Annotated in this window: 46 protein-coding genes, 1 pseudogene and 1 riboswitch (1 of these 48 cut by a window edge); of the genes and pseudogenes, 15 read left to right on the plus strand and 32 right to left on the minus strand. The window is 72.2% G+C overall.

What is annotated here, in order from left to right; translation table 11 throughout:
• The 4 genes and pseudogenes from BUE44_RS37540 to BUE44_RS20630 all read left to right on the plus strand — a co-directional run.
• Positions 1–1,059: pseudogene (locus tag BUE44_RS37540) on the plus strand (histidine kinase); the annotation flags it as partial.
• A 9-nt stretch (positions 1,060–1,068) separates the two neighbouring features.
• The gene (locus BUE44_RS20620) at positions 1,069–1,482 is read left to right on the plus strand and encodes a roadblock/LC7 domain-containing protein (protein ID WP_033173109.1); all 414 of its coding nucleotides are present in this window, start codon (positions 1,069–1,071) and stop codon (positions 1,480–1,482) included.
• 85 nt (positions 1,483–1,567) lie between these two features.
• Positions 1,568–2,143, plus strand: a complete 576-nt coding sequence (locus tag BUE44_RS20625) for a DUF742 domain-containing protein (protein WP_073500443.1) — start codon at positions 1,568–1,570, stop codon at positions 2,141–2,143.
• Positions 2,124–2,702: a GTP-binding protein gene (locus tag BUE44_RS20630; RefSeq protein WP_073500444.1), complete on the plus strand. Its 579-nt coding sequence runs from the start codon at positions 2,124–2,126 to the stop codon at positions 2,700–2,702. Before BUE44_RS20625 ends, BUE44_RS20630 begins: the two co-directional genes overlap by 20 nt.
• A 77-nt stretch (positions 2,703–2,779) precedes the next feature.
• Here BUE44_RS20630 and BUE44_RS20635 read toward each other — a convergent pair whose 3' ends face one another.
• The 11 genes from BUE44_RS20635 to BUE44_RS20685 all read right to left on the minus strand — a co-directional run bounded on the left by BUE44_RS20635 (position 2,780) and on the right by BUE44_RS20685 (position 15,524).
• On the minus strand, positions 2,780–2,983 hold the full coding sequence (locus BUE44_RS20635; RefSeq protein ID WP_235002294.1) for an acyl-CoA carboxylase subunit epsilon: 204 nt from the start codon (positions 2,981–2,983) through the stop codon (positions 2,780–2,782).
• 14 nt (positions 2,984–2,997) lie between these two features.
• Positions 2,998–4,581, minus strand: coding sequence for an acyl-CoA carboxylase subunit beta (locus BUE44_RS20640; RefSeq protein WP_073500446.1), 1,584 nt, complete (start codon positions 4,579–4,581; stop codon positions 2,998–3,000).
• 170 nt (positions 4,582–4,751) lie between these two features.
• Positions 4,752–5,621 (minus strand): HpcH/HpaI aldolase/citrate lyase family protein, encoded by an 870-nt coding sequence (locus tag BUE44_RS20645; protein WP_073500447.1) that lies wholly within the window; start codon positions 5,619–5,621, stop codon positions 4,752–4,754.
• Complete coding sequence (locus BUE44_RS20650; RefSeq protein WP_073500448.1) at positions 5,618–6,703, minus strand: HpcH/HpaI aldolase/citrate lyase family protein; 1,086 nt, start codon at positions 6,701–6,703, stop codon at positions 5,618–5,620. Before BUE44_RS20650 ends, BUE44_RS20645 begins: the two co-directional genes overlap by 4 nt.
• A 64-nt stretch (positions 6,704–6,767) precedes the next feature.
• On the minus strand, positions 6,768–7,256 hold the full coding sequence (locus tag BUE44_RS20655) for a GNAT family N-acetyltransferase (protein ID WP_073500449.1): 489 nt from the start codon (positions 7,254–7,256) through the stop codon (positions 6,768–6,770).
• A 103-nt stretch (positions 7,257–7,359) separates the two neighbouring features.
• The gene (locus tag BUE44_RS20660) at positions 7,360–7,863 is read right to left on the minus strand and encodes a hypothetical protein (protein WP_073500492.1); all 504 of its coding nucleotides are present in this window, start codon (positions 7,861–7,863) and stop codon (positions 7,360–7,362) included.
• Positions 7,864–8,040: 177 nt separating this feature from the next.
• On the minus strand, positions 8,041–9,639 hold the full coding sequence (cimA, locus tag BUE44_RS20665; RefSeq protein ID WP_073500450.1) for a citramalate synthase: 1,599 nt from the start codon (positions 9,637–9,639) through the stop codon (positions 8,041–8,043).
• A gap of 506 nt (positions 9,640–10,145) precedes the next feature.
• Positions 10,146–11,234, minus strand: a complete 1,089-nt coding sequence (locus tag BUE44_RS20670) for a branched-chain amino acid aminotransferase (protein ID WP_073500451.1) — start codon at positions 11,232–11,234, stop codon at positions 10,146–10,148.
• A 144-nt stretch (positions 11,235–11,378) separates the two neighbouring features.
• Complete coding sequence (locus BUE44_RS20675) at positions 11,379–12,422, minus strand: 3-isopropylmalate dehydrogenase (RefSeq protein WP_073500452.1); 1,044 nt, start codon at positions 12,420–12,422, stop codon at positions 11,379–11,381.
• Between the two features lie 502 nt (positions 12,423–12,924).
• On the minus strand, positions 12,925–14,556 hold the full coding sequence (pruA, locus tag BUE44_RS20680; RefSeq protein WP_073500453.1) for an L-glutamate gamma-semialdehyde dehydrogenase: 1,632 nt from the start codon (positions 14,554–14,556) through the stop codon (positions 12,925–12,927).
• Between the two features lie 35 nt (positions 14,557–14,591).
• Positions 14,592–15,524 (minus strand): proline dehydrogenase family protein, encoded by a 933-nt coding sequence (locus BUE44_RS20685; protein ID WP_073500454.1) that lies wholly within the window; start codon positions 15,522–15,524, stop codon positions 14,592–14,594.
• Between the two features lie 132 nt (positions 15,525–15,656).
• Between BUE44_RS20685 and BUE44_RS20690 the strand changes: the two genes are divergently transcribed.
• On the plus strand, positions 15,657–16,841 hold the full coding sequence (locus tag BUE44_RS20690; protein WP_200804468.1) for a PucR family transcriptional regulator: 1,185 nt from the start codon (positions 15,657–15,659) through the stop codon (positions 16,839–16,841).
• 78 nt (positions 16,842–16,919) lie between these two features.
• Here BUE44_RS20690 and serA read toward each other — a convergent pair whose 3' ends face one another.
• The 6 genes from serA to BUE44_RS20720 form a co-directional block, all read right to left on the minus strand.
• Positions 16,920–18,512: a phosphoglycerate dehydrogenase gene (gene serA, locus BUE44_RS20695; protein ID WP_073500456.1), complete on the minus strand. Its 1,593-nt coding sequence runs from the start codon at positions 18,510–18,512 to the stop codon at positions 16,920–16,922.
• A 335-nt stretch (positions 18,513–18,847) separates the two neighbouring features.
• Positions 18,848–19,846: a ketol-acid reductoisomerase gene (ilvC, locus tag BUE44_RS20700; protein ID WP_073500457.1), complete on the minus strand. Its 999-nt coding sequence runs from the start codon at positions 19,844–19,846 to the stop codon at positions 18,848–18,850.
• 73 nt (positions 19,847–19,919) lie between these two features.
• Positions 19,920–20,447: an acetolactate synthase small subunit gene (gene ilvN / locus BUE44_RS20705; RefSeq protein ID WP_033173125.1), complete on the minus strand. Its 528-nt coding sequence runs from the start codon at positions 20,445–20,447 to the stop codon at positions 19,920–19,922.
• 127 nt (positions 20,448–20,574) lie between these two features.
• A complete protein-coding gene (locus BUE44_RS20710; protein ID WP_073500458.1) occupies positions 20,575–22,446 on the minus strand; it encodes an acetolactate synthase large subunit in 1,872 nt (623 codons plus the stop codon).
• 240 nt (positions 22,447–22,686) lie between these two features.
• Positions 22,687–25,566: a putative bifunctional diguanylate cyclase/phosphodiesterase gene (locus BUE44_RS20715; RefSeq protein ID WP_079189910.1), complete on the minus strand. Its 2,880-nt coding sequence runs from the start codon at positions 25,564–25,566 to the stop codon at positions 22,687–22,689.
• Positions 25,567–25,883: 317 nt separating this feature from the next.
• The gene (locus BUE44_RS20720; protein WP_073500459.1) at positions 25,884–26,852 is read right to left on the minus strand and encodes a 2-hydroxyacid dehydrogenase; all 969 of its coding nucleotides are present in this window, start codon (positions 26,850–26,852) and stop codon (positions 25,884–25,886) included.
• 47 nt (positions 26,853–26,899) lie between these two features.
• Here BUE44_RS20720 and BUE44_RS20725 point away from each other — a divergent pair, with 47 nt between their 5' ends.
• Both BUE44_RS20725 and BUE44_RS20730 read left to right on the plus strand, forming a co-directional pair.
• Positions 26,900–27,892, plus strand: coding sequence for an aldo/keto reductase (locus BUE44_RS20725; protein WP_073500493.1), 993 nt, complete (start codon positions 26,900–26,902; stop codon positions 27,890–27,892).
• 228 nt (positions 27,893–28,120) lie between these two features.
• On the plus strand, positions 28,121–29,344 hold the full coding sequence (locus BUE44_RS20730; protein ID WP_235002295.1) for a PQQ-dependent sugar dehydrogenase: 1,224 nt from the start codon (positions 28,121–28,123) through the stop codon (positions 29,342–29,344).
• Positions 29,345–29,425: 81 nt separating this feature from the next.
• Here BUE44_RS20730 and BUE44_RS39590 read toward each other — a convergent pair whose 3' ends face one another.
• From BUE44_RS39590 to BUE44_RS20780, 10 genes are all read right to left on the minus strand, one after another.
• Complete coding sequence (locus BUE44_RS39590; protein ID WP_073500461.1) at positions 29,426–32,467, minus strand: helix-turn-helix transcriptional regulator; 3,042 nt, start codon at positions 32,465–32,467, stop codon at positions 29,426–29,428.
• A gap of 92 nt (positions 32,468–32,559) precedes the next feature.
• Positions 32,560–32,775 carry a hypothetical protein gene (locus tag BUE44_RS20740; RefSeq protein ID WP_073500462.1) on the minus strand — a complete coding sequence of 72 codons (216 nt, stop codon included), beginning with the start codon at positions 32,773–32,775 and terminating at the stop codon, positions 32,560–32,562.
• A 237-nt stretch (positions 32,776–33,012) separates the two neighbouring features.
• A complete protein-coding gene (locus BUE44_RS20745) occupies positions 33,013–35,328 on the minus strand; it encodes an MMPL family transporter (protein ID WP_079189911.1) in 2,316 nt (771 codons plus the stop codon).
• Between the two features lie 171 nt (positions 35,329–35,499).
• Positions 35,500–37,008 (minus strand): Asp-tRNA(Asn)/Glu-tRNA(Gln) amidotransferase subunit GatB, encoded by a 1,509-nt coding sequence (gene gatB / locus BUE44_RS20750; RefSeq protein ID WP_073500463.1) that lies wholly within the window; start codon positions 37,006–37,008, stop codon positions 35,500–35,502.
• Positions 37,009–37,030: 22 nt separating this feature from the next.
• Positions 37,031–37,261 (minus strand): hypothetical protein, encoded by a 231-nt coding sequence (locus tag BUE44_RS20755; RefSeq protein ID WP_073500464.1) that lies wholly within the window; start codon positions 37,259–37,261, stop codon positions 37,031–37,033.
• Positions 37,258–38,751, minus strand: a complete 1,494-nt coding sequence (gene gatA / locus BUE44_RS20760; RefSeq protein WP_073500465.1) for an Asp-tRNA(Asn)/Glu-tRNA(Gln) amidotransferase subunit GatA — start codon at positions 38,749–38,751, stop codon at positions 37,258–37,260. Before gatA ends, BUE44_RS20755 begins: the two co-directional genes overlap by 4 nt.
• Before the next feature lie 5 nt (positions 38,752–38,756).
• On the minus strand, positions 38,757–39,053 hold the full coding sequence (gene gatC / locus BUE44_RS20765; protein ID WP_073500466.1) for an Asp-tRNA(Asn)/Glu-tRNA(Gln) amidotransferase subunit GatC: 297 nt from the start codon (positions 39,051–39,053) through the stop codon (positions 38,757–38,759).
• 296 nt (positions 39,054–39,349) lie between these two features.
• On the minus strand, positions 39,350–41,575 hold the full coding sequence (locus tag BUE44_RS20770; protein ID WP_073500467.1) for a putative bifunctional diguanylate cyclase/phosphodiesterase: 2,226 nt from the start codon (positions 41,573–41,575) through the stop codon (positions 39,350–39,352).
• A gap of 217 nt (positions 41,576–41,792) precedes the next feature.
• Entirely contained in the window at positions 41,793–44,030 is a 2,238-nt protein-coding gene (gene ligA / locus BUE44_RS20775; RefSeq protein ID WP_073500468.1) for an NAD-dependent DNA ligase LigA, read from the minus strand.
• A 17-nt stretch (positions 44,031–44,047) separates the two neighbouring features.
• Complete coding sequence (locus BUE44_RS20780; protein WP_073500469.1) at positions 44,048–45,052, minus strand: methionine synthase; 1,005 nt, start codon at positions 45,050–45,052, stop codon at positions 44,048–44,050.
• 284 nt (positions 45,053–45,336) lie between these two features.
• Here BUE44_RS20780 and BUE44_RS20785 point away from each other — a divergent pair, with 284 nt between their 5' ends.
• Both BUE44_RS20785 and BUE44_RS20790 read left to right on the plus strand, forming a co-directional pair.
• Positions 45,337–45,933 carry an RNA polymerase sigma factor gene (locus tag BUE44_RS20785; protein WP_073500470.1) on the plus strand — a complete coding sequence of 199 codons (597 nt, stop codon included), beginning with the start codon at positions 45,337–45,339 and terminating at the stop codon, positions 45,931–45,933.
• Complete coding sequence (locus BUE44_RS20790) at positions 45,930–46,598, plus strand: hypothetical protein (RefSeq protein WP_143172533.1); 669 nt, start codon at positions 45,930–45,932, stop codon at positions 46,596–46,598. The genes BUE44_RS20785 and BUE44_RS20790 overlap by 4 nt, the downstream gene beginning before the upstream one ends.
• 34 nt (positions 46,599–46,632) lie before the next feature.
• On the opposite strand, the gene BUE44_RS20795 is transcribed toward BUE44_RS20790, so the two are convergent.
• The 3 genes from BUE44_RS20795 to mnmA are packed head-to-tail and all read right to left on the minus strand — an operon-like array spanning position 46,633 to position 49,015.
• Positions 46,633–47,331 carry an SDR family oxidoreductase gene (locus tag BUE44_RS20795; RefSeq protein ID WP_073500472.1) on the minus strand — a complete coding sequence of 233 codons (699 nt, stop codon included), beginning with the start codon at positions 47,329–47,331 and terminating at the stop codon, positions 46,633–46,635.
• Positions 47,328–47,858, minus strand: a complete 531-nt coding sequence (locus BUE44_RS20800) for an LOG family protein (RefSeq protein ID WP_073500473.1) — start codon at positions 47,856–47,858, stop codon at positions 47,328–47,330. The genes BUE44_RS20795 and BUE44_RS20800 overlap by 4 nt, the downstream gene beginning before the upstream one ends.
• Positions 47,855–49,015, minus strand: coding sequence for a tRNA 2-thiouridine(34) synthase MnmA (gene mnmA / locus BUE44_RS20805; RefSeq protein WP_265737164.1), 1,161 nt, complete (start codon positions 49,013–49,015; stop codon positions 47,855–47,857). Before mnmA ends, BUE44_RS20800 begins: the two co-directional genes overlap by 4 nt.
• A gap of 214 nt (positions 49,016–49,229) precedes the next feature.
• Between mnmA and BUE44_RS20810 the strand changes: the two genes are divergently transcribed.
• The 3 genes from BUE44_RS20810 to BUE44_RS20820 all read left to right on the plus strand — a co-directional run bounded on the left by BUE44_RS20810 (position 49,230) and on the right by BUE44_RS20820 (position 53,114).
• The gene (locus BUE44_RS20810; protein ID WP_073500474.1) at positions 49,230–50,090 is read left to right on the plus strand and encodes a thioesterase family protein; all 861 of its coding nucleotides are present in this window, start codon (positions 49,230–49,232) and stop codon (positions 50,088–50,090) included.
• Positions 50,091–50,380: 290 nt separating this feature from the next.
• The gene (locus tag BUE44_RS20815) at positions 50,381–51,547 is read left to right on the plus strand and encodes a cysteine desulfurase family protein (protein WP_073500475.1); all 1,167 of its coding nucleotides are present in this window, start codon (positions 50,381–50,383) and stop codon (positions 51,545–51,547) included.
• 67 nt (positions 51,548–51,614) lie between these two features.
• Positions 51,615–53,114 carry a DUF885 family protein gene (locus BUE44_RS20820; RefSeq protein WP_073500476.1) on the plus strand — a complete coding sequence of 500 codons (1,500 nt, stop codon included), beginning with the start codon at positions 51,615–51,617 and terminating at the stop codon, positions 53,112–53,114.
• Positions 53,115–53,136: 22 nt separating this feature from the next.
• On the opposite strand, the gene BUE44_RS20825 is transcribed toward BUE44_RS20820, so the two are convergent.
• Entirely contained in the window at positions 53,137–53,859 is a 723-nt protein-coding gene (locus BUE44_RS20825; protein WP_235002304.1) for an enhanced serine sensitivity protein SseB C-terminal domain-containing protein, read from the minus strand.
• A 266-nt stretch (positions 53,860–54,125) separates the two neighbouring features.
• Positions 54,126–54,875, minus strand: a complete 750-nt coding sequence (locus BUE44_RS20830) for an enhanced serine sensitivity protein SseB (protein WP_073500495.1) — start codon at positions 54,873–54,875, stop codon at positions 54,126–54,128.
• 123 nt (positions 54,876–54,998) lie between these two features.
• Positions 54,999–55,099, plus strand: a riboswitch (glycine riboswitch).
• A 175-nt stretch (positions 55,100–55,274) separates the two neighbouring features.
• On the opposite strand from BUE44_RS20830, the gene gcvT reads away from it, so the two are divergent.
• The 3 genes from gcvT to glyA form a co-directional block, all read left to right on the plus strand.
• On the plus strand, positions 55,275–56,429 hold the full coding sequence (gene gcvT, locus BUE44_RS20835; protein ID WP_407640038.1) for a glycine cleavage system aminomethyltransferase GcvT: 1,155 nt from the start codon (positions 55,275–55,277) through the stop codon (positions 56,427–56,429).
• Between the two features lie 90 nt (positions 56,430–56,519).
• Positions 56,520–56,900 (plus strand): glycine cleavage system protein GcvH, encoded by a 381-nt coding sequence (gene gcvH, locus BUE44_RS20840; RefSeq protein WP_073500478.1) that lies wholly within the window; start codon positions 56,520–56,522, stop codon positions 56,898–56,900.
• A gap of 35 nt (positions 56,901–56,935) precedes the next feature.
• Positions 56,936–57,532: the beginning of a serine hydroxymethyltransferase gene (gene glyA, locus BUE44_RS20845; RefSeq protein WP_073500479.1), read on the plus strand. Its footprint extends 669 nt past the window's final position; 597 of the gene's 1,266 nt are visible here — the first part of the coding sequence; it begins with the start codon at positions 56,936–56,938; the stop codon falls past the right edge of the window.

Consider the following 57,532-nt stretch of genomic DNA (forward strand, 5'->3'; position numbering starts at 1 on the left):
GACACCGGCCAGTTCGCCCGCCCCGGCCACGGGCGCACCGACGGCACCGGGCAGTTCCCCGTCCAGGGCGGCCCCGGCGACACCGGCCAGTTCCCGGTACCGCAGCAGCCCGGGCAGGGCGGTCCCGGTGAGACCGCGCAGTTCCCCGCGGTCCGCGCCGACGACACCTTCGGCGGCGGCGGGCAGTACGCGCCGCCCGCCGGCGGCCGTCCGCAGGGCGGCCCCGGCTACCGGGACGGCGGCGCACCGCAGCAGCCGTACGACACCGGCCGGCAGCAGATGCCGGGCCAGGAGCGCGGCGACGTCACCGGGCAGCACCCGATGGCGCCGCAGCCGGGCATGCCGGGCGGCCAGGGGCCGTTCCAGCAGCGGCCCGGACAGCAGCCGCCGCAGCAGCCCGCGGAGCCGATGGCGCTGCCGCCGGCCCAGACCAGGGGCGACGAGCCCACGCCGATCTTCTCGGCGATCGAGTCCGACTGGTTCCGCACCGGCCAGGCGGAGCGGATGCAGCAGATCCACGTCGAGCAGAGCGCGCGCGGCCAGCAGGCCCCGCCGGCGCCCCGCCCGGTGGGCCGCACCGCACCGCCGCAGCGGCCGCGTACCGAACGCCCGGGTCCGGCGGGCCCGCAGCGGCCCGGCACCAGCGCACCGCAGCCGCAGGCGCCGCAGCAGGCGCCCGCGCCGGCCACCTCGGGACCGGCTCCCGCCGCCTCGGCGGCGGCGCCGCCCGCGCCGTCGGCGCAGCCGCTGCCGCGCGAGACGCCGAACTGGCGCACCTCGCCCAACGACGCGCTGCGCCAGCGGGCCGAGGCGGTCCGCGAGCCGTCGGCCGGCGGGGTCACCCCCTCGGGGCTGCCGCGCCGGGTGCCGCGGGCGAATCTCGTCGCCGGTGGCGCGGCCCAGCCGTCCCAGCCCCAGCAGGGCGGCCCCCAGGTCTCCCGTTCGCCCGACGACGTACGCGGGCGGCTGACCAATCTCCGGCGGGGTATCCAGCAGGGCCGGGAGGCCGGCGGCACGACCGATGGCCGCGGTTTCGGTACGAATCATCAGGAGCGTTAGTTGAGTGCGATGAGCCAGGCGGCACAGAACCTGAACTGGTTGATCACCAACTTCGTGGACAACACCCCCGGGGTGTCCCACACCGTGGTGGTCTCCGCCGACGGCCTGCTGCTCGCGATGTCCGACGGATTCCCCCGCGACCGCGCCGACCAGCTCGCCGCCGTCGCCTCCGGCCTGACCTCACTGACCGCCGGAGCCTCCCGCATCTTCGAAGGCGGCAGCGTCAACCAGACCGTCGTCGAGATGGAACGCGGCTTCCTCTTCATCATGTCCGTCTCCGACGGCTCCTCCCTGGCCGTACTCGCCCACCCCGAGTGCGACATCGGCCTCGTCGGCTACGAAATGGCCCTGCTCGTCGACCGCGCAGGCACCGTCCTCACCCCCGACCTCAGGGCCGAACTACAGGGCAGCCTGCTCAACTAGCTCAACCAGCGAACGGGCGTGCGGTCGCGTCCTGGCCTCTTCCAGAGGTCCGGGCGGCGTCGCAGCCGTATCAGGAGGAGGACTCGTGAGCACGTCTCCCGGCGCGGAGCCGTATGGCAGCCCGCACCAGCCGCCTGTGAACCCGTACTACCCGTCGGCGCCCGCGCCGGAGCCTGAACCGTACCGGCCGCCGCGGCAGCCGCGTATCCAGCCGTACCAGCCGCCGCAGGCGCCGCCTCCGCAGGCCCCGCGCGGCGGCGGCCGGGGTGCGGGGGGCGGCGGGCAGGGCGGCGGGACCGGTGGCCGGCGCTCTCAGACGCCCAGCGGGTTCGTACGCCCGTACGCCATGACCGGCGGCCGCACCAGGCCGCGCTACCAGCTCGCCATCGAGGCACTGGTCAGCACCACCGCGGAACCCGAGCGGCTGCGCGGGCAGCTGCCGGAGCACCAGCGGATCTGCCTGCTGTGCCGGGAGATCAAGTCGATCGCGGAGATCTCCGCGCTGCTGACGATCCCGCTCGGTGTGGTCAGGATCCTGGTGGCGGACCTGGCCGAGGCCGGCCTGGTCACGATTCACCAGCCCGGCGGCGACGAGGCCGCGGGCGGACAGCCAGATGTGACATTGCTTGAGAGGGTGCTCAGTGGACTTCGGAAGCTCTAGCGGCCCGGCGCGCGCCACTACTTCCGCGAAAATCGTGGTGGCGGGCGGATTCGGCGTGGGCAAGACCACGTTCGTCGGTGCCGTGTCGGAGATCAACCCGCTGCGCACCGAAGCCGTGATGACCTCCGCGTCGGCAGGCATCGACGACCTGACGCACGCGCCCGACAAGACCACCACGACGGTGGCCATGGACTTCGGCCGGATCACCCTGGACCAGGACCTGATCCTCTACCTGTTCGGCACCCCGGGACAGGACCGCTTCTGGTTCATGTGGGACGACCTGGTGCGCGGCGCGATCGGCGCGATCGTGCTGGTCGACACCCGGCGGCTGGCGGACTGCTTCCCCGCCGTGGACTACTTCGAGAACAGCGGCCTGCCGTTCGTCATCGCGCTCAACGGCTTCGACGGCCACCAGCCCTACGGCCCGGAGGAGGTGCGCGAGGCCCTGCAGATCGGCCCCGAGGCACCGATCATCGTCACCGACGCCCGCCACCGCCCCGAGGCGAAGAGCGCGCTGATCACCCTGGTGGAGCACGCCCTGATGGCCCGGCTCCGCTGACGCGGGACCCCGCGCAACGGGTGAGGCCCCGCACCGGAAGGTGCGGGGCCTCACCCGTTGCGGGCGTTGCGGGCCGGTCAGCCCTGCCAGGAGTGTGGCGGGCGGAAGCCGGGGGTGCGCTCCAGGCGCCGCCAGCCGGCGGTGGACCTGAGGGGCAGTTCGGGGGCGCTGTCGGTGCCGGCGGCGGCCCGGGCGAGCAGGATCGCGGTGATCGCGGCCAGCTCCTCGGGGGCGACGTGGCCCTTCTCGACTCGCACGAGGGAAGCAGCGGGTGTGCTCACAGTGGTCTCCATGGCTACTGGGGAGGATTGCCGTGCTTGCGCGACGGTAGATCCGCGTGCTTGGTGCGGAGCATGGACAGCGAGCTGATCAGTACCTCTCGGGTCTGTGCCGGGTCGATGACGTCGTCCACCAGACCGCGCTCCGCGGCGTAGTAGGGGTGCATCAGCTCGGCCTTGTACTCCTTGACCATGCGGGTGCGCATGGCCTCGGGGTCGTCGGCGTCGGCGATCTGCCGGCGGAAGATCACGTTGGCCGCGCCCTCCGCGCCCATCACCGCGATCTCGTTGGTCGGCCACGCGTAGGTCAGGTCGGCCCCGATGGACTGGCTGTCCATCACGATGTACGCACCGCCGTAGGCCTTGCGCAGGATCAGCGAGATCCTCGGGACGGTGGCGTTGCAGTACGCGTAGAGCAGCTTCGCACCGTGCCTGATGATTCCACCGTGCTCCTGTGCCACCCCGGGGAGAAAGCCGGGGACGTCCAACAGGGTGATGATCGGGATGTTGAACGCGTCGCACATCTGCACGAACCGCGCCGACTTCTCCGACGCCTCGATGTCCAGCACCCCCGCCAGCGACGCCGGCTGGTTCGCCACGATGCCCACGACCTGGCCGTCGAGTCGCGACAGGGCGCAGATGATGTTCGTGGCCCAGCGCTCGTGGACTTCGAGGAACTCCCCGTCGTCGACGATCTCCTCGATGACCTTGTGCATGTCGTACGAGCGGTTGCCGTCCGCCGGCACCAGGTCCAGCAGGACGTCGCCGCGGCGGTCGGCCGGGTCGTGGCACTCCACCGCGGGCGGGTTCTCCCGGTTGTTCTGCGGCAGCAGCGACAGCAGGTAGCGGACCTCTTCGAGACAGGTCTGCTCGTCGTCGTAGGCGAAGTGCGAGACGCCGGAGACCGAGGAGTGCACGTCCGCGCCGCCCAGGCCGTTCTGGGTGATCTGCTCGCCGGTGACGGCCTGGACCACGTCGGGCCCGGTGATGAACATCTGCGAGGTCTCGCGGACCATGAAGACGAAGTCCGTCAGCGCCGGCGAGTAGGCGGCGCCGCCCGCGCACGGGCCGAGCATCACGCTGATCTGCGGGATGACGCCCGAGGCGCGGGTGTTGCGCTGGAAGATGCCGCCGTAGCCGGCGAGCGCCGAGACGCCCTCCTGGATACGGGCGCCCGCGCCGTCGTTCAGCGAGATCAGCGGGGCACCGGCCGAGATGGCCATGTCCATGATCTTGTGGATCTTCTGGGCGTGCGCCTCGCCGAGCGCGCCGCCGAAAATCCGGAAGTCGTGCGCGTAGACGAAGACCGTCCGCCCGTGGACCGTGCCCCAGCCGGTGACCACACCGTCGGTGTACGGCCGCTTGGCCTCCAGGCCGAAACCGGTCGCCCGGTGCCGCCGCAGCGGCTCCACCTCGTGGAAGGAGCCCTCGTCCAGCAGCAGGTCGATCCGCTCCCGTACCGTCAGCTTCCCCTTGGCCCGCTGCGCCTGCGTCGCCTTCTCGCTCGGCCCGCGGACCACCTCATCACGAATGGCAAGCAGCTCCGCCACCCGCCCGCGAGCGTCGTTCACCTCTGCGGGCACCTCTTGCGATGTGGTCATGCAACGACAGTACGAGCCGCAGGCCGAAAAACGGGCCATCGACTTCGTACAGTGTCCGTCGCCGCTTCATGGCGGATCCCGACAGAAACAGGCGACGGCGGGGTTCCGCTTGGCTGCCGCGGCACCCCGCCGTCGGTCCGCCCGCACCCGGGCGACACATGGGCGTAACGTCAGCGACCCTCGACGGCGGCCGCCAGGGCCAGCACCCGCCTGGCCTCCTCGACATGCAGGTTCTCGATCATCCTGCCGTCCACCGTGACCACCCCACGGCCCTGTGACGTGGCCTGATCGAAGGCCTCGATGATCCGCCGGGAGCGTTCGACGTCCGCCGCGGCGGGGGCGAAGATCCGGTTGCAGGGCTCCAGTTGGCGGGGGTGGATGAGCGTCTTCCCGTCGAAGCCGAGCTGCCGGGCTTGGAGGGATTCCGCTTCGAAGCCGGGCAGATCCTGCACGTCGTTGTAGACACCGTCCAAGATGACCTTATCCGTGGCGCGGGCCGCGAGCAGGGCCATGGACAGGGCCGTGAGCAGCGGCGCCCGGCCCGGGACGTGCTCGGCGTGCAGTTCCTTGGCCAGGTCGTTGGTGCCCATGACCAGAACGGTCAGCCGCTCGTCGGCCGCGGCGATCCGCCGCGCGTCGAACATCGCGGCGGGCGTCTCGATCATCGCCCAGACGGCCGTACGGTCGGGGGCGCCGGCCGCCTCCAGCGCGGCCACCACCGCGGCCACCGTCTCCGGGGCGTCCACCTTGGGCACCACGACCGCGTCAGGACCCGCCTCGGCCGCCGCCCGCAGGTCGTCGGCGTGCCAGGGGGTGCCGGGCGCGTTGACCCGGATCGTCACCTCGCGGTGGCCGTAGGCGCCGCTCGCGGCAGCCGCGGCGACCCGGTCCCTGGCCTCCTTCTTCGCGTCGGGGGCGACCGAGTCCTCAAGGTCGAGGATCAGCGCGTCGGTGGGCAGGGTGCGGGCCTTCTCCAGGGCGCGCTCGTTGGCGCCGGGCATGTAGAGGACCGAGCGGCGGGGGCGGGGGGTCTCGGTCATCGCCGGGCCGCCTTGTCCGCGGCGGCGTAGGACTCGGCCAGTTCGGGGTCGCGGGCGGCGAGGGCTTCGGCGAGCCCGACCACCACCTGGCACTGCTTGTAGGTGGCGTCGTCCTGCATCTTGCCGTCGATCATGACCGCGCCGGTGCCGTCGCCCATCGCCTCGATCACCTGCCGCGCCCAGGCCACGTCCTGCGGCGCCGGGGAGAACACCCGCTTGGCGATGTCGATCTGCACGGGGTGCAGCGTCCAGGCGCCGACGCAGCCGAGCAGGAAGGCGTTGCGGAACTGGTCCTCGCAGGCGGTGACGTCCTGGATGTCGCCGAAGGGCCCGTAGTACGGCAGGATGCCGTTCGCCGCGCACGCGTCGACCATCCGGGCGATCGTGTAGTGCCACAGGTCCTGCTGGTAGGTCGCCCGGGGCGCGTCGGCGGGGGTGCCCTCGCCGGAGGCCGCCGGCGGGTCCTCGCGGACCAGGTAGCCGGGGTGGCCGCCGCCGACCCTGGTGGTCTTCATCCGCCGGCTGGCGGCCAGGTCGGCGGGGCCGAGCGAGATGCCCTGCATCCGGGGGCTGGCCCCGGCGATCGCCTCGACGTCGGCGACGCCCGCGGCGGTCTCCAGGATGGCGTGCACCAGGATCGGCCGCCGCAGGCCCGCCCTGGCCTCCAGCTGGGCCAGCAGCCGGTCCACGTAGTGGATGTCGTGCGCGCCCTCCACCTTGGGGACCATCACGACGTCGAGCCGGTCGCCGATCTCGGTGACCAGGGTGAGCAGGTCGTCCAGCGCCCAGGGCGAGTCCAGGCTGTTGATCCTGGTCCACAGCTGGGTCTCGCCGAAGTCGGTGGACCGGGCGACGGAGACCAGCCCCGCACGGGCCGCCTCCTTGCGGTCCGCGGCGACGGCGTCCTCCAGGTTGCCCAGCAGCACGTCCACCCGCGGTGCCAGGGCGGGGATCTTGGCGGCCATCTTCTCGTTGCCTGGATCGAAGAAGTGGATCATCCGTGAGGGCCGGAACGGCACCTCGCGCAGGGGCGCGGGCGCCCCCACGGCCAGCGGGCGGAAGAAGTCCTTCGCCGAGCGCATGCGATCTCCCGGTGGGTCGGGTCGAGGGTTCGCCGCTCACCCTATGACTGCCGGGGTGCGGAGATTACCCGCCAGTACGTGTGCTGTTGGTCACCGGCTGCCAGCGCATCGTCAGGTCCGGTTCGTTCTCCATGTTGCGGGATCCGTCGTTGCTGTCGACCACTGTGAAGCCGTGGCGCGCGTAGAAAGCGATGGCGCCGGTGTTGCGCTGGAAGACCGCGAGCGTCAGACCGCCCGGCCGGTACGCCTTCGCCGCGCCGAGCAGCGCACTGCCGACGCCGCGTCGCAGGACGCCGGCCAGCAGGTAGAGGGCGTCCAGGTGGCCGCCGGCGACGGCCGCGTAGCCCACCACCCGGTCCTGGCCGTCGACGGCCACCCACACCGCGGACCCCGGTATGACCACGTCCCGCACCCACGCCTCGACCTCGGCGTCGCTGCGCCGGCGCGGCGGCAGGTAGGGCATGGTCGCCTCGCGGGAGGCGACGTGGACATGGGCGACGGCGGCGGCGTCCGCGGGCACGGCCGCACGGACGGCGAAGGGGGCGGTGGTCACCGGGGCACCCTAGAGGCCGCGGCGGGCGCGGTGACACCGGTTTTCGCCCCGGGCCGCGTCCGTGCAGCGCCCCGCGCCCCTGCGGGGGGCGCGGGGCGGCCGTTCAGCAGCCGCAGGTGTAGTAGAGGGCGTCCCAGTGGGTGCCCTCGTCCGCGTAGATGTTGCCGGAGGCGGCCTGCCACTGGGGGTAGCCGTCACCGCGCAGGCCGATGTAGGTGAAGGAGTTGTGGACGTAGTTGTTGAGGCAGGTGTTCTTGGCGTAGTCGAGCTTGTAGCCGTTCCAGTGCGAGTACGTGCCGCTGGCGTGGCCGGTCTCGGTGCCGCCGGTGATGTTGAGGGCGCAGCCGCTCGCGTGCTTGAGGGTCACCGCGCCCTGGGCGGTGGCCTGGTTGAGCTGGTCGAACGACGTACACGTCGACACGTTGCGGTTGGAGCAGCCGCCGGACGACGACCAGGTGATGCCCGCGGCGCTGAACATGGACGTGGCCTGGGCCTGGGTGAGCTTGGTGACGGCGAAGGCGTCGGTGGAGGCGGCCAGTCCGACTCCGGGGGCGAAGAGCGCGGTGCCGACGAGGGTGAGCGTGCTCGCGACGGTACGGATGCGCATGCGCATGCCTTTTTCCTCCTGCTGATTCGCTGGGGTGGGCGTGTTGCAGGTGGCGCAGGAGGAGTGTGCCCGAGTGTCTACGCGCGTCGCCACCCCTTTGCGAAATGAACATGACATGGCGGTCGCCCGGCGGGAATCCCCGCCGGGCGACCGGTCCGCGAAACCGCCGCTCCCCCGCTACTCCTGCGGCTCCAGACCCGCGCGCAGCAGCCCGTAGGCGTAGGCGTCGTCGAGCGCCTGCCAGGAGGCGGCGATCACGTTGTCCGCAACGCCCACCGTGGACCACTCGGCCTCGCCGTCGGTCGTGGTGATCAGCACCCGGGTCGTGGAGTCGGTGCCCGAGGTGCCCTCCAGGATGCGGACCTTGTAGTCGACCAGCGCGAACTCGGCGAGCTTGGGGTAGATCCGCTCCAGCGCGCTGAGCAGCGCGCGGTCCAGCGCGTTGACCGGGCCGTTGCCCTCGGCGGTGGCGACGATCCGCTCGCCCTTGGCCCACATCTTCACCGTCGCCTCGTTGGCGTGCGTCCCGTCCGGGCGGTCCTCGGTGATGACCCGCCAGGACTCGGTACGGAAGTAGCGCTGCGGCCTGCCGTTGATCTCGGCCTGCAGCAGCAGCGCGAACGACGCGTCGGCCGCCTCGTATGTGTAGCCCTTCAGCTCGCGCTCCTTGACCCGCGCGACCACCCGGCCCACCAGCTCGCGGTCCTCGCCGAGGTCGATGCCCAACTCCCGGCCCTTGAGCTCGATCGAGGCGCGGCCGGCCATGTCGGAGACCAGCATCCGCATGGTGTTGCCGACCATCTCGGGGTCGATGTGCTGGTAGAGGTCGGGGTCCACCTTGATCGCGGACGCGTGCAGGCCCGCCTTGTGCGCGAAGGCGGAAACCCCCACATAGGGCTGGTGAGTCGAGGGCGGCAGGTTGACGACCTCGGCGATGGCGTGCGAGATCCGGGTCATCTCGCCGAGCGCGCCCTCCGGCAGCACCCGGCGGCCGTGCTTGAGCTCCAGCGCGGCGACCACCGGGAACAGGTTGGAATTGCCGACCCGTTCGCCGTAGCCGTTGGCGGTGCACTGCACGTGCGTGGCACCGGCGTCCACCGCGGCCAGGGTGTTGGCGACCGCGCAACCGGTGTCGTCCTGAGCATGGATGCCGAGCCTGGCCCCGGTGTCGGCGAGCACCAGGCCGGTGACGGCCTGCACCTGGGCGGGCAGCATGCCGCCGTTGGTGTCGCACAGCACCACGACCGAGGCGCCGGCCTCGTGCGCGGTCCGTACGACCTGGGTGGCGTAGGCGGCGTTGGCCTTGTAGCCGTCGAAGAAGTGCTCGCAGTCCACGAACACCCGGCGCCCCTGGGCGACCAGGTGCGAGACGGTGTCGCCGACCATCGCCAGGTTCTCCTCCAGCGTGGTGCGCAGCGCCAGTTCGACGTGGCGGTCGTGCGACTTGGCGACCAGGGTGATCACCGGGGCTCCCGAGTCCAGCAGCGCCTGGACCTGGGGGTCGTCGGCGGCTTTGCCGCCCGCCCTGCGGGTCGCGCCGAACGCGACCAGGGTGGCGGTCTTGAGGTCCAGCTCCATGGCGGCGCGGGCGAAGAACTCGGTGTCGCGGGGGTTGGCTCCCGGCCAGCCGCCCTCGATGAATCCCACCCCGAAGTCGTCCAGGTGCCGGGCGATCGTCAGCTTGTCGGCGACGGTGAGGTTGATCCCCTCACGCTGGGCGCCGTCGCGCAGCGTGGTGTCGAAAACGTGGAAGCTGTCGTCCGGTTCGGCGGTCATGGCTGTCGTAACTCCTGTCGGGTGAGTGGGTTGCCGCCGGATGTCCTGACATCCGGAGGGTCCAGCTCCACTTGCCCCCATCATCCCTCGTGCGGTTCCGCCTCCGGCGCGGGTGGTCCGGGAAACGAAAAAACCTCTCGCGGATGCGAGAGGTCTGCACGCGGGTCTGGGACACGGTGACGTTCCACTGGGGTCAGCGGAGCGTCACTGCGGACCGGCGTGCCTGCTGCCAATAATGCGCGCGTACAGGTGCACGCCGAGAGTGTCCCACACTTCGCGGCTCCCGCCGCAGGGGGTCTCACCATCCGGTCGGGGGCGCCCGCCCCGCCCTCGCGCTTCCTGCGGCTCCCCTCCAGCAGGGGGGTGCCCCTCAGGGTCGCGGGGAACCGCGCGACCAGCCCCCACCGGGGCGCGGGTCGTCGCCGACCCGGAGGGGCTGTCCGGTCCGTACCGGACCACCGGCCGGTGGATGGCTGGGCGCGCAGTTCCCCGCGACCCTGGGGGCGCTACGCGCCCAGCGGGTGCATCCAGCCGTGGGGGTCGGGGGCGTGGCCCGTCTGGATGTCCAGGAGCGCGGAGCGCAGGCGCATCGTCACGGGGCCGGGGGCGCCGTCGGCCACCGGCCAGGCGGCCCGGGTGGACTTCACGGAGCCGACCGGGGTGATGACGGCGGCGGTGCCGCAGGCGAAGACCTCCGTGAGGGTGCCGTCCTCGTGGTGGCGGCGCCAGTCGTCCACGCTGATGCGGCCCTCGGCGACCTCGTAGCCGAGGTCCGCGGCGATGGACAGCAGCGAGTCGCGGGTGATGCCGGGCAGCAGGGAGCCGGACAGTTCGGGGGTGACGATCCTGTCGCCGTACACGAAGTACAGGTTCATGCCGCCCATCTCCTCGATCCAGCGGCGCTCGATCGCGTCGAGCCAGACCACCTGGTCGCAGCCGTGCTCGATGGCCTGGGCCTGGGCGATGAGGGAGGCGGCGTAGTTGCCGCCGGTCTTGGCCGCGCCGGTGCCGCCGGGCGCCGCGCGGACGTACTCCTCGGAGAGCCACACCGACACCGGCTGGACGCCGCCGGAGAAGTAGGCGCCGGCCGGGGAGGCGATCACCAGGAAGAGGTACTCGTTGGCCGGGCGGACCCCGAGGCCGACCTCGGTGGCGAACATGAACGGCCGCAGGTAGAGGGACGCCTCGCCCTCGCTCGGCACCCAGTCCTTGTCCTGCCCGACCAGCAGGTCGCACGCCTCGATGAAGGTCTCCACCGGCAGTTCGGGCATCGCCAGGCGCCGCGCGGAGGCGCGGAAGCGCTCGGCATTGGCCTCGGGCCTGAAGGTCGCGACGCCGCCGTCGGGCTGCCGGTAGGCCTTGAGGCCCTCGAAGATGGTCTGCGCGTAGTGCAGCGTCATGTTGGCCGGGTCGATCGACAGCGGGGCGTACGGGACGAGCTGGCCGTCGTGCCAGCCGCGGCCCTCGGTCCACTTGATGGTGACCATGTGGTCGGTGAAGTGCCGGCCGAAGCCGGGGGCGGCCAGGATCGCGTCCCGCTCGGTGGTGGACAGCCGGTGGGCGGACGGCTTCAGCTCGATAGTGGGCGTCGTCATGTCTGTGTCCTTCACCGTGTCTCGTCTCTCGCTGCCGACTGGGGGCGCCCCGGTAATAGGACGTCCGACTTTCCCGCCGTAACGCGGCCCCGCCTCTGACGATTATCGCAGCGGCGGGGCCGGGGACCTACCTCCGGTGTCCGGTCAGCCGGAGACCCGGGCGGCCAGCTCGTCGCCGATCTCGACGGTGGACCGTACGGGCCGGTCCGCGCGCTCGGCGAGGTCGGCCTGCACGGCGCTGTCGATACGGTCGGCCTCGGCGTCGTAGCCGAGGTGCCGCAACAGCAGCGCCACGGACAGCACGGTCGCGGTCGGGTCGGCCTTGGACTGGCCGGCGATGTCCGGGGCGGAGCCGTGGACCGGCTCGAACATCGAGGGGAATTCGCGGCCGGGGTTGATGTTGCCGCTGGCCGCGACGCCGATGCCACCGGAGACGGCAGCGGCGAGGTCGGTGATGATGTCGCCGAAGAGGTTGTCGGTGACGATCACGTCGAAGCGCTCGGGCTGGGTGACCAGGAAGATGGTCGCCGCGTCCACGTGCAGGTAGTCGGTGCTGACGTCGGGGAACTCCCGGCCGACCGCCTCGAAGACCCGGGTCCACAGGTGGCCGGCGTGCACCAGCACGTTGTTCTTGTGCACCAGGGTCAGCTTCTTGCGCGGGCGGGCCTGCGCGCGGGCGTACGCGTCGCGCACGACCCGCTCGATGCCGAACGCGGTGTTGAGGCTGACCTCGGTGGCGACCTCCTGCGGGGTGCCGGTACGGATCGAGCCGCCGTTGCCCGTGTAGGGGCCTTCCGTGCCCTCGCGGACGACCACGAAGTCGATGTCCGGGCTGCCGGCCAGCGGGGTGCCGACGCCGGGGAAGAGCCTGCTGGGACGCAGGTTCACATGGTGGTCGAAAGCGAAGCGCAGCTTGAGCAGGAAGCCCCGCTCCAGCACGCCGGAGGGCACCGAGGGGTCGCCGATGGCGCCCAGCAGGATCGCGTCGTGCTCCTTGAGCCGGTCGAGGTCCTCGTCGGTGAGGGTCTGGCCGGTGGCGTGGTAGCGCTTCGCGCCGAAGTCGAACTCTCTGGTCTCCAGCTTGACGTCCTGCGGAAGCACCGCGGAGAGGACCTTGAGACCTTCCGCGACGACTTCCTGGCCGATTCCGTCACCGGGGATCACTGCGAGGCTGAGGCTTCGAGACATGCCCGGAACCGTACTCCCCATCCCAGCGGCTGACATCGCATGTCCGCATGCCGGACAACGTGTCCACCGCAGCGGGTTTTTCGGGTCAGCGGGTCTCGTGGCCGGTGCTGCCGCCGTTGTCCCGGCGGTCGAGGCTGCGCTGCAGGGCGCGCAGCGCGTTCTGGCGGGCGGTGTCGTCCGTACGGGCGGGGGCGTCCATGGGGATCAACTCCTGGGGGGAAGCAGGCGAAAGCCGCGGAAGCGGGCAGGGAAGGTGCTGCCGCGGAACGGGGCGGGGGTCCTGGCGGCGGGGGGTGACCCGCTCGGCGACTGCTCAGGACGCACGTCCGCCGCTCGCCGGATGAGGCGAGACGTTCGGCTCCCTACAAAACTAGGCCAGTCCGGTCGTCCTGTCGCCACAGTTACTCGGACTTCCTACTATCTGAGACAGACGATCACCCGTTCGAGGCCTCCGCAGGCCCCGAACGGGTGATCGCCGTGAGTCGACCCGGGTCGCTCCAGGTCAGCCCTGGTGCGGGTAGCGGTAGTCGGTGGGCGGCACCAGCGTCTCCTTGATCGACCGGGTGGAGGTCCAGCGCTGCAGGTTCTGCGCGGCACCCGCCTTGTCGTTGGTGCCGGACGCCCGGCCGCCGCCGAAGGGCTGCTGGCCGACGACCGCGCCGGTGGACTTGTCGTTGATGTAGAAGTTGCCGGCCGCGTCGCGCAGCCGCTCGGCCACCCGGGCCGCGGCGACCCGGTCGCGCGCGATGACGGAACCGGTCAGCGCGTAGTCCGAGACCGACTCCATCTGCGTGAGCATCGCCTCGAAGTCCGCGTCCTCGTAGACGTGGACGCCCAGCACCGGACCGAAGTACTCCTGCCGGAAGATCTCGTTCTCCGGGTCGGTGGAGACCAGCACGGTCGGGCGGACGAACCAGCCGACCGAGTCGTCGTACGTGCCGCCCGCGACGACCTCGACGGTCGGGTCGGCCTTGGCGCGGTCGATGGCCGCCTTGTTCTTGGCGAAGGACCGCTCGTCGATCAGGGCGCCCATGAAGTTGGACAGGTCGGTGACGTCGCCCATGGTGATGCCGTCGACCTCGGCGGCGAATTCCTCCTTGAAGCCGGCGTCCCAGATCGAGCGCGGAATGTAGGCGCGCGAGGAGGCCGAGCACTTCTGGCCCTGGTACTCGAAGGAGCCGCGGGTCAGCGCCGTCCTGAGCACCGCGGGGTCGGCCGAGGGGTGGGCGACGACGAAGTCCTTGCCGCCGGTCTCGCCGACGATCCGCGGGTAGGAGCGGTAGCGCTCGATGTTCCCGCCGACCGTGCGCCACAGGTGCTGGAAGGTCTTGGTGGAGCCGGTGAAGTGGATGCCGGCCAGGTCCCGGTGCGGCAGCGCGACATCGGAGACGGCCTGGCCGTCGCCGGTGACCAGGTTGATCACACCGTCGGGCAGGCCGGCCTCGCGCAGCAGCCGCATGAGCAGCACGGCGGAGTGCGTCTGCGTCGGCGACGGCTTCCACACCACCACGTTGCCCATCAGGGCGGGCGCGGTCGGCAGGTTGCCCGCGATGGCGGTGAAGTTGAACGGCGTGATGGCGTAGACGAAGCCTTCGAGTGGCCGGTGGTCGAGCCGGTTCCACACGCCGGGGGCGTTGGCGACCGGCTGCTCGGCGAGGATCTGCCGGGCGAAGTGGACGTTGAAGCGCCAGAAGTCGACCAGCTCGCAGGGGCTGTCGATCTCGGCCTGCTGCACGGTCTTGGACTGGCCGAGCATGGTGGAGGCGACCAGCGTCTCGCGCCAGGGGCCCGCCAGCAGCTCCGCGGCGCGCAGGATGATCGCGGCACGGTCGTCGAAGGCCGTCGCGCGCCAGCCGGGGGCGGCGGCCAGGGCCGCGTCGACCGCGTCCCCGGCGTCCTGGGCGGTGGCGTTGCCGTAGGTGCCGAGCACGGCGCCGTGGTTGTGCGGCTGCACGACGTCGAAGCGCTCGCCGCCGCCCATCCGCTCCTCGCCGCCGATGAACATCGGCAGGTCGACGGGGCTGCCGGCCAGCTCCTTGAGCTTGGCTTCGAGGCGGGCGCGCTCGGGGCTGCCTGGCGCGTACGTGTGCACCGGCTCGTTGACCGGAGCGGGGACCTGGGTCACGGCGTCCATGAGGCGTGTCTCCTGGTGAGAGTCGGGGGCGGGCGTCAGCGGCCGGCGGGAACGAAGGAGCGCAGGAAGAAGGCGAGGTTGGCCGGGCGCTCCGCGAGGCGCCGCATGAAGTAGCCGTACCAGTCCGCGCCGTAGGGGACGTAGATCCGCATCCGCTCCCCCTCGTCCGCGAGCCGCCGCTGTTCCGCGGTGCGGATGCCGTAGAGCATCTGGAACTCGTAGCTGCCGGCCGCGCGGTGGTGGCGGGCGGCCAGTTCCTGGGCGATGGCGATGAGGCGCGGGTCGTGCGAGCCGACCATCGGGTAGCCGTCGCCGGCGAAGAGCGTGCGCAGGGCGCGGACGTAGGCCTTGTCCACGTCCCGCTTGTTCTGGAAGGCGACCCGGGCCGGCTCGTTGTACGCGCCCTTGACCAGCCGCACCCGGGAGCCGGCCACGGCCAGCGCGCGGGCGTCGTCCTCGGTGCGGAAGAGGTACGACTGGAGGACCGCGCCGGTCTGCGGGTGCTCCTTGCGCAACTCGGCCAGCACCCCGAGCGTGGAGTCGACGGTGGTGTGGTCCTCCATGTCGAGGGTCACCGTGGTGCCGATGGCGGAGGCCAGCTCCGCCACCTCGGCCACGTTGGCCAGCGCGATGTCGTGGCCGCCGTCGGGCAGTGCCTGGCCGAAGGCGGACAGCTTGACCGAGACCTCGGCCCGGGCGCCGAGCCCGTCGTCGGCCAGCGCCTCCAGCAGCCGCAGGTAGGCGTCCCTGGTGGCCTTCGCGGTGGCCCGGTCGGTGACGTCCTCGCCCAGGTGGTCCAGGGTGACGTTCAGACCGCTCGCAGTGAGCGCGCGGACGGTGTCCAGCGCCGGGTGCAGCGCGTCGCCGGCGACGAAGCGCTCGACCACCGGACGGGTGACGGGCGCGGCGGCGACAGCGCGGCGCATACGGTCGCTGCGCGAGGCGGCGAGCAACACGGGACCGAACACGGGGTGTCCTTCCATACCGGGCGGAACAGGGTTTTCGGCGAACAGGCTCCGACACGGTGAATCTAGGATTCGTCTACCCGTTGAACCATCGACACCTGTCACGCATCGACCCGTCGTCCCTCATACAGATGTATGAGGGACAATGGCCGCGTGCGTGCTGAGTACGGGGACTACGGCGATTTCCAGGACCTGGTCGACGAGGTGTCGGCGCTGCTGGGCGCCCCCGCGACGCTGGAGGACCGGGACTTCCGACTGATCGCCTTCGGGGTGCACGACAGCGACGACGACGCGGCGACGGACCCGGTCCGCACCCGCTCCATCCTGACCCGGCAGTCCACCGCCGAGGTGCGCGCCTGGTTCGAGCGCTTCGGCATCGCCCGCGCCACCGCCCCGGTCCGTATCCCCGCCGCCCCCGACGCGGGCGTCGTCCGCGGCCGGCTGTGCCTGCCGGTGCGGCACGGCGGCTTCGCCTACGGCTACGTGTGGCTCATCGACGAGGCCGAGCACTCCCCCGCGCAGCTGGCCGCCGCCATGTCGGTCGCCGCCAGGATCGGCGAGCAGCTCGCGGCGATGTCCCGGGCGGGCGCCGAGACGGGTCGGGCGCTGCGGGCATTGCTGACCGCCGCCGGCAGGACCGACCGCGACACCGCGGAGGACGCGCTGCGCTTCGCGCTGGACCGGGACGCGGACGAGCCGCACGCGCTGGTGTGCGTCCGCGCCCCCGAAGGGGAGTCGCCGGGGCCGCTGCCCGGCCTGCGGACCATCCCGTCGGCCGCCGCGCTGGCCCGCGTCCCCGAACGGCGCCGCGGCGAGCTGATCGCGCTGCTGGTCAGGCTGCGGACCCTGCAGGTGCTGGCCCCCGCCCGTACCGCCGCGGCCCGGCTGCTGGACGCGGTCGGCGCCGCGGGCGTGGTCGCCGGGCTCAGCGCGTCCCGCGGGTCGCTGGCCGAGCTGCCCGGGGCCTGGCGCGAGGCGACCTCGGCGGCCAGGGCCGCGCAGGCCCAGCCGGCGCTCGGCCCGATCGCGAAGTGGTCCAACCTCGGCCCCTACCGGCTGCTGACCGCGCTGCCCGCCGACTCTGCCCCCGACCCCGCGGTGGCCCCGCTGCTGATCCCGGCCCACCAGGAGCTGGCGCACACCGCGGAGGTCTTCCTCGACCACGCGGGCCAGGCGGGCCGCACGGCGACCGCGCTGGCCATCCACCGGCAGACCCTCTACTACCGGCTGTCCCGTATCGAGCAGCTGACCGGCCTGGACCTGGCGGACGGTGAGGCCAGGCTGCTGCTGCACATGGCACTCAAGGCCGCCCGGCTCTGACGCGAACGGCGCCGCTCCCCCGGTGGGAAGCGGCGCCGGACGGCGTATGCGTACCGGTAGGCGTACCGGCCGGTCGGCTCAGTCCGTCAGGTTGACCGCGCGGGCCGACGTGGCGCCGATCTCGTCGGCGATGTCGGTCAGCACGCCCGCCGGGATGCTGGAGTCGACGGTGAGGGCGACCAGGGCGTCGCCGCCCGCGGCGGCCCTGGCGACCTGCATGCCGGCGATGTTGACGTCGACCTCGCCGAGGATCCGGCCGATGGTGCCGACGACGCCGGGGCGGTCGGTGTAGCGCAGGAAGGCCATGTGGTCGGCGAGCACCAGGTCCACGTCCTCCTCGCCGACGGCGACGACCTTCTGGACGTGCTTGGGGCCGGCCAGCGTGCCGGAGACCGACACCTCCGTGCCGTCGGACAGCGTGCCGCGCACAGTCACCACGTTGCGGTGGTTGGGCGACTCCGAGCTGGTGGTCAGCCGCACCTCGACACCGCGCTCCTGGGCGAACAGCGGCGCGTTCACGTACGACACCGTCTCGTCCACGATGTCCTCGAAGACGCCCTTGAGCGCGCTCAGTTCGAGGATCTTCACGTCGTGCTGGGTGACCTCGCCGCAGACCTCGACGTCGAGGCGGGCGGCGACCTCGCCGGCCAGCGCGGTGAAGATGCGGCCGAGCTTCTCGGCGAGCGGCAGCGCGGGCTTGACGTCCTCGGCGATGACACCGCCCTGGACGTTGACCGCGTCGGGGACCAGCTCGCCGGCCAGCGCGAGGCGGACCGACCTGGCGACCGCGATACCGGCCTTCTCCTGCGCCTCGTCGGTGGACGCGCCCAGGTGCGGGGTCGCCACGACGTTGTCGAACTGGAAGAGCGGCGAGTCGGTGCAGGGCTCCTTGGCGTAGACGTCCAGGCCCGCGCCGGCCACCCTGCCCTCCTTGAGCGCCGAGGCGAGCGCCTCCTCGTCCACGATCCCGCCGCGGGCGGCGTTGACGATCCGCACCGACGGCTTGACCTTGTGCAGCGCCTCGTCGCCGATCAGGCCCAGCGTCTCGGGCGTCTTGGGCAGGTGGACGGTGATGAAGTCGGCCTGCTCGAGCAGCTCGTCCAGGGTCAGCAGCTTGACGCCCATCTGGGCGGCGCGCGCGGGCTGGACGTAGGGGTCGTACGCGACGATGTTCATCCCGAACGCGGACATCCGCTGGGCCACCAGGACGCCGATCCGGCCCAGGCCCACCACGCCGAGGGTCTTCTCGCTCAGCTCGACGCCGGTGTACTTGTTGCGCTTCCACTCGCCGTTCTTCAGCGCCGAGTTGGCGGGCGCGATGTTGCGGGCGGTGGCGATCAGCAGGCCGCAGGCCAGCTCGGCGGCCGTGACGATGTTGGAGGTCGGCGCGTTGACGACCATCACGCCGGCCTTGGTGGCGGCGGCGACGTCGACGTTGTCCAGGCCGACACCGGCGCGGGCGACGACCCGCAGCTTCCCGGCGGCGGCGACGGCCTCCGCGTCGACCTTGGTGGCGCTGCGGATCAGGATGGCGTCCACGTCGGTGATGGCGGACAGCAGTTCGGCTCGGTCCGCGCCGTTGCAGTGCCGGATCTCGAAGTCCGGGCCGAGCGCGTCCACGGTCGCGGGCGACAGCTCTTCTGCGATGAGTACGACAGGCTTCTGGCTCACGTGGTCCTCACTTGTCCTTCGTGGGCGGCCGAGTCCCGTTCGACCGCTCAGGAGGCGGGGAGTGGCGGCTGACGCCTGAGCTCGCACAGTGGCCGGCCGGATAACGAACCCGTCCGCGGAGCGAGTGCACAGGGAGACCGCCCATCAGGGGGCATGCCGCGTGGAAGACGCACGACGCTGTGAGCCTGAACGCGCTTGTTCAGCGAGTGTATCGACGGGCGGATTTCGCGCCTTCGCCGAAATGGAAGGATCACCCGGAGGGGTTGCGTCGCTTCGTACAAACTGCGTACCAGATGCCGGTCAGACCGGCTGCCGAAGCGACGCAACCGGAGGGCTTACGCCTCCTCGTCGACCCAGCTCATCAGCTTGCGGAGCTTGCGTCCCGTGGTCTCCAGCAGGTGGTTCTCGTCGGCCTTCTTGTACTCGTTGTACTTCGGCAGGCCCGCGTTGTACTCCGCGATCCAGGCGTTGGCGAAGGTGCCGTCCTGGATCTCGCCGAGGATCTTCTTCATCTCGGCCTTGGTGGCGTCGGTGATGATCCGCGGCCCGGAGACGTAGTCGCCCCACTCGGCGGTCTCGGAGACCGACCAGCGCATCTTCTCCAGGCCGCCCTCGTACATCAGGTCCACGATGAGCTTCAGCTCGTGCAGGCACTCGAAGTACGCGATCTCCGGCTGGTAGCCGGCCTCGACCAGCGTCTCGAAGCCGGCCTTGACCAGGGCGGACGTACCGCCGCAGAGGACCGCCTGCTCGCCGAAGAGGTCGGTCTCGGTCTCCTCGGTGAAGGTGGTCTTGATGACGCCGGCGCGGGTGCCGCCGATGCCCTTGGCGTAGGACAGCGCGAGCGCGAAGCCCTTGCCGGTGGCGTCCTGCTCGACGGCCGCGATGCACGGAACGCCGCGGCCCTCCTCGTACTGACGGCGGACCAGGTGGCCCGGGCCCTTGGGGGCGACCATGCACACGTCGACGCCGGCCGGCGGCTTGATGAAGCCGAAGCGGATGTTCAGGCCGTGGCCGAAGAAGAGGGCGTCGCCGTCCTTGAGGTTGTCCTTGATGGACTCCTCGTAGACGCGGGCCTGGATCGGGTCCGGGACCAGGATCATGATGACGTCGGCCTCGGCGGCCGCCTCGGCGACCGGCAGCACCCGCAGGCCCTGCTCCTCGGCCACCGTCTTGGACTTGGAGCCCTCGTGCAGGCCGACCCGCACGTCCACGCCCGAGTCGCGCAGCGACAGCGCGTGGGCGTGGCCCTGGCTGCCGTAGCCGATGACCGCGACCTTGCGGCCCTGGATGATGGACAGGTCGGCGTCGTCGTCGTAGAACAGCTCGGCCACTTCGGGTTCTCCTTGGATCGTGTTGTGCGGCCCACCGTACGACGGGTGGGCGGATGGGGGTGTCGGGGTCTCGCTATGCGGATCGGTCCAGCGCCCGCAGCGAGCGGTCGGTGATGGACCGGGCGCCGCGGCCGATCGCGATGGTGCCGGACTGGACCAGCTCCTTGATGCCGAACGGCTCCAGCATCTTGAGCATGGCCTCCAGCTTGTCCGCGGCGCCGGTGGCCTCGATCGTGACGGCCTCCGGGGAGACGTCCACGGTCTTGGCCCGGAAGAGCTGGACGATCTCCACGATCTGCGAGCGCGACTCGTTGTCGGCGCGCACCTTCACCAGGACGAGTTCGCGCGCGACGGCCGCCGAGGGGTCGAGTTCGACGATCTTCAGCACGTTGACCAGCTTGTTCAGCTGTTTCGTCACCTGTTCGAGCGGCAGTTCGTCGATGACGTTGACGACGATGGTGATACGGGAGATCTCCGGGTGCTCGGTGGTGCCCACCGCGAGCGAGTCGATGTTGAAGCCGCGGCGGGAGAACAGCGCGGTGATCCTGGCCAGGACGCCGGGCTTGTTCTCCACCAGGACGGAGAGCGTGTGCTTGGACATGTTCGGTGCTTCCTTCTCTCGCTCTTCCGGCCTCGGTCAGTCGAAACGCATTTCTTGGTCTGCCCTCCTGCTCGGTCCCTCCGCGGACGGCCTCGTTCCTCGGCCGGCCACTTCGGGACCTCGGGCGTCAGTCATCCAGGTCGTCGCTGAAGTCGGGGCGGACGTCCCGGGCGGCCATGATCTCGTCGTTGGAGGTGCCGGCCGCGACCATCGGCCAGACCATCGCGTCCTCGTGGACGATGAAGTCCACCACGACCGGGCGGTCGTTGATGGCGTTGGCCTCGGCGATGACCTTGTCCAGTTCCTCGGGGGTCTCGCAGCGCAGGCCGACGCAGCCCATCGCCTCGGACAGCTTGACGAAGTCCGGGACGCGGGTGCCGCGGTTCTGGATCGAGCCGACGCCCTGGGTGGAGCCGGGGCGGTGCTCGGCGCCCGAGTGCAGGACGGTGTTGGAGAACCGCTCGCCGTAGAAGAGGTTCTGCCACTGGCGGACCATGCCCAGGGCGCCGTTGTTGATGATGGCGACCTTGATCGGGATGTTGTTCAGCGCGCAGGTGACCAGTTCCTGGTTGGTCATCTGGAAGCAGCCGTCGCCGTCGATCGCCCACACGGTGGCGTCCGGCATACCGGCCTTGGCGCCCATCGCGGCGGGCACGGCGTAGCCCATGGTGCCGGCGCCGCCGGAGTTGAACCAGGTGCCGGGCTGCTCGTACTTGATGAACTGCGCGGCCCACATCTGGTGCTGGCCGACGCCCGCGGCGAAGAGGGTGCCCTCCGGGGCGAGTTGGCCGATCCGCTCGATGACCTGCTGCGGGGACAGGCTGCCGTCCTTGGGGACGTCGTAGCCGAGCGGGTAGGTGTTACGCCAGAAGTTGAGGTGGTTCCACCATTCGGAGTAGTCGCCCTTGTGGCCGGCCTCGTGGTCGGCCTGGACGGCGACGATCAGGTCGGCGAGCACCTCGCGGGCGTCACCGACGATCGGCACGTCGGCGATCCGGTTCTTGGAGATCTCGGCCGGATCGATGTCGGCGTGCACGACCTTGGCGTTCGGCGCGAAGGTGTCGAGCCGGCCGGTGACCCGGTCGTCGAAGCGGGCGCCGAGCGCGATGATCAGGTCGGACTTCTGCAGCGCGGTGACCGCGGAGACGTCGCCGTGCATGCCGGGCATGCCGACGTGCTGCGGGTGGCTGTCGGGGAACGCGCCGAGCGCCATCAGCGTGGTGGTGACCGGGGCGCCGGTCAGCTCGGCGAGGATCCGCAGCTCCGCGGTGGCGCGGGCCTTGACGACACCGCCGCCGACGTAGAGCACCGGGCGGCGGGCCTCGTTGATCAGCCGGGCAGCCTCGCGGATCTGCTTGGCGTGCGGCTTGGTCACCGGGCGGTAGCCGGGCAGGTCGGTCTGCGGCGGCCAGGAGAAGGTCATCTGGTTCTGCAGCGCGTCCTTGGCGATGTCGACCAGGACCGGGCCCGGGCGCCCCGTGGCGGCGATGTGGAAGGCCTCCGCGATGGTGCGCGGGATGTCGGCGGCGTCCCTGACCAGGAAGTTGTGCTTGGTGATCGGCATGGTGATGCCGCAGATGTCCGCCTCCTGGAAGGCGTCGGTGCCGATGGACTTCGAGGCGACCTGGCCGGTGATGGCGACGATCGGCACCGAGTCCATGTGGGCGTCGGCGATCGGGGTGACCAGGTTGGTCGCGCCGGGCCCGGACGTCGCCATGCACACCCCGACCCGGCCGGTGGCCTGCGCATAGCCGGTGGCGGCGTGGCCCGCGCCCTGCTCGTGCCTGACCAGCACGTGCCGGACCTTGGACGAGTCCATCAGCGGGTCGTAGGCCGGCAGGATCGCACCGCCCGGGATGCCGAACACGGTGTCCGCGCCTACGGCCTCGAGGGAGCGGATGAGCGCCTGGGCGCCCGTCATACGCTCGGCGGTGGCGGCGGGGACCGCGTTGCGGGTCCGCGGCTGCGGATGGTGGGACCCGGTGGCCTGCTCGGTCATCTGCGTTCTCTTCTCTCGAAGATGAGGGTGGTGAGGGTTTCGGCTGGTTGCCGCCCGGTTGCCGGACGGCCCCGGACCGGAGTCGGGCAACAAAAAACCCCTCGTGCCGTGAGGCAAGCGAGGGGAGCGCGCCGGTGCTTGTGCGAGGCGGTGGAATGGCCTCGGTCAGCCGACGCGCTTTCCAAGTACGAGAATTCGGGTGCGCATGGCGTCGACCTTCCTCCGGGACCCCTTCGAGTGTCAAGCCGGTGGGACACGGGTCTCACTATGTGAGCGACAGGACGGCAGCTGCACGGTACGGGATCCGCCCTGCTCACCGGGGGCATTTCCCAGGCCGGAGGCCCTGGATGGCGCTTCCTGCGGTACGGGCCGGCCGCCGTCGGACGTCCCCGGACGGTCCGTAGCACCCGGTACGGGGTAGCCGCCTCGGGTCAGCGAGCCGCGCAGCCGGTGCTCGTCGAGCAGCCCGGAGAAGGCCATTCCCTGGGCGTGGCCGCAGCCCATCTCGCGCAGCGCGTGCACCTGCTCGGGACGGTCCACCCCGTCGGCGACCGTCCGCACCCCGAGGTCGGCGGCGATCCGCAGCAGCCCGCGGGTGATCTTGTGCAGCCGGGCCGACTCGACCAGGCCCTCCACGAAACCCCTGTCGAGCTTGACAGCGTCCACCGGCAGGCTCCGCAGGGCGTTGAGCGCGGCGTGGCCGGTGCCGAAGCCGCCGAGCGAGATCCGCACCCCGGCCCTGCGCAGCTCGGTCAGCCGGCGCTCCAGCTCGTCCAGCGCGATCCTGGAGTCGCCGCCGGTCAGCTCGACCACCAGGCCGCCGGGCGGCAGGTCGTGCCGCTCCAGCAGGCCCTCGACGGCGCCGGCCGGCAGGTCGCGGTGCAGCAGCCGGTGGGCGGACAGCTTCACGGTGACCGGCACCCGGTGCCCCGCCCCGTAGCGCAGCCCCGCCTGCGCCACGGCCTGCTCCAGCTGCCATCTGCCCAGCTCCGAGGTGCGCTCGACGTCCTCGGCCGCGCGCAGGAACTCCGCCGGGGTGAAGAGGATGCCCTGCGCGGACCGCCAGCGGGCCTGCGCCTCGACGCCGGCGATCCGCCCGTCGGACAGCTCCACCACCGGCTGGTGCAGCAGCGTGAACTCGCCGTCGTGCAGCGCCCGGTGCAACCGGGTGGCCAGTTCGGTGCGCCGGACGACGTCGGCCTGCAGCTGCGGCGCGTAGAGCTCGACCCGGCCCTTGCCGGCCTGCTTGGCGCGGTACATCGCCAGGTCGGCGTTGCGCATCAGCTCGTCGGCGGAACTGCCCGGCTCGGCGAAGGCGATGCCGATGCTGGCGCCGACCCGCACCTCGCCGCCGTCGACCCGGTAGGGCTCGCACAGCGCCGCCCGCAGCCTTTCCGCGATCTCCCTGATCTGGTGCTCCAGGGCCCCGCAGACCAGGACGGCGAATTCGTCGCCGCCGAGCCTGGCCGCCGTGTCGCCGGACCGCAGGGCGTCCTGGAGCCGGCGGGCGGCCTGGGTGAGCAGGTGGTCGCCGGCCTGGTGGCCGATGGAGTCGTTGACCGCCTTGAAGCCGTCGAGGTCGACATAGAGCACCGCGGCCCGCCCGTCGCCGGCCCGCCGCCCGGCGAGCGCCTTGCCGACCCGGTCGAGGAAGAGCAGCCTGTTGGGCAGGTCGGTGAGCGGGTCGTGCGACGCGTTGTGCTGCAACTGGGCCTGCAGCCGCACCCTTTCCGTCACGTCGCGGCTGTTGAAGATCAGGCCGCCCTGATACCGGTTGACGCTGGACTCGACGCTGAGCCAGCCGTCCTCGCCGTACGGGCCGCCGCGCCGCCCCGACCTGATGCGGCACTCGATCCTGGTGGCCGGCTCCTCGCCGGGCGGCGCCGCGAGGAAGCGGCGCACCTCGTGCACGACCCGGCCGAGGTCGTCGGGGTGGATGTGCGCGGACAGCTCGGTGCCGATCAGCTCCTCGGGGTCGCGCCCGTAGACGCCGACGGAGGCGGGGCTGACGTACCGCAGCACACCGGTGGGGGCGGCGATCATGATGACGTCGCTCGACCCCTGGACCAGGGACCTGAAGTGGTTCTCCTTCTGGGCCAGCTCCTGGGTCAGCGCGATGTTGTCGAGCAGCATGATGCCCTGCCTGATGACCAGCGCGAGCACCACGGTGCTGCCGGTGAGCAGGACGACCTTGTCGCACTTCTCGCCGGTGGTGACGTCGTAGAGGATGCCCAGGGTGCAGACGGCGGCGGCCAGATACGGCGCCAGCGCGGACAGCGACCCGGTGACCCTGCGGGTGGTGGTGCCGGGGCGCAGCAGCGGCTGCTCACGGCGGCCGACCCAGGGCGCGTACGCCATCAGCATGCTGCCCGCGAACCAGCCGGCGTCCAGGATCTGGCCCGAGCGGTAGTGCTCGCGCAGCAGCGGCGAGGTGAACAGCGCGTCGCACAGCACGGTCAGCGCGAGGGCGGCCAGTGCGGTGTTGACCGCCGCGCGGTTGTTCGGCGAGCGGCGGAAGTGCAGCACCAGGACCATGCTGACCAGCACGATGTCCAGCAGCGGATAGGCCAGCGACAGCGCGACCTTGGCGGTGCTCGGGCCGTCGAAGCGGGCGGTGCGGGCCAGCGCCAAGCTCCACGACAAGGTCAGCAGCGACCCGCCGATCAGCCAGGTGTCCAGGCCCAGGCACACCCAGCCGGCCTTCGTGACCGGCCTTTTGGCCAGTACCAGCAGGCCGGTCACGGCGGGCGGCGCGAACAGCAGGAAGCAGAAGTCGGCGGGCGAGGTCTGCGGCACCTCGCGGTGCAGCACCACCTCGTACCACCCCCAGATGCCGTTCCCGAGCGCCACCATCGTTGAGGACGCCGCGAACAGCAGCCAGGCGGCCCGGTGGCCGGCACCGGCCCTGCGGGCGTAGAGCAGCATCGAGACCGCGGCGGCGGCCGCGGCCGCCGAGAGGCCGAAGTCCCCCATGAAGTCCGCCACGTCGGCCGCGCCCCAGCCCAGCACCGCCCCGGTCGTGTAGCCGCCGCACAGCAGCGCGAGCACCAGCTGCGGCAGCAGACCGGCGCTGCCTTCCCGCGTCTGCGGCCTGCTGAGCACCGCGCCGGTGGAGGTCACCGCGCTGTCCCGTGCGGCAGGGCCGGCCGGTGCGCGGCGCGCTGCCGGTGACCGGTGGTCGGCCGGTCGGGTCGTGCGGTGCGCTGGGTACTCCTGCGCGGGAACCGCCTCGGTCCGTGCATCGCCCGTCGCCCCCCTTACTCGCTCGTCGTTCACGCCGCGGTCGTCGGCTCTGTCACCGCGGCGCGCCCCCCGATTCGGGACGATACACCAGATCCGTCACTCAGCGATAGGCGCTCTCTACTGAGCGTAACCATAAGGGGATCGGCAGACACCGCGCGGAGTCACCCGGTGCCAGTCGGCTGCCGACGGCCTCGTCAGGTGGTCACCTGGACGACGTTGGCCAACTCCTCACCATGTGCGAACCTGACCAGCTGGGACCGGATCAAACGCTTCGCCCGCGGCAGGAAAGCGGAAGTGCTGCCTCCCACATGCGGGCTGATGAGGACCCCGGGCGCATGCCACAACGGGTGCCCGGCGGGCAGCGGTTCGGGATCGGTGACATCCAGTGCCGCGGTCAGCCGCCCCGACTCGGTCTCCACCAGCAGCGCCTTGGTGTCCACCACGGGGCCGCGCGCCACGTTCACCAGCAGCGCGCCGTCCTTCATCGCCGCGAGGAACTCCGGCCCCGCAAGCCCCCTGGTCTGCTCCGTCAGCGGGGTGGTGAGCACCACGACATCGGCGGCCGGCAGCAGGCGCGGCAGGTCGGCCAGCGCGTGAACGGGCCCGCGGGGGACGGTCCGCGCGGTACGCGCCACCCGGTCCACCTCGCACTCGAAGGCCGCCAGCCGGTCCTCGACGGCGGCCCCTATCGAGCCGTAGCCGACGATCAGCACCCGGCGGTCGGCCAGCGCCGGATAGAACCCGGCATACCACCTCTCGGTGTCCTGGCCGCGGACGAAGCGCGGGATGCCACGCAGCGAGGCGAGGATCAGCCCGACGGTCAGCTCGGCGGTGCTCGCCTCGTGCACCCCGCGGGCATTGCACAGGCGTACGCCGGGCGCACAGTGGTGAAGATGGGGCGCGATGTGGTCCACACCGGCGCTCAGGGTCTGGATGGCGCGCACAGCGGTCATGTGCGGCAGCGGGAGCGCTCCGGCGGTCGGCCCCTTCATATAGGGCACGACGTAGAAGGCGGCGTCCGCGGGATCGGCGGGGAAGTCCCCGGTGCCGTCCCAGTACACGTACGAGAACGCGTCGGGCAGTCCGTCGATCTCCTCGGGCGGCAGGGACAGCCACACCTGCGGGCGGCCGCCCCCGGCGGGGTCCTGGGTCTTGTCGGTCATGGTCAGGAGGCTATGGCACAGTGTTGCGTCTCAGGGAGGTCGGCACGGTGGAGCGCAGGGCGGTCGGCGCGGCAGCACTGGCAGTGGGGGCGATCGGGCTCGGCTGCATGCCCATGAGCTGGGGTTACGGCGCCTCCCGGCAGGACGGCGAGGAGTCGCTGCGAGCCGTGCACAGCGCCCTGGACCACGGCACCACGCTGCTGGACACCGCTGACATGTACGGCCCCTTCACCAACGAGCTGCTGCTCGGGCGGGTGCTGCGGGAACGGCGGCGGGACGCCTTCATAGCCACCAAGTGCGGGCTGCTCGCCGGCGAGCAGCACATCGTGGCCGACGGACGCCCCGCCTACGTCAAACGCGCCTGCGACGCGTCGCTGCGGCGCCTGCAGACCGACCGGATCGACCTCTACCAGCTGCACCGGGTCGACCCGGAAGTCCCCGTCGAGGAGACCTGGGGCGCGATGGCCGAGCTCGTCACCGCCGGGAAGGTACGGGCGCTCGGCCTGTGCGCGGTCGGCGCCCGCGGGCACCGCCGCACCGGCGCCGCACTCCACGACGAGACGCTGCGCCAACTCGCACGCGCCCAGCAGGTCTTCCCGGTCAGCTCCGTCCAGGCCGAGCTGTCCGTGTGGGCGCCGGAGGCGCTGGACGAGCTGCTGCCGTGGTGCACCGCGCACGGCGTCGGCTTCCTCGCCGCGATGCCGCTGGGCAACGGCTTCCTCACCGGGACGCTCACGCCCGGTGAGGGCTTCGAGCCGGACGATCTGCGGGCCAGGCATCCGCGCTTCACCGCGGACATGATGGCGGCGAACCAGCCCGTCGTCGCCGGTCTGCGCCGGGTGGCCCGCCGCCATGGCGCGACCCCTGCGCAGGTCGCCCTCGCCTGGGCTCTCGCCCAGGGGCCCACCGTCGTGCCCATACCCGGCACCCGCTCGGCGCGGTGGCCGCCCGAGAACGCCCACGCGTCAGGGCTGGCCCTGACCACGGCCGACCTCGCCGAGATCGCCACCCTCCCGCCGGCGCGGGGCTCCTGGGACTAGCCGCGCCCGTACCCGGGGCCGGGGACCTTGGAGATTGCCCCTTGCGGTGCGTTGCTTTTTCCCCGCCACCGGCCACCGCGGCGGGGAAAAAGCAACGCACCGCAAGGGGCGCCACCCCAGGGGTTCGGGGAACTGCGAGACTGGGGCCCACTCGGCGCGGCCGGGGAGTCCGTAACGGCACCCTGCAGGGGATCAGCTGGGGCGGTGACGACGTCGGGAGGTCGGACGGTGGGTTCAGGGGTGTCGGGCAGGGCCCGTGGCGCGGCCCGTCGCGCGGTCGGCGGCGCGGCCGCCGTCGCGGTCGCCGCCGTGCTGGTCGGCGGCTGCAGCGACGGCAAACCGCTGGGATCGAAGCCGTCCACGACGGCACCGCGCACGTCGGGCGCCTCGGCGGCGCAACCCCGGTCCAGCGCGTCCGCCACGCCCACGCCGACACCGACACCGGCGCCCGCCAAGGGCACCGCGAAGGTCACCGGCACCCTCGCGACCGGGCTGGCGTCGCCCTGGGGCGTGGTGCAGCTCGCGGACGGGACGCTGCTCGTGGCCTCCCGGGACACCGGGAAGATCACCCGGGTCGACCCGGCCAAGAAGACGTCGACCCTCGTCGGCACGGTCCCCGGTGTGGCCCACACGCAGGGCGGCGAGGCCGGCCTGCTCGGTCTGGCCCTCTCCCCGGACTTCGGCACCGACCACCTGCTCTACGCGTATTTCAGCACCGACTCCGACAACCGCATCGCCCGGATGGCCTTCGATCCGACGCGGTCCCCCGGCGACCAGCTCGGGGCGCCGGACACGGTCCTGCGGGGCATCCCGACGGGTTCGATCCACAACGGCGGGCGGATCGCCTTCGGCCCCGACGGCATGCTCTACGCAGGGACCGGCGAGACGGGTCAGCGCGGGCTCGCCCAGGACATGTCGTCGCTGGGCGGCAAGATCCTGCGGATGACGCCCGACGGGCAGGTGCCCAAGGACAACCCGGTCTCCGGGTCCCTGGTCTACTCCCCCGGCCACCGCAATGTGCAGGGCCTCGCCTGGGACCCGCAGGGGCGGCTGTGGGCCTCGGAATTCGGCCAGGACACCTGGGACGAGCTGAACCTCATCGAGCCGGGCAAGAACTACGGCTGGCCGGTGGTGGAGGGCATCGCGCACCGCGCGGGCTATGTCGACCCGGTCGCCCAGTGGCACACCGACGACGCCTCACCCAGCGGTATCGCCTACGCGGCGGGCTCCATCTGGATGGCCTCGCTCAAGGGCCAGCGCCTCTGGCGTATCCCGCTGGACGGCACCAAGGCGGCCGCGGCGCCGCAGGCGTTCTTCACGGACACCTACGGACGGCTCAGGACCGTGGTCGCGGTCGACGACCACACGATCCTGGTCAGCACCAGCAACACGGACGGGCGCGGTACGCCCAAGCCCGGCGACGACCGCATCCTCCGGCTCACCGTGAGCTGACTCGGCGCGCGATGCGCGAGCCACCCGCCGGGGGGAAGGTCCGGGGGCGGCTCGCAGGCACCGGGGCGGCGGGAAGAGGGCTCAGGTCGCGGCCGCGAAGAGGTGGAGGCGGTGGGCCAGGGCGGCCGCCTCGCCGCGGGTGGAGACGGTGAGTTTGGCCAGGATGTTGGACACGTGCACGCTCGCCGTCTTGGGCGAGATGAACAGCTCCTCCGCGATCTGCCGGTTGGTGCGGCCGTCGGCGACCAGCCGCAGGACGTCCCGCTCGCGGGCGGTGAGACCGAGGGAGTCCGCCGGGTCGACCGGCTCCACGGGGGCCGCCGCGGCCGCCTCCGCGGGGGCGTCGAGCGGCAGCCGGGCGCGCTGCGCCAGCGCGGCGATGTCCGCCGCGAGGGGCTTGGCCCCGATCGCCGAGGAGACGCCGTGGGCCTGGGCGAGCAGGCAGCCCGCCAAGCCGCGGGCGTCGGGGCCGCGGGCGAGGAGTGCCTCCGCGTACCTGTAGCGGATCGCGGCCAGCTCGACGGGTCGCTCCTGCTCGGCGAAGGCGGCCTCCGCGGCAGCCCACAGCTCGGGTTCGTGCCGTCCCTCCGCCCGGGCCAGCTCGGCCTCGACGAGCAGGGCGTAGGCCTCGTAGAGGGGGGTGGGGCGGGGCAGTTCGCGGGCGGCGGTCCTGATCCGGTCGAGGACCTGGCCGCGGGCGGGGTCGCCGGTGACCGGCCACGGCCCGTCGGCCTCGGCGGCGGCGCCGGCGGCGATGAGCGGCCAGGCGTAGCGCGCGGTGCCGTTGGGGAATCCGGCGTCGATCGCGGCCAGCAGACCGCGCCGGGCCTCGTCGTAGCGCCCGTGGGCGACGGCGAGCCGGATGCCGAGGCCGCGCAGGGGGATCTGGTGCTGCGGCTGGGTGTCGTAGCGGAAGCTCTCCGCCGCGGAGGCGTGGCAATCTGCCGCGGTTTCGGTGTCGCCGACGGAGAGCGCCAGAAAGGCTCGGTACATGTCCACGCTCGCGCACAGCAGCGGCCCCTCGACGGCCCGCCGGGCGGCGGCGAGCCGGTCCGCGGACTCCTCGTAGCGCCCCAGCATGTACAGCGACTCGCCCGCGTTGGACAGCAGCCACGCCTTGGTGGCCTTGACCACCTGGTCGCCGATCAGTTCCAGGCCCTCGCCACTGACGCGTACCGCCTCCGCGGAGCGGCCCGCGCCCTCCAGCACGGACGACAGGTTGCCGTAGGTGCGCGAGACGATCAGCGGGGCGCGCTGGTCGCTGACCAGCCGACGTACCTCCTCGACCCCGGCGATGCCGCCGTCGACGTCGCCGCTGTCGGCCTGGAGCAGGCCGAGGGTGACGCGGGCGTGCAGCTCGATGTCGCGGGCGTCCGCGATCCTGGCCAGCTGGACCGCCTGCCCGGCGATGGCGATGCCCTCGGCGCCGGACTTGTGGACCATGATCCAGCCGGCGATCATCGCCAGCACCTCGGCGTGCGTGGCGGACGGCGGCAGGCCGCGTACCAGCTCGCGGGCCCTGGCCAGCTCCTCCCAACCGTCGCCGCGGCCGAGCACCTCCATGACCTTGGAGCGCTGCGCCCAGAACCAGGCGGCGCGCAGCGGGTCGGCGCTGCCGCTGCGCTCCATCAGCCGCAGTGCCCGCTTGGCCATGGTGTAGGCGCGCTCGCGCTCGCCGCTGAGCCGGGCGGCGACGGTCAGCTCGGCCAGCAGGTCGACCAGGTCGAGCGGGGTGCCGGGGGCGCAGTCGCAGGGCGGGTACGCCTCGGTGTAGTCGGCGGGCCGCAGGCCGGCCCGGACGGTCTCGGGGGTGTCGTCCCACAGTTCGAGTGCGCGTTCCAGCAGCTGGTACTGCTCGGCGTAGGCGTGCCGGTGCCTGGCCTCGACGGCGGCGCTCAGCACGGCGGGCAGCGCCCTGGCCGGGTCGTGCGCGGCGTACCAGTAGCTGGCCAGCCTGGCGGCCCGCTCGTCGGCGGGGACCAGGCCGGGGTCGGACTCGACGGCCTCGGCATACCGCCGGTTGATACGGCTGCGCTCGCCCGGCAGCAGGTCGTCGCCGACCGCCTCGCGGACCAGCGAGTGCCGGAAGCGGTAGCCCTCGCCGCTGTCCGTGGGCAGCAGGATGCTGGCGCCGACCGCGACACGCAGCGCCGCCAGCAGATCGTCCTCGGACAGCCCGGTGATGGCCGCGAGCAGCCGGTATTCGACGCTGTTGCCGCCCTCGGCGACGAATTTCGCCACCCGCTGGGCGTCCTCCGAGAGCGCCTCGACCCGCACCAGCAGCAGGTCGCGCAGCGAGTCGCTGAGCCCGGACGAGCATCCGCGGCGCAGGCTGCAGGCCAGCTCCTCGACGAAGAACGGGTTGCCGTCGGAGCGCGCGAAGACCTGGTCGACCACCGTGTCGTCGGGCTCGTCGGCCATCATCGACACCAGCTGGCTGCGGACCTCGGCGCGGCTGAACCGCGACAGCTCGAAGCGCTCGACCCGGCGCAGCCGGTCGGTCTCGGCGAGGAAGGGCCGCAGCGGGTGCCTGCGGTGGATGTCGTCGGCGCGGTAGGTGGCCGCGAGCAGCACGCGGCAGCGCTGGAGCGAGCGGAAGAGGTACGCGAGCAGCTCGCGGGTGGAGCGGTCGGCCCAGTGCAGGTCCTCCACGACGACCACGATCGTACGGTCGGTGCCGAGCCGCTCCAGCAGACGGGCGGTCAGCTCGAACAGCCTGACCCTGCCGTCCTCGTCGTTCGGCTCCTTGCGTACGCCCTCGGTGCCCGCGAGTTCGGGCAGCAGCCGGGCCAGTTCGGCCTGCTGGCCGGCCGCGGCGGCGGTCAACTCGGGGCCCAGCGTGCGGTAAAGGTCCCGCAGCGCGGCGGAGACCGGTGCGAAGGGGAGGCCGTCCGCACCGATCTCCACGCAGCCACCGACGGCGGTCACCGCTCCCGCGGCGCGGGCCGCGGCCACGAACTCCTCGGTCAGCCGGGTCTTGCCGACCCCCGCCTCGCCGCCGATCAGCACCGCCTGCGACTCGCCCGCGTCCGCGGCGGCCAGCACCGAGGCAAGCCGTGCCAGCTCGGCGTCTCGGCCGATGAACACGGGGCTGAGCGACTGGGTCTGCACGCTTCCGAGCATTTCACGCCTCGTACCGGTTGCGACACCGGTTACTTCGCGCTCCGGACCCTGCGGGGTGGCGGCCCTGGGCGCGGCCGCCACCGCCTCGGCGGTCATGCCGCGCTGTGTCGGTGCAGCGCGCGGCCCCTGGTGCGGGCGGGACTCTCCGTCACCTCGCCGTCGGTGCGTACCGCCGATCTGGTGGTGGTGCGGCGGGCGGCCGCGCGCCGCTCGGCCCGCCCCGCCCTGGCCTGCTGCGCCAGCCGCCACTCGTCGGCGCTGCGCTGGAGTTCGGCCCTGCGGGCCTGGTGCAGTTCGTACCCGAACATCGTTTTCTCCTGGTGCCTCGGGGAGGTTTTTCCGATGCACTTAGCTTCGTCTCCCAGGCCCCCTCACCACATCGGGCACCTTCCCGAACTTCCCGCCGCGCGGAGCTTAGGCGGGAGCCCGCGGCGCCGCAGACCGCCTTAGACCGGCCCGGTCCGCCTTAGACCGCGCCGCTGAAGGGAGCACCACCTGCGGTGACTTGGCACCCGCCCACGACCGGGCCGGCGTAGGCCCCGGCTTCACCGGGTCTTCAACGTCTCCTGGGTGCTGCGGCCGCCCACCGGCTGGGAGCCGGACTCCGATACGGCGTGCGCGTTCGGCGTCCTGGCGGATGCGACGCCGACCTCCTGACCACCGGCCTGCCCGTCGGCCTGACCGCCGAGGGCGATCCGCAGCGGTACGGGCACGGGGCGGGCGGCGGCCGGCGCCTCGATGCTGATCTGCGGCAGGCGGCGGTCCAGCCAGCCGGGCAGCCACCAGTTGGCGTCGCCCAGGACGTGCATCAGCGCGGGCACCAGCAGCGTACGCAGCACGAAGGCGTCCAGGGCCACGGCCGCGGCCAGGCCGATGCCGAACATCGCGATCACCCGGTCGCCGCTGAGCACGAAGGCCAGGAAGACCGCGATCATGATCACTGCGGCGGAGGTGATCACCCGGCTGGTCTCGGCGAGGCCGACCCTGACCGCCCGGCAGTTGTCGCGCGTCTCGCGCCACTCCTCGTACATCCTGCTGACCAGGAAGACCTGGTAGTCCATGGACAGCCCGAAGAGCACCGAGACCATGATCACCGGCAGGAAGGGCTCGATCGGGCCCGCTCTGCCCAGACCCAGCCATTCGCTGCCCCAGCCCCACTGGAAGATCGCCGTGACGACGCCGAAGGAGGAGGCGACCGCGGCGACGTTCATCACCGCGGCCTTGACGGGGATGCCGATCGAGCGGAAGGCGACGAGCAGCAGGATGCAGCCCAGGCCGACGACGCTGCCGACGAAGAGGGGCAGCTTGCCGATCACGACGGCGGCGAAGTCGTCGTAGCTGGCGGTGGGGCCGCCGACGTAGACCTTGAGGGCGCCGCCCTTCTCCGCGGTGGGCAGCACCTCGTGCCGCAGCCGGTCGACCAGCTTGGAGGTGTCGCGGGACTGGGGGGCGGTGGCGGGCACGACGGTGATCACACCGGTGCCGCCGGACAGCTCGACGGGGCTGACCGAGGCCACGCCAGGGGTGTCCCGCAGGACGCCGGGGAGGCGGTCGAGGGCGAGCCGTGACTGGGCGCCGTCGGTGGTGGCGACCAGGGTCAGCGGGCCGTTGGTACCGGGCCCGAAGCTGCCGGCGAGCAGGTCGTAGGCCTGCCGGGTGGTGGCCTTGGCGGGGCCGTTGCCCTGGTCCGAGGTGCCCAGGTGCAGAGTGAAGGTGGGCAGCGCCAGCACGATCATCACCACAGCGGCCAGCGCGCCCAGCAGCTTGGGGTGCCGTTCGACGAAGGCCGACCAGCGGGCGGCGAGCCCCGCGGGCGGCTCCGGCCGCGGGCCGTGCTCGGCCAGTGCGCGGCGTTCGCGGCGGCTGAGCGCCCGCGGGCCGATCAGCGCGAGCAGGGCCGGCAGCAGCGTGATGGAGGCCGCCACGGTGAGCAGTACGGTCAGCGCGGAGGCGACCGCGACCCCGTTGAGGAAGCTCAGGTGCAGGATCAGCATGCCGAGCAGCGCCACGCAGACCGTGCCCCCGGCGAAGACCACCGCACGCCCGGTGGTGGCCACCGCCTCCTGCGCGGCCTCGACCACGCTCAGGCCGCGTTTGAGGCCTCTACGGTGGCGGCTGACGATGAAGAGGGCGTAGTCGATGCCGACCCCGAGCCCGATCAGCATGCCCAGCATGGGGGCGAAGTCGGCGACGGTCATGGCGTGGCCGAGTAGCACGATCGCCATGTACGCCGTGCCGCAGCCGACCAGTGCGGTCGCGATGGGCAGCAGCATGGCGGCGAAGGAGCCGAAGGCGACCAGCAGGACGACCGCGGCCACTGCCACGCCGACGATCTCGCTGAGGTGGGCGCCGGCGCTCTCGGTGCTGCCGACCGCCTGCCCGCCCAGTTCGACCTGGAGGTCGGCGCTCTGGGCCGCCTTGGCGGTGTCCACCAGGGCCTGGGCCTGCGCGACGGGGATGCTGTCGGCGTCCTGGGCGTAGCCGACGGTGGCGTAGGCGGTGTGGCCGTCGGCGCTGATCTGTGCCGCGCCCGCGGCGGCGTACGGGCTGTCGACGGAGGCGACGCCGGGCAGGTGCCGTGCCTGGTCGAGGACCTTGGCCATGGTCTGCTCGACGGCGGCTGCGCGTACTGTGCCGTGGTCGGTGTGCCAGACGATGGTCTCGGTGTCGCCCGCCTGGTCGGGGAAGGACTCCCGCAGCAGGGCGCCGGCGTGGCCCGACTCGGTGCCGGGGGCCTCGTAGTGCCGGGAATATGCCGAGCCGACGGCGCCGGCTGCCGCGGTCAGACCGACCAGAACGGCGATCCACAGGAGCACGGCGGTGATGCGGTGGTGCAGACACCACCGTGCGAGTGCGGCCATGGATCAGCTGCTCCTGTGTGTGCTTGACGTCCGACCTACTGTCGCAGGCGAAAATGATCCTTTGGGACTTTCGTGCCGTTCCTCACAAGAGGTAAAAAACAGATAAGGACGGCACCCCCGGATGGGGGTGCCGTCCTTGACGCGCCTGTGTAAGACGCCGGTGAAGAGCGCTCAGCCCTGGACGCCCAGCCTCTCCAGGACCAGCTCGCGGACCCGCTTGGCGTCGGCCTGGCCACGCGTGGCCTTCATCACCGCGCCGATCAGCGCTCCGGCCGCGGCCAGGTTGCCGCCGCGGATCTTGTTGGCGATGGCCGCGTTCGCCGCGATGGCGTCGTCCACCGCCGCGCCGAGCGCGCTGTCGTCGGAGACGACCTTCAGGCCGCGCGCGTCGACCACCTGGTCGGGCTCGCCCTCCCCGGCCAGCACACCCTCGATGACCTGGCGGGCCAGCTTGTCGTTCAGGTCGCCGGCCGCGACCAGCGCCGACACCCGGGCGACCTGTGCCGGGGTGATCGGCACGGCCGCCAGCTCGGTGCCGGTCTCGTTGGCGTGCCTGGCCAGCTCGCCCATCCACCACTTGCGGGCCGACGCGGCGTCCGCGCCCTCCGCCATGGTGGCCAGGATCAGGTCGAGCGCTCCCGCGTTGAGCACCGACTGCATCTCGTGGTCGGCGATGCCCCAGTCCTCCTGCAGCCGCTTGCGGCGCAGCCGCGGCAACTCGGGCAGCCCTGCACGCAGCTCCTCGACCCACTCGCGGGCCGGGGCGACCGGCACGAGGTCGGGCTCGGGGAAGTAGCGGTAGTCCTCCGCCTCCTCCTTGATCCGCCCGGAGGTGGTCGACCCGTCCTCCTCGTGGAAGTGCCGGGTCTCCTGCACGATCGTGCCGCCGGAGGAGAGCACCGCGGCGTGCCGCTGGATCTCGAACCTGGCCGCCCGCTCGACGCTGCGCAGCGAGTTGACGTTCTTGGTCTCGCTGCGGGTGCCGAACTTCTCCCGGCCCGGCGGGCGCAGCGACAGGTTGACGTCGCAGCGCATCTGGCCCATCTCCATCCGGGCCTCCGACACCCCCAGCGCCTTGATCAGCTCGCGCAGCTCGGCGACGTAGGCCTTGGCGACCTCGGGGGCCCGCACGCCGGCGCCCTCGATCGGCTTGGTGACGATCTCGATCAGCGGGATGCCGGCCCGGTTGTAGTCCAGCAGCGAGTGCGAGGCGCCGTGGATACGGCCGGTCGCACCGCCGACGTGGGTGGACTTGCCGGTGTCCTCCTCCATGTGGGCGCGCTCGATCTGCACCCGGAAGACCTCGCCGTCCTCCAGCTGGACGTCCAGATAGCCGTTGAAGGCGATCGGCTCGTCGTACTGCGAGGTCTGGAAGTTCTTCGGCATGTCCGGGTAGAAGTAGTTCTTCCGCGCGAAGCGGCACCACTGCGCGATCTCGCAGTTCAGCGCGAGGCCGATCTTGATCGCGGACTCCACGCCGATCGCGTTGACCACCGGCAGCGAACCGGGCAGGCCCAGGCAGGTCGGGCAGGTCTGCGAGTTGGGCTCGGCGCCCAGCTCGGTGGAGCAGCCGCAGAACATCTTCGTCCTCGTGCCCAGCTCGACATGGACCTCAAGGCCCATCACCGGGTCGTAGGACGCGAGCGCGTCCTCGTAGGACAGCAGATCCGTGACGGTCACAGTCGTTCTTCCTCCAGCCCTGTCAGTCCGTCAGCGGGTTGTCGTCCTGCTGGCGCAGCTCGCGCACCAGCAGCGCGACCCCGGTGGCCACCGCGGCCACCCGGATCAGCCCGTCGATCAACTGCAGGGTGTCGTCCTCGCCGCGCGCGGTCCGGATCTTCTTGACGTTGTTGAACGCGGCGAACAGCGTGCTGCCGATGGCCAGGTACGTACCGGCCTTGCCCTTCTTCTTGCCCTTGTCCTTGGTGCTCACAGCTGGGGTGCCTCCTCAAGCAGCGGATGGCCCCACTTCTTCACGAAGGCGGCCTCTACGGCGGCGCCGACCCGGTAGAGCCGGTCGTCCTTGAGCGCGGGGGCGATGATCTGCAGGCCCACCGGTAGACCGTCCTCCGGCGCCAGGCCGCAGGGCAGCGACATCGCCGCATTGCCCGCCAGGTTGACCGGGATGGTGCACAGGTCGACCAGGTACATGGCCAGCGGGTCGTCGACCCGCTCGCCGAGCGGGAAGGCGGTGGTCGGGGTGGTCGGCGAGACGAGCACGTCGACCGATTCGAAGGCCTTCTCGAAATCCCGGGTGATCAGGGTGCGGACCTTCTGCGCCGAGCCGTAGTAGGCGTCGTAGTAGCCCGAGCTCAGCGCGTACGTGCCGAGGATGATCCGGCGCTTGACCTCGGCGCCGAAACCGGCCTCGCGGGTCAGCGCGGTGACCTCCTCGGCGGACCTCGTGCCGTCGTCGCCGACCCGCATGCCGTAGCGCATCGCGTCGAAGCGGGCCAGGTTGCTGGAGCACTCCGACGGCGCGATCAGGTAATACGCGGCCAGCGCGTAGACGAACGACGGGCAGGAGATCTCCACGACCTCCGCGCCCAGCTCACGCAGCACCTCGACCGACTCGTTGAAGCGCTGCACCACGCCGGGCTGGTAGCCCTCGCCGCCCAGCTCCTTGACCACGCCGATCCGCATGCCGCGCACGTCACCGCTGCGTGCGGCGTCGACCACCGGCGGGACGGGCGCGTCGATCGACGTCGAGTCCATCGGGTCGTGGCCGCCGATCGCCTCGTGCAGCAGCGCGGCGTCCAGCACCGTACGGGCGCACGGCCCGCCCTGGTCCAGCGACGAGGAGAAGGCGACCATGCCGTAGCGGGACACGCCGCCGTAGGTGGGCTTCACGCCGACCGTGCCGGTGACCGCGGCCGGCTGCCGGATCGAACCGCCGGTGTCGGTGCCGAGCGCCAGCGGCGCCTGGTACGACGCGAGCGCCGCGGCGCTGCCGCCGCCGGAGCCGCCCGGGATACGCGTCAGGTCCCACGGGTTGCCCGTCGGCCCGTACGCGCTGTTCTCGGTGGACGACCCCATGGCGAACTCGTCCATGTTGGTCTTGCCCAGGATCACCACGTCGGCGGCCTTCAGCCGCTTGGTCACCGTCGAGTCGTACGGCGGGATCCAGCCCTCCAGGATCTTCGAGCCGACCGTGGTGGGCACGCCCTCGGTGGTGAAGATGTCCTTCATCGCCAGCGGCACGCCGGCCAGCGGGCCCAGCGGCTCGCCCGCCGCCCGCTTGGCGTCCACCGCGCGGGCCTGCGCGAGCGCGCCCTCCCGGTCGACGTGCAGGAAGGCGTGCACCTTCTCGTCCACGGCCTCGATCCTGGCCAGGTGCGCCTCGGTGACCTCGACCGCGGTCAGCTCGCCGGACGCGATCTTCTCCGCCGACTGCGCGGCGGTCAGCCTGATGATGTCCGTCATCGCGATCAGTCCTCCCCGAGGATCTGCGGCACCTTGAAGCGCTGCTGCTCCTGCGCGGGAGCCCCCGACAGCGCCTGCTGCGGGGTGAGCGACGGGCGGACGGTGTCCGGCCGCATCACATTGGTCAGCGGCAGCGGGTGCGAGGTCGGCGGTACGTCCTCGCCGGCCACCTCGGAGACGCGGGCGACCGAGCCGATGATGTCGTCGAGCTGTCCGGCGAAGTGGTCCAGCTCGTCCCCGGACAGTTCCAGACGTGCCAGCCGGCCGAGGTGAGCGACCTCCTCACGCGTGATGCCAGGCATGCGGTTTCGATCCTCTGCGGGGTGAGACGACGGTGGGCCCCAATCCTATGGGCCCCCGCCCCCGGACCGCGAAACAGTTCCCCCCTGAACCAGCCCCGCCCTGGGGGGCGCGCCCCAGGGCCGCGGTCCCTGTGCGCCAGAGGGCGCCCTTCAGGGGCGCGTGGGGGGCCCGCCGCCCTGCGCAAGGGAGCCGCCGAACGGGCGCGGGCGCCGCCGTGCGAAAGGGGGGCCGCCGCCCTGCGGAAGGGGGGCCGGCGAGCGGGCGTGCCGCATGGGGCGGACCTGCCCCGGAGGGGCTAGGCCCGTTCGACCGCCGGGACGGTCGGCGCGGCCGGCGCGTCCAGGGCCGGGGGCAGGGCGGCCGGCGCCGGCTTCGCCGACGCCGGCAGGGCGCCGCGTTCGCCGCGGGCGAGCAGCCACTTCGTGGCCTCGCCGGGCGGCATCGCGGCAGCGACGAGCCAGCCCTGCACCGCGTCGCAGTGCAGGTCCCGCAGCCGCTCCCACGTCTCGTCGTCCTCGACGCCCTCGGCCACGACCATCAGCCCGAGCGAGTGCGCGAGGTCGATCGTGCAGCGCACGATCTCCGCGTCCTCGGTGTCGACCACGAGCCGGGCGACGAAGGACCGGTCGATCTTGAGTTCGCTGACCGGCAGCCGCCGCAGATGGACCAGCGACGAATAGCCGGTGCCGAAGTCGTCCAGCGACATCTTCACGCCGTGCCCGGTCAGCCCGTTGAGCGTGTCCGCGGCGCGCTGCGGATCCTCCAGCAGCACGTGTTCCGTTATCTCCAGCTGGAGCGACCCGGGCGGCACCTGGTGCCTGGCCAGCCTGGCGGCGACGGTGCCGGCGAATCCGGGGCTGTGGACGTCGCGCGGCGAGACGTTGACGGCGACGGGCACGTCGAGGCCCATCCGGCGCCAGCGGGCGACCTGGGCCAGCGCGGTGTCCAGCACGTATTCGGTGAGCAGGGGCATCAGGCCGGACGTCTCGGCCATGGTGATGAATTCCTCGGGATTGACCCGGCCCCGCTCCGGGTGCTCCCAGCGGACCAGCGCCTCCAGGCCGGCCACCCGGCCGTCGAAGCGGACCTTCGGCTGGTAGTGCAGCTCGACGTCGCCGGCGTCGAGCGCCCGGCGCAGGTCGCCGAGCAGGCCGAGCCGGTCGGGGGTGTTGCCGTCCCTGGTGGCCTCGTAGACCTCGACCCCGCTGCGGTCCCGCTTGGCCTGATACATCGCCACGTCGGCCCGCCGCAGCAGCCCTTCCGCGTCCAGCGCGTGGTCGGGGAAGACCGCGACGCCCGCGCTGGCCTCCAGGACCAGGGACAGCCCGTCGAGGCTGAGCGGCGAGGCGAGGGCGGCGACCAGGGTCCTGGCGACCCGCTGGGCGCGGGTCGGCGAGTCGCAGCCGGGCAGCAGGACGGCGAATTCGTCGCCGCCGAGCCTGGCCGCCTCGGCGCCGCGCGGCAGCGCGATCCGCAGCCGGTCGGCGACCTGGAGCAGCAGCCGGTCGCCGGCCAGATGCCCGAGGGTGTCGTTGACGGAGCGGAACTTGTCCAGGTCGATGAGGATCAGCCCGACCCGCCCGCAGCCGTGCGGCGGATGCGTGCCGGTGCCGGCGGTGGCGGCCAGGAAGCCGGGCTCGGCCCGCTCGTAGTCCTCCTGGGCGTCGTCCAGCGCGGTCCAGGCCCGCTCCAGCAGCCACTGGCGGTTGGGCAGCCCGGTGAGCGGGTCGCGCAACTGCTCCTCGGCGCGGGCGTGCGCGATCCACAGCGTGGAGTCCAGGGCGATCAGCGGTACGGAGAACAGCGGCAGCAGCGCCGGCTTGTCGCAGGCGACGACCAGGATCAGCGGGGAGATGCCGAGCAGCGCCCCGCCGAACATCCCCTGCCGGATGAGCGCGGACCTGGCCACCGTGGGCAGCCCGCCGCCGCGGGGCGCGAAGGCGCACCACAGCAGCGCGCGGGTGGCCGCGAGATAGGTCAGCGCGACCAGGACGACGATCGGGGCGGCGGTCATCGCCCAGTCGTCGGGGTCCCAGGGGTGCTCGACGGTGGCGTGGGTGCCGCACAGGGCCAGCACCAGGGCGCCGGCCCCGATGCCGAGGATGTCGATGGAGCCGTAGAGGACCGCCTGCCGCCAGCGGTGCCTGCGGGCGGCGCCGACCAGGGTCACCACGGCCAGGCTGACCAGCACGGCGGGCACCCAGCCGTGCACGATCAGCATGGCAAGGGTGAGGGCGGCGCCGGAACCGGTGCCGCCCCACCAGCGGTCCCGGCCCATCGCCACCAGGTGGCCGACGATGATGCCGGTGAGTATCGCGAAGCCCCAGCCCGCGGTGCCGCCCGGGAACAGCGCGTTGCCGTGGTGGAGCACCCGGATGACACCGACCGCCAGTAAGACCGCGGCGGCCGGCGGCGCTGTGGCGCGCACCAGCGACCGGGACCGCGACGGAGCGAGGGCCGGGGGCGCGGCGGCGGGCGCGCTGGGCGAGGGCGCCGCTGCGGCACTCTCCGTCGGTCGCATCCCTGTCCCTCTCACAGCCCGATGTGCAGGTCCATCGCGCCCCGCACACGGCGGACTTACGCAGGTGCTGCCGGAACGTTCATCCCCGGCGGGCGCGCGTCTCAACACTAGGCCGCCTTGTGGCATCCCGGGCACCGATCGACCGCGGTTGCCCGGATGCGACCAGGCACATCGACGTATTCTGATATGGGCCGATCGAGTGACATCCCCGGGTCATTCAGCCGGATTCACCGTCCGTCCCCGCCTCGGCTGTGCCCTCGGCCGGAGTGTCGGTTTCCACGGGATTCACCGTAATTTGCCGGGCCGCCTCGGGGCCGTCCGCGAGCAGCACCGCGAAGCCGTCCTCGTCCAGAACAGGCACTTTCAGCTGTACGGCTTTGTCGAACTTGGAACCGGGGTTGTCACCGACGACGACGAAGTCCGTTTTCTTGGACACCGACCCGGTGACTTTCGCACCTTGGCTGCCCAACGCCTCTTTTGCGCCATCCCGGGTATAAGTCGACAGCGTTCCGGTCACGACGACGGTCAGTCCTTCGAGTGGCCTCGGCCCTTCGTCCGAGCCCTCCTCGGTGAAGACGACCCCGGCCTCCCGCCACTTCCTGATGATCTCCAGGTGCCAGTCCTCGGCGAACCACTGCTTGACGGAGGCGGCGATGGTGGCGCCCACCCCGTCGACGGCGGCCAGCTCCTCCTCGGCCGCGTCCTTGATCCGGTCCAGGTCACGGAACTCGCGGGCCAGCGCGGCGGCGGCGACCGGACCCACATGACGGATGGACAGGCCGGTGATGATCCTGGCCAGCGGGCGCTCCCTGGCCGCGGCGATGTTCTCCAGCATCGCCAGCGCGTTCTTCTTCGGCTCGCCCTTCTGGTTGGCGAAGAAGGTGACGATCTTCGGCTCGCCGGTCTCCGGGTCGCGCTTGGGCAGGCCGGTGTCCTGGTCCAGGACGTGCGAGCGGATCGGCAGCAGCTGCTCGATCGTGAGGCCGAACAGGTCGCCCTCGTCCTTCAGCGGCGGCTCGTGCGGCTCCAGGGGCTGGGTCAGCGCGGTGGCGGCCACATAGCCGAGCCCTTCGATGTCCAGGCTGCGGCGCCCCGCGAGGTAGAAGATCCGCTCGCGCAGCTGGGCCGGGCAGTAGCGGGCGTTGGGGCACCGCAGGTCGATGTCCCCTTCCTTCATGGGCTGCAGGGCGGTGCCGCAGTCCGGGCACTCGGCGGGCATCACGAACTCCCGCTCCGTGCCGTCCCGCAGGTCCGCCACCGGGCCCAGGATCTCCGGGATGACGTCACCGGCCTTGCGCAGCACCACGGTGTCGCCGATCAGGACGCCCTTCTTCTTGACCACGTCCTGGTTGTGCAGGGTCGCGAACTCCACCTCCGACCCGGCCACCGTCACCGGCTCCACCACCGCGTACGGCGTGACCCGCCCGGTGCGGCCGACGCCGACGCGGATGTCCACCAGCTTGGTGTTGACCTCCTCCGGGGCGTACTTCCACGCGATGGCCCAGCGCGGGGCCCGGGAGGTCGAGCCGAGCCTGCCCTGCAGCGGGATCTCGTCGACCTTGACGACCACGCCGTCGATCTCGTGCTCGACGTCGTGCCGGTGCTCGCCGTAGTAGGCGATGAAGTCCCGCACGTCGGCGAGGGAGTCGACCACCTTGTTGTGCCGGGCGGTGGGCAGGCCCCACTCGTGCAGCAGCTCGTATCCCTGCGACTGCCGGTCGATGTCGAAGCCCGCGCGGGCGCCGATGCCGTGCACCACCATCCGCAGCGGGCGCGACGCGGTGATCCGCGGGTCCTTCTGGCGCAGCGAACCGGCCGCCGCATTGCGCGGGTTGGCGAACGGCTTGTCGCCGTTCTCCACCAGCCGGGCGTTCAGCTCCTCGAACTTCTCGCCGGGGAAGTAGACCTCCCCGCGGATCTCCACCAGCTCGGGCACCCGGTCGCCGGCCAGCCGGTCGGGGACGTCGGCGATCGTGCGCACGTTGGGCGTGATGTCCTCGCCGGTCCGCCCGTCGCCACGGGTCGCCGCGCGGGTCAGCCGGCCGCGCTCGTAGGTCAGGTTGACCGCCAGGCCGTCCACCTTCAGCTCGCACAGGAAGTGGTACGGACTGCGCTCGTTGTCCGGCGCGCCCAACTCGGCGGCGACCCGGTCGGCCCAGGTGTCCAGCTCCTCGTCGCTGAACGCGTTGTCCAGCGAGAGCAGGCGCTCGCGGTGCTGGACGGAGGCGAACTCCGTCTCGTACGCGCCCGCGACCTTCTGCGTGGGCGAGTCCGGGGTGCGCAGGCCCGGGTGCCGCTCCTCCAGGGCCTCCAGACTGCGCAGCAGCGTGTCGAACTCGGCGTCGCTGACGACCGGCGCGTCCTTGACGTAGTAACGGAAGCGGTGCTCCTCGACCTGCTCGGCGAGGCGAGCGTGCTCCTCGCGTGCCTCGGCAGGAATTCCCGTGTCCTCCACGACCCCGTCCTTCCTCACTACTCAGGGTTGTCGACGAGCGAGCGCGCCGCCTTCGCGCAGTGCACGAGAGCCGCACGGGCGTAGGCCGGTGAGGCCCCCGCCAGACCGCAGGACGGGGTCACGGCGACGGAGGACCCCAAAGCCCCCGGTGCCAGTCCCAACCTGCGCCACAGCGCCCGAACACCACTTACGCTACCGGCAGGGTCTGACAATGGGGCATCCTTGCCCGGCACGACACCGGCGAACAGCGCGGTGCCCGCCTCCGCCGCCTCACCGAACTCGTCCCAGTCACGCTCGGTGAGCAGATCCATGTCGAAGGAGATGCCGGCCGCACCCGCCCTGCGCAGCAGCGCGAAGGGGACGTCCGCGGCGCAGGAGTGGACGGTGACCGGGACGTCCGCCGCCGCGATCAGCTCGCGCAGCGCCGACTCGACCACCACCCGGTCGACCGAGCGGTAGGTGCGGTAGCCGCTGGCGGTCCTGATCTGCCCGCGCAGCACCTCCGCCAGCGACGGCTCGTCGAGTTGCAGCGCGACCTGCGCGCCCGGCACGCGGCGGCGGACGTCGGCGAGGTGGTCGGTGAGGCCCTCGGTCAGCGAGGCCGCCAGGTCCCGGCAGGCGCCGGGGTCGCGCAGCGCGGCCTCGCCGTGCCGGGTCTCCACCGACGCGGCCAAGGTCCAGGGGCCGACCGCCTGGACCTTGAGCAGGCCCTGATACCCCTGCGTGAACTCCTCCAGGGCGTCCAGGTCCTCGCCCAGCCACGACCTGGCCCGCTTGCTGTCCCGCCCCGGGCGGTCGCCGAACCGCCAGCCGCTCGGTTCGACCCGGGCGTACATCTCGGCCAGCAGCCCCAGGCTGCGGCCGATCATGTCCGCGCCGGGGCCGCGGGCGGGCAGTTCGGGAAGGAAGGCCATGCCCTGCGTCGCCTCGGTGGCGACCCGGGCCGCCTCGCGGGCGTCGCCGCCCGGCAGGGAGCCCACGCCGGTGGCGGTGGCCTCGGGGAGGTGCAAATCGTTGCTCACGCCGGAAGGGTAGCCGTACGCGCTCGCACGCCGGCGTCGGCCGAGCGGTCACCTGCCGGTGGGGGTTCCGCCCTGCCTCGCTGCCGCGGACCGGGCTTCTGCCCTCCGGACTGCCGCACCCTGCTGCCGGCGGACCTCCCGGCGGCGCCCGGATGGGCGAGTGGCCCTGATGCGCCCGGCCGCACGGGGCGCCGCCGTCGTCGCCTGAAAGGCGCCCGGTGTAACGCTTCGGCCGCAGGACGCCAAGACAGGGTGAAAGGACAAGCCGACGTCGAGGAGTTGATGTGAGGCATCCACCGAGCCGCTGCGAAGTGGCCAGGATCGGTGAGGACCCGGACGCTTTCGAGGCGTTCTACCGGGAGCACATAGAGGCCGTGCTGCGCTACGTCACCCGTCGCAGCCGCGACGCGCACACGGCGGCCGATCTGGTGGCCGAGGTGTTCCTGGCGGCGATCTCGGCGGCCGATGGCTACCGCGAGGAGTTGGGCAGCCCTCTCGCGTGGCTGTACGGCATCGCCCGCAATGTCACCGCGGCCGAGAACCGGCGGGCCGCCAGGGCGTGGACGGCCGAAAGCCGGGTCAGGGGCCGCCGGCTGCTGGACGGCGACGACATCGCGCGGATCGAGGAGCGCATCGACGCCGAACGGGACAGCTCGGCCCTGCTGGCGCACATCGCCGCGCTGCCGGCCAACCAGCGGGCGGTTCTCGAACTCATCGCGGTCGACGGCCTGACCGTGACCGAGGCCGCCGGCGTGCTCGGCGTCAGCCAGGTGACCGCCCGCGTACGGCTCCACCGCGCCCGCCGCACCGTACAGAACACGCTGGAGCATGCTGCGCCGGCTTCCGCTCCGCCCCGCTCGTCTTTCATGGAGGTTCGATGAACACCGAACGTTTCGAGGACCGGCTGCTGAGCAGCCTGAAGGACCATATCCAGGAGCGAAACCTTCGCTCGCCTGCCGGTGAGGCAGTCGCCGTGCGACCGGCTCGCAGTCGCTGGGCCCGCGGAGTGCCGATGGTCGTCGCCGCGGCGGCCGTGGCCGTCGCCCTCGGCGGCGTGCTGGAGTCCGGGCAGTCCGCTGCCCCGGCCGCAGACGGCGGTCAGACCCGTTCCGCGACGGGCGGTGCCCGCGTGGACCGGATCACCAACGCCGCCTACACCTTGGAGAGGGTGGCGCACGGCGAGGTGAAACTCACTGTCTTCGACTCCCGGACCGGGACGGTTCCCGTCGATGACATGCGCCGGGATCTGGCACGCATGGGCATGAGCGTCAAGGTGATGGTGGGGATGCCCTCCTGCCCTCGGTCCGACCTGGTGTACTGGGGGACGAAGTCCTCGTCGCGGGTACCCTTCCGCTTCGGCAACACGGAGAACGGCAAGTGGATCGCCTACGTGAACGCGGCTCTCATCCCTGCCGGTGACACGCTGGTCCTTGGTTTCTCGCCGCGCGGGACCAAGACTCTGGGCGTCATATCCCTCAGCATGGTCCGGGGTGACGGCGCGCGTTGCGTCGCCACAGCAGCCCCCGGCACCGCGTCGTCCCGGTAGCCGCCGGGCCACCACTTGATTCACACAAGGGTGTCTAGGTGCCGGGGCGGATGGTCAGGTCGGTCAGTTCGGCGTCGCGGGGGAGGTCGAGGGCGGTGAGGACGGTGGTGGCCACCGAGTCGGGGGCGATCCAGCGGGCCGGGTCGTAGGGCTTGCCCTCTTGCTGGTGGACCTTCTGCTGCATCGGTGTCGCGGTGCGGCTCGGGTAGAGCGAGGTGACGCGGACGCCGGCGGGATGTTCCTCCGCCCGGAGGGCGTCGGCCAGCGCGCGCAGGCCGAACTTGCTCGCGCCGTACGCGCTCCACTCGGGGCTGACGCTCAGGCCGGACGTGGAGTTGACGAAGACCACGTGGCCGCGGGACAGCCGCAGTTGGGGCAGCAGCAGGCGGGTCAGCTCGGCAGGGCCCATCAGGTTGACGGCCAGCGTCTCCTGCCAGACCTTCGGTGTGAGGTCGCCGACCGGGCCCAGCTCGACGGTGCCGGCGATGTGCAGCAGCGAGTCGAGGCGGTCCGGCGGCGACTGGTGGCCCAGTGCCCAGGACAGCCGGGCGGGCTCGGCCAGGTCGCCGACCAAGGTGCGGGCACCGGGGTGGTGCTCCACCAGCTCCCTGGCCCGCCCGGCGTCCCTGGCCAGCAGCCACACCTCGTCGCCGCGGTCGCGCAGCCGCCGCGCTACGGCGCTGCCGATGCCGGACCCTGCACCGGTGACCAGGTGGATGCGCGGACCGCTCACAGCTGCTCCCGGAGATACGCGAGGGCGTCGGCGCCGTCCGTGGCGAAATACACCAGCTCGGACAGCGGGAGGGGCAGGAAGCCCTCGGCGTCCATCCTGCGCAGCTGCAGTTCGAGACCGTCGTAGAAACCCGCGCTGTTGAGCAGGACCACCGGTTTGCCGTGCAGCCCGTGCTTCTTCAGCTCCAGGATCTCGGTGGCCTCGTCGAGGGTGCCGGTGCCGCCGACCATCACCACGATGGCGTCGGAGCGCCGCAGCAGCTCGGCCTTGCGCTGCGCGAGGTCCGGCGCGACGACCATCTCGTCGGCATGGACGCGCGCCTTGTGGTGGAGGAAGGTCACCGAGACGCCCACCAGGCGGCCGCCGGCTTCCTGGACGCTGTCGGCGACGACCTTCATCAGGCCGGACTCGGAGCCGCCCCACACCAGGGTGTGGCCGCCTTCGCCGAGCAGCTTGCCGAACTCGCGGGCCGGCTGCGTGTACTGCTCGCCGAGGTCGGCGGCGGACAGGAAGACCCCGACGTTCATACGGTCACCGCGGGCTCGGGCCGGCTGCGGACGGTGGCCCGGTCGGTGGTGGCGATGGTCGCGGAGCCGACGACGCGCGTGCCGTCGTAGAGCACCACGGCCTGTCCGGGCGCGACGCCGCGCACGGGGGCGGTGAAGCTGACGTGCAGCTCGCCGTCGAGGACTTCGGCGGTCACCGGCACGTCCTCGCCGTGGGCGCGCAACTGCGCCGTGTACGCCGCCGGGCCGGCCGGCGGGGTGCCGCACCAGCGGGGGCGGGTCGCGGTGAGCGCGGTCACGTCGAGCGCCTCCGCGGGGCCGACGGTGACGGTGTTGTCGACCGGCGAGATGTCCAGCACATAGCGGGGCTTGCCGTCGTCGGCGGGGATGCCGAGCCGCAGGCCCTTGCGCTGGCCGATGGTGAAGCCGAACGCGCCCTCGTGCGTGCCCACCTGGGCGCCGCTCTCGTCCACGATGACGCCCTCGGCGCTGCCCAGGCTCCGGGCGAGGAAGCCCTGGGTGTCGCCGTCGGCGATGAAGCAGATGTCGTGGCTGTCGGGCTTCTTCGCCACCGCCAGGCCGCGGCGGGCGGCCTCGGCGCGGATCTCTTCCTTGGTGGTGAGGGTGTCGCCGAGCGGGAACATCGCGTGTGCCAGCTGCCGCTCGTCCAGGACGCCGAGCACGTAGGACTGGTCCTTGGCCGCGTCGCTGGCGCGGTGCAGCTCGCGGGAGCCGTCCTCCAGGGTCACGACCGTCGCGTAGTGCCCGGTGCAGACCGCGTCGAAGCCCAGCGCCAGCGCCTTGTCGAGCAGGGCTGCGAACTTGATCTTCTCGTTGCACCGCAGGCACGGGTTGGGGGTGCGGCCCGCCGCGTACTCGGCGACGAAGTCCGCGACCACGTCCTCGCGGAAGCGCTCGGCGAGGTCCCACACGTAGAAGGGGATGCCGATCACGTCGGCCGCGCGGCGGGCGTCCCGGGAGTCCTCCACCGTGCAGCAGCCACGGGCGCCGGTCCTGAAGCTCTGCGGATTCGCCGACAGCGCCAGGTGGACCCCGGTCACGTCGTGCCCGGCCTCCGCGGCGCGGGCCGCGGCGACCGCGGAGTCGACGCCGCCGCTCATGGCGGCGAGCACACGCAGCCGCTTGCCCTGAGGGGGAGGGAGGAAGTCGTCGTTCACCTGTCCAGGGTAACGGGCCGCCTCTCCGGGGCCGTCCGGTTATCCACAGGGGCGGCGGTGCGGGCTGCCGCGGGCGGTCGGGGAACGGAGGGAAAGGCCGGCGGACTGAGGAGGCGGGCCCCGCCAGGAAGAGATAAGCGGGCGCTCAGCGTTGCCGCAGCAGGGGCCCGCAGGGGCTGGACAACCGGCGACTACCGATGGGTAACATCGACTCATGGCATATGCAACGGCCCGTGCGGCCATCGGGGACAGCGAGTTCGACCGCGACACGGCGGTGGTGGCCAGGCCGGGCGAGCCGGGTACGTACGACAGCGAGTTGTCGGCGGGCTGGACGATCATCAGGGCCGTCAACGGCGGCTACCTGCTCGCCGTCGTCGGCCGCGCCCTGCGGGCCGCCCTGCCGCACCCCGACCCGATCACCATCACGGCGCACTATCTGACCGCGTCCGAGCCGGGCCCGGCGGTCATCAGGACCGAGACGGTACGGGCCGGGCGCACCATGTCCACCGGGCAGGCGTCCCTCTTCCAGCGCGACGAGGAGGGGCGCGAGGTCGAGCGGATCCGCGTCGTCGCCGGATACGGCGATCTCGCCGCGCTGCCCGACGACGTGCGCACCTCGGCGACGCCACCGTCGATGCCGTCCTACGAGGACTGCGTCAGCTCGTCCGACGCGCCCGCGGGCGGGCCCGTCACCGGTTCCACCGCGATCCTCGACCGGCTCGACCTGCGGCTCGACCTCGCGACCGCGGGCTGGGCGGTCGGCGCCCCCTCCGGCGCCGGCGACATGCGCGGCTGGCTCGGCCTCGCCGACGGCCGCGACCACGACGCGGTGTCCATGCTGCTGGCGGTCGACGCGTTGCCGCCCACGGCGTTCGACCTGGGGCTCGCCGGATGGGTCCCGACCGTCGAACTGACCGTGCACCTGCGGTGCCAGCCGGCCCCCGGGCCGGTGCGGGTCGCTCTGAGGACCCGCAATCTGGCCGGCGGCCTGCTGGAGGAGGACGCGGAGGTCTGGGACTCCAAGGACCGGCTCGTGGCCCAGTCCCGCCAACTGGCTCGCGCCCCGCGCCCATGACCCCGGGGGCTTCCCCCATCCACTTTCCCGGCACCTTCCCCCGGCGGGTGGCTCGTCGCGCAGTTTCCCGCGCCGCTGGATGAGTGCCCACTACGGGCAGGGGGTGGGCGACCGCGCGCTCAGCCGGGCGCATGGTGCACGTGTGAAAGCAGGCCGGAAGGGGCAACCCCTGAGGGGTGCGCGCGGAACGCGCGGCAGGGCGCTCACCCGGGGAAGGTCGGAGCGGGGGTCCGCGGGGGGTGCGCGTGGGGGGTCGGGGTGGCCCCCGTGGAAAGTAGAATCGGGGGATCATGGCCTACTTCGATCACGCCGCCACCACGCCCATGCTCCCGGAGGCGGTCGAGGCGATGACCGCCCACCTCACCGTGACGGGCAATGCTTCCGCGCTGCACGCGGCGGGCCGCCGGGCCCGGCGGACCGTCGAGGAGTCGCGGGAGGCCCTGGCTGCCGCGCTGGGCGCGCGCCCGAGCGAGATCGTGTTCACCGGCGGCGGCACGGAGTCGGACAACCTGGCCGTGAAGGGCCTGTTCTGGTCGCGCCGGGCGGCGGACCCGCGCAGGATCCGGGTGCTGGCCAGCCCGGTGGAGCACCACGCGGTGCTGGACGCGGTCCACTGGCTCGCCGAGCACGAGGGCGCCCTCGTGGAGTGGCTGCCGGTCGACGCGTACGGCAGGGTGCTGCCCGAGGCGCTGCGTGCCGCGCTGGAGAGCGGGCCGCAGGACGTGGCCCTGGTCACCGTCATGTGGGCGAACAACGAGGTCGGCACGATCCTCCCGGTCCCCGCCCTCGCGGAAATATGCGCCGAGTTCGGCGTGCCGATGCACTCCGACGCGGTACAGGCCTTCGGGCAGATTCCGCTCGACTTCGCGGCCAGCGGCCTGGACGCCATGACGGTGACCGGGCACAAGGTCGGCGGCCCCTACGGGATCGGCGCGCTGGTGCTGCGCAGGGACGACACCCCGGTGCCGCTGCTGCACGGCGGCGACCAGGAGCGCAGCAGGTCGGGCACCCTCGATGTACCAGCGATCGCAGCCTTCGCGACGGCCGGGGCGCTCACCGCGGAAAGGCGGGAGCAATACACCGCGGAGATCGGCGCGCTGCGCGACGAGCTGGTGCGCGGCATACGGGCCGCGGTCCCCGACGCCGTTCTCAACGGTGACCCTGCCCCCGAGGGCCGGATCGCCGCGAACGCGCACTTCACCTTCCCCGGCTGCGAGGGCGACGCCCTCCTGCTGCTGCTCGACGCGCAGGGCATCGCCTGCTCGACCGGCTCGGCATGTACCGCGGGTGTGGCGCAGCCCAGCCATGTGCTGCTGGCGATGGGCCAGTCCTCCTCCCACGCGCGGGCGACGCTGCGCTTCTCGCTCGGCCACACCACGACCCCGGACGAGGTCGCCGAGGTGGTCCGGGCGATCGGCCCCGCGGTCGCGCGCGCGAGGACCGCGGGCCAGACCTGACGTATCGCACCGACCCGCCTGCCGCCCCCGGGCAGACGTACGGCGGGCACGACGCTACGGTCATGGGATGGATGATCGGCTGCGCGCGGTGTGCGACCTGATGATGCCCACGGTCCGGGAGATGGCCGGGCTGCACGAATACGACGGCCGCGTGCAGGACCTCTCCCCCGACGGGGTCCGCGGCGCACTGGCCGCGGTCGACAGTGCCAAGCGGGCGTCCGCCCCGCTGGAGGACGCGCACGACGAGGCGCACCTGGCGATCTTCGAGGAGTCGCTGCGGGTGCAGTACGGGGATCTGGAAATGCACAGGCGGGACCCGTACCCGCATCTGTCGAATCTCGAACTCGCCTGCTACGACCGGGAGTATGCGCGCCGCAAGGTACGTGCCGGGGCGCGGCGCAAACATCTGGCGCAGTGGCCCGACGCGGTGGACGCGGCACTGGCCTCGCTGGACCGGGTGAGCGCCCCGGTGGCCGCGGCGCTGCTCGGCTCCGCGCACGGGCTGGCAGCCGACGTCCACGAGGACGAGGGCGACACCGAGGCCGCGGCGATCGCCGCGCACCGCCGGCTGATCGCCCATCTGGAGGACGCCGCCGTGCACGGCGACCCCGACCCGCGGCTGGGCGGGGCGGGCCTGGCCGCGCTGATGGGCGCGCAGGAGGGCCTGCAGGTGGATCTCACGGCGCTGGCCGACGCCGCGGACAAGGAGCGGGTCCGGCTGGGCGAGCTGCTCGCCGACTCGTGCCGGGCGCTGGACCGGGAGCGGTCGGTGGACGAGCTGATCCCCGACCTGCTGGCCGACCACCCCGGCGCCGACGGCGTCATCCCGGAGGCGGCGCGGCTCACCGAGGAGGTCATCGCCTTCACCCGTGAGCGCCGACTCGCGCCGTACCTGGACGGCGAGTGCCTGGTGGGACCCGCCCCGCCGTCCCGCCGCTGGGCGATGGCGATGATGACCTGGGCGGCGCCGGGAGAGCCGGAGTCGCCGTCCTGGTACCACGTGACGCCGCCCGACCCGGGCTGGCCCCCGCAGGAGCGGGAGGAGTGGCTGACGGTCTTCAGCCGTACGAGCCTGCCGTCGATCACCGTGCACGAGGTCGCGCCCGGCCACTTCGCGCACGGGCGGGCGCTGCGGCACGCGACCAGCCCGGTCCGGCGGGTCCTGCACAGCCTGTCCTTCTGCGAGGGCTGGGCACATTACGTGGAGGAGGTCTGCCTCGACGAGGGCTTCCGCGCCCGCGACCCGCGGTTCGCCATCGGTGTCGCCCTGGAGGCGCTGGTCCGGGTGACCCGGCTGACCTGTGCGATCGGCATGCACACCGGTGCGATGGACGTGGCAGAGGCCACCGGGCTCTTCATGCGCTATGCCCATCTCGCCCCCGCGGGCGCGGCCTCGGAGGCCAGGCGCGGCACCTTCGACGCCGGATACGGCCGCTACACCTGGGGCAAGCTGGAGATCAGGCGGGCCCGCGCCCGCGCGGAGCGCTCGCCGTCCTTCACCCTGCCGGGCTTCCACGCCGACCTGCTCGCCCTCGGCGCCCCGCCGCTCGGCCTGCTCAGGACGTAGTCGCCGGGGGCCACGCCGGCGGTCAGTACGTGCGCGGCGGTCCCCAGGCCGGCGGCCCGGAGAAGGCCTCGCGGTCGAAGAAGGGCTGGGCGCTGGCGCGCAGCCACATGGCGACGGAGTCGTAGGCGTCGGCCATGGCCACCGTGGAGATGGACAGCCCGTCGGGCACGCCGGCGGCCGCCTGCTGCATCATCAGGCGGACCGATTCGACGGCCTGGGGCGAGGAGTCGTAGACCTCGACGCCGATCGCGAGGTAGGGCTCGCCCACGGCCGGCTGGACCCAGGCCTGGCGCAGGGCCCGCACCGCGGGGGTGCGGTGCGCGGCCTTGGCGAGCAGGGCGTAGAACTGCGGGATCTGCAGTGACGGTTCGCCGATCTGGAGCGGGCCCGCGGGCAGCAGGTCGAGGCCGCCGGCGATGCGGCGCAGGTCGGGCCAGGGGATGCCGACGCCGCCGCCGGTGGTGTGCGGGTTGAGCCAGAGCCCGCAGTGCTCGGGGAAGAGGCTGCGGGCGATGTCCCGCCCGGTGACGATCTCGTGGTCGCGGTTCCAGCCGCTGGCGGCCAGTTCCCTGGGCGAGGTGCAGCACGGCGCGTAGCGGTGGCCGCCGACCTCCATCGACGCGTACTGCGCGTCGGGCGCCCCCGGCGTGCCCTGCCAGAGCAGCATCCAGACCTGGCCGTCGGCCAGCGAGGCGAGCAGGTTCTCGTACGCGTCGAAGCGGCCGGGTGCCACCTGGAGCAGCATCTGCTCCACATGGCCGGCCGCCGCGCCGCCTTGCGCGCCCGCGATCACGTGGGACCGCCCCTTTCCCGTCGTTCGGTGTTCCGCCATCAAACCAGGTCGACTGTTCCCGGTGGAATGCTGACCGACTCAAGCGGCGCCGGCTAAATGGCACGTATACGCCGGGTATACGCAGGCGCCCCGCCATGCAGGCGCGTTGCCCCGAAGCGCTCTGCCATGCAGGCGGGTTGCCTCCGGCAGCCGGGCTCGGTCGCGGCTGTGGACCGGGCTCAGTCCCGGCTGTAGAACGGCCGCACGGTCTCCAGCATCCAGTCCCCCACCGGGTCCTGGGCGATGTCGAGCAGGATCAGGTGGACCGGCCAGGGCAGCGGCACCGCGCCCAGTGCGCGGCCGAGCGCGTCCATGGCGGCGGTCCTGTCCTGGTCCTGCCAGCCGTCCAGTTCGACGCCGACGAAGAGCGCCGGCGGGTCCTCCTCGACCGCGGCCATGGCGCGGCGGGCGCTGAGCACCGCGGGGGTGACGGCGTATTCCGCGGCGGCGACGGCGAGGAAGTCCACGGGTTCGTCGTCGGGCGCCGGCTCCCACAGCCGGACCCTGGCACCGCTGGGGCTCTGCTCGCCGTACGCCCCGGGCCGCTCGGTGCGGCACAGTACGGCGACGGCCTCGGGCGGCAGCGGCACTCCGACGGCGCCGCCGGGATTGACGGCGATGCCGACCAGCGGGGGCAGGCCGCGGGCGAATTCCCTGACCGGCGCTACCGTGCAGGACATGCCGTCCGCGGCCTGCCGGAACTGCTGCTCGGAGCTGAAGACCGGTACATAGGGCGCACCGCCCAGTTCCAGGGTGGGCAGGTCGAGTCCTGCGGGTCCCGGCGGGCCGCCGTTGGGCAGCGGCACCCACACATGGGAACGGCCGAGGACCTCGAGCAGCCGGGGGGTCGCCGCGGGATTGCCGAGGCTCGCCGCGAGCACTTCCTCCAGCTCGTTCGCCGGCCATATGTACGGTGCCGGATTCTCCATGTCCACCCTTGTCCGCCCTTGTGCCACTGTCGGCGCCCGCGTCCTGCCCGGAAACACTAGCGGCTGGGCGCTGGGAACGCCCCGGCATGCAATGATGGCCGCACAATACGCATACCGGCCGTTGGAGGCCGCGCGGGAGAGTTCCGGCCCCATTACCAGGGGCGGGGCGCCGAAGGAGCAAGTCCTCCCTTGAATCTCTCAGGCACAGATACCGCGCGGGCGAGGCAGATCTGAAAAGCGGGCGGGCCGTCGTCACCGGTCCCGTCCCACCCAAGGTGCAAACCGCGGCCCGCAGGGGTCACGGTGAACCTCTCAGGTTCCGATGACAGATGGGGAGGCCGGGGTCAGTGCCCCGGCCGCAGTCCGTGTCCCCGTCCGCCGCCTTTGGGAGCCCTTTCGATGAGCGAACCGTCGAACCAGCCGCTGAGCGCACCGCCCGCCGCGTCCCCGCGCCGTACCGCCCTCGACGCGGTGCACCGCGCGCTCGGCGCGACCATGACCGACTTCGCCGGCTGGGACATGCCGCTGCGGTACGGCAGCGAGCGCGACGAGCACCAGGCCGTACGCACCAGGGCCGGGCTCTTCGACCTGTCGCACATGGGCGAGATCACCGTGACCGGGCCGCAGGCCGGGCAGGCGCTGGACCACGCACTGGTCGGCCATCTGTCGGCGCTCGCGGTCGGCAAGGCCCGCTACACCATGGTCTGCGCGCCGGACGGCGGCATCCTGGACGACCTGATCGTCTACCGGCTCGCCGAGCAGCGCTATCTGATCGTCGCCAACGCCTCGAACGCGCAGACGGTGCTCGACACCGTCGCGCTGCGCGCTGCGGATTTCGACGCCGAGGTGACCGACGACCGGGACGCGTACGCACTGCTGGCCGTGCAGGGCCCGGCCGCGCCCGGCATCCTCAAGGCGGTCACCGACGCGGACCTGGACGGGCTGCGCTACTACGCCGGGCTGCCGGGGACCGTCGCGGGGGTGTCCGCGCTGATCGCCAGGACCGGTTACACCGGCGAGGACGGCTTCGAGCTTTTCGTGGCCCCCGCGGACGCCGAGCGGCTGTGGCAGGCGCTGCTCGCGGCGGGCGCCGACGCCGGTCTGGTGCCGTGCGGCCTGTCGTGCCGCGACACCCTGCGCCTGGAGGCCGGGATGCCGCTGTACGGGCATGAGCTGACGGCGAAGGTGACGCCCTTCGACGCGGGGCTCGGGCGGGTCGTCAAGTTCGACAAGCCCGGTGACTTCGTCGGCCGGGAGGCGCTGACCGCGGCGGCGGCCAGGGCCGTGGACACCCCGCCACGCAAGCTGGTCGGGCTGATCGCCGAGGGCCGCCGGGTGCCGCGCGCGGGCTACACGGTCACCGACGCGTCCGGCGCGGTGATCGGCGAGGTCACCTCGGGTGCGCCGTCGCCGACCCTGGGCGTGCCGATCGCCATGGCGTACGTGGACGCCGCCCATGCCGCGCCCGGCACCGAGGGGGTCGCGGTCGACATCCGGGGCAGCCGCGAGCCGTACCGTGTCGTGGCGCTGCCCTTTTACCAGCGCGAGCGCTGAGACCCCGAGGTTTTCCACAGAAGGCGGCTTGTCCACAGGCTGCCGCGTCGGCTTCGTCATCACCTCTTCGCATCCGGGAGAATTTCCGTCATGAGCATCAATCCTGAGCAGCTGCGGTACAGCAAGGAGCACGAGTGGCTCACCGACCCCGCGGACGGCACCTCGACCGTCGGCATCACCTCGCACGCCGCCGACGCGCTCGGTGACGTCGTCTTCGTCCAGCTCCCCGAGGTGGGCGCGACGGTGGCCGCCGGCGAGAGCTGCGGCGAGCTGGAGTCCACCAAGTCCGTCAGCGAGCTGTACGCCCCGGTGTCCGGCGAGGTCACCGAGGTCAACCAGGACGTCGTCGACGACCCGTCGCTGGTCAATTCCTCGCCGTTCGAGGGCGGCTGGCTGTTCAAGGTGAAGGTCTCCGACGAGGGCGCGGACCTGCTGACCGCGGCCGAGTACGACGCCTTCATCGCGGCCTGAGCCCTCGTCCCCGCCCGCCACACCAGGAAGATCCCATGTCGCTCCTGAACCAGTCACTGCACGACTTCGACCCCGAGGTCGCCGCCGAGGTCGACGCCGAGCTGCACCGCCAGCAGTCCACGCTGGAGATGATCGCCTCGGAGAATTTCGCCCCGGTCGCGGTCCTTCAGGCCCAGGGCTCGGTGCTGACCAACAAATACGCCGAGGGCTACCCGGGCCGCCGGTATTACGGCGGCTGCGAGCACGTCGACGTCATCGAGCAGCTGGCCATCGACCGGGTCAAGGCGCTCTTCGGCGCCGAGGCCGCCAACGTCCAGCCGCATTCGGGCGCGCAGGCGAACGCGGCGGCGATGTTCGCGCTGCTCAAGCCGGGCGACACCATCCTCGGCCTGGACCTGGCGCACGGTGGCCACCTGACCCACGGCATGAAGATCAACTTCTCCGGCAAGCTCTACAAGGTCGCCGCCTACCACGTCGACGGCGACACCGGTCTTGTCGACATGGCCGAGGTCGAGCGGCTCGCCAAGGAGCACCGGCCGCAGCTGATCATCGCCGGCTGGTCGGCGTATCCGCGCCAGCTGGACTTCGCGGCCTTCCGGCGGATCGCCGACGAGGTCGGCGCCTACCTGATG

This window comes from Actinacidiphila paucisporea, from assembly GCF_900142575.1.
Taxonomy (GTDB): Bacteria; Actinomycetota; Actinomycetes; order Streptomycetales; family Streptomycetaceae; genus Actinacidiphila; species Actinacidiphila paucisporea.

What these genes read in the sequence shown, in the direction of transcription:
- BUE44_RS20620 (WP_033173109.1), top strand. Translation starts at nt 1,069, where the DNA reads ATGAGCCAGGCGGCACAGAACCTGAACTGGTTGATCACCAACTTCGTG.
- BUE44_RS20640 (WP_073500446.1), bottom strand. Translation starts at nt 4,581, where the DNA reads ATGACCACATCGCAAGAGGTGCCCGCAGAGGTGAACGACGCTCGCGGG.
- BUE44_RS20645 (WP_073500447.1), bottom strand. Translation starts at nt 5,621, where the DNA reads ATGACCGAGACCCCCCGCCCCCGCCGCTCGGTCCTCTACATGCCCGGC.
- BUE44_RS20650 (WP_073500448.1), bottom strand. Translation starts at nt 6,703, where the DNA reads ATGCGCTCGGCGAAGGACTTCTTCCGCCCGCTGGCCGTGGGGGCGCCC.
- BUE44_RS20660 (WP_073500492.1), bottom strand. Translation starts at nt 7,863, where the DNA reads ATGCGCATCCGTACCGTCGCGAGCACGCTCACCCTCGTCGGCACCGCG.
- cimA (WP_073500450.1), bottom strand. Translation starts at nt 9,639, where the DNA reads ATGACCGCCGAACCGGACGACAGCTTCCACGTTTTCGACACCACGCTG.
- BUE44_RS20670 (WP_073500451.1), bottom strand. Translation starts at nt 11,234, where the DNA reads ATGACGACGCCCACTATCGAGCTGAAGCCGTCCGCCCACCGGCTGTCC.
- BUE44_RS20675 (WP_073500452.1), bottom strand. Translation starts at nt 12,422, where the DNA reads ATGTCTCGAAGCCTCAGCCTCGCAGTGATCCCCGGTGACGGAATCGGC.
- pruA (WP_073500453.1), bottom strand. Translation starts at nt 14,556, where the DNA reads ATGGACGCCGTGACCCAGGTCCCCGCTCCGGTCAACGAGCCGGTGCAC.
- BUE44_RS20690 (WP_200804468.1), top strand. Translation starts at nt 15,657, where the DNA reads ATGAGGGACAATGGCCGCGTGCGTGCTGAGTACGGGGACTACGGCGAT.
- ilvN (WP_033173125.1), bottom strand. Translation starts at nt 20,447, where the DNA reads ATGTCCAAGCACACGCTCTCCGTCCTGGTGGAGAACAAGCCCGGCGTC.
- BUE44_RS20710 (WP_073500458.1), bottom strand. Translation starts at nt 22,446, where the DNA reads ATGACCGAGCAGGCCACCGGGTCCCACCATCCGCAGCCGCGGACCCGC.
- BUE44_RS20720 (WP_073500459.1), bottom strand. Translation starts at nt 26,852, where the DNA reads ATGACCGACAAGACCCAGGACCCCGCCGGGGGCGGCCGCCCGCAGGTG.
- BUE44_RS39590 (WP_073500461.1), bottom strand. Translation starts at nt 32,467, where the DNA reads ATGCTCGGAAGCGTGCAGACCCAGTCGCTCAGCCCCGTGTTCATCGGC.
- BUE44_RS20740 (WP_073500462.1), bottom strand. Translation starts at nt 32,775, where the DNA reads ATGTTCGGGTACGAACTGCACCAGGCCCGCAGGGCCGAACTCCAGCGC.
- BUE44_RS20745 (WP_079189911.1), bottom strand. Translation starts at nt 35,328, where the DNA reads ATGGCCGCACTCGCACGGTGGTGTCTGCACCACCGCATCACCGCCGTG.
- gatA (WP_073500465.1), bottom strand. Translation starts at nt 38,751, where the DNA reads ATGACGGACATCATCAGGCTGACCGCCGCGCAGTCGGCGGAGAAGATC.
- gatC (WP_073500466.1), bottom strand. Translation starts at nt 39,053, where the DNA reads ATGCCTGGCATCACGCGTGAGGAGGTCGCTCACCTCGGCCGGCTGGCA.
- BUE44_RS20770 (WP_073500467.1), bottom strand. Translation starts at nt 41,575, where the DNA reads ATGCGACCGACGGAGAGTGCCGCAGCGGCGCCCTCGCCCAGCGCGCCC.
- BUE44_RS20790 (WP_143172533.1), top strand. Translation starts at nt 45,930, where the DNA reads ATGAACACCGAACGTTTCGAGGACCGGCTGCTGAGCAGCCTGAAGGAC.
- BUE44_RS20800 (WP_073500473.1), bottom strand. Translation starts at nt 47,858, where the DNA reads ATGAACGTCGGGGTCTTCCTGTCCGCCGCCGACCTCGGCGAGCAGTAC.
- BUE44_RS20810 (WP_073500474.1), top strand. Translation starts at nt 49,230, where the DNA reads ATGGCATATGCAACGGCCCGTGCGGCCATCGGGGACAGCGAGTTCGAC.
- BUE44_RS20815 (WP_073500475.1), top strand. Translation starts at nt 50,381, where the DNA reads ATGGCCTACTTCGATCACGCCGCCACCACGCCCATGCTCCCGGAGGCG.
- BUE44_RS20820 (WP_073500476.1), top strand. Translation starts at nt 51,615, where the DNA reads ATGGATGATCGGCTGCGCGCGGTGTGCGACCTGATGATGCCCACGGTC.
- BUE44_RS20825 (WP_235002304.1), bottom strand. Translation starts at nt 53,859, where the DNA reads ATGCTGCTCCAGGTGGCACCCGGCCGCTTCGACGCGTACGAGAACCTG.
- BUE44_RS20830 (WP_073500495.1), bottom strand. Translation starts at nt 54,875, where the DNA reads ATGGAGAATCCGGCACCGTACATATGGCCGGCGAACGAGCTGGAGGAA.
- gcvT (WP_407640038.1), top strand. Translation starts at nt 55,275, where the DNA reads ATGAGCGAACCGTCGAACCAGCCGCTGAGCGCACCGCCCGCCGCGTCC.
- gcvH (WP_073500478.1), top strand. Translation starts at nt 56,520, where the DNA reads ATGAGCATCAATCCTGAGCAGCTGCGGTACAGCAAGGAGCACGAGTGG.